52 protein-coding genes and 3 tRNA genes (1 of these 55 only partly in view) are annotated in these 56,223 nt (G+C 66.0%); 29 read left to right on the forward strand and 26 right to left on the reverse strand.

Annotated elements, in window-relative coordinates:
- Window positions 1–112: 112 nt before the first annotated feature.
- Window positions 113–189: transfer RNA gene (locus RQI43_RS11975), tRNA-Asp, on the reverse strand.
- A 318-nt stretch (window positions 190–507) separates the two neighbouring features.
- Here RQI43_RS11975 and rpmI point away from each other — a divergent pair.
- The 12 genes from rpmI to RQI43_RS12035 all read left to right on the forward strand — a co-directional run bounded on the left by rpmI (window position 508) and on the right by RQI43_RS12035 (window position 11,913).
- Window positions 508–711: a 50S ribosomal protein L35 gene (gene rpmI / locus RQI43_RS11980; RefSeq protein ID WP_018044555.1), complete on the forward strand. Its 204-nt coding sequence runs from the start codon at window positions 508–510 to the stop codon at window positions 709–711.
- Between the two features lie 46 nt (window positions 712–757).
- Window positions 758–1,132, forward strand: a complete 375-nt coding sequence (gene rplT / locus RQI43_RS11985; protein WP_018044556.1) for a 50S ribosomal protein L20 — start codon at window positions 758–760, stop codon at window positions 1,130–1,132.
- Between the two features lie 199 nt (window positions 1,133–1,331).
- Window positions 1,332–2,414, forward strand: a complete 1,083-nt coding sequence (gene pheS, locus RQI43_RS11990; RefSeq protein WP_056430288.1) for a phenylalanine--tRNA ligase subunit alpha — start codon at window positions 1,332–1,334, stop codon at window positions 2,412–2,414.
- A gap of 22 nt (window positions 2,415–2,436) precedes the next feature.
- Window positions 2,437–2,745: a hypothetical protein gene (locus RQI43_RS11995; RefSeq protein WP_018044558.1), complete on the forward strand. Its 309-nt coding sequence runs from the start codon at window positions 2,437–2,439 to the stop codon at window positions 2,743–2,745.
- Window positions 2,745–3,230, forward strand: coding sequence for a hypothetical protein (locus RQI43_RS12000; RefSeq protein WP_018044559.1), 486 nt, complete (start codon window positions 2,745–2,747; stop codon window positions 3,228–3,230). The genes RQI43_RS11995 and RQI43_RS12000 overlap by 1 nt, the downstream gene beginning before the upstream one ends.
- A gap of 17 nt (window positions 3,231–3,247) precedes the next feature.
- Window positions 3,248–5,671, forward strand: coding sequence for a phenylalanine--tRNA ligase subunit beta (gene pheT / locus RQI43_RS12005; RefSeq protein ID WP_311275291.1), 2,424 nt, complete (start codon window positions 3,248–3,250; stop codon window positions 5,669–5,671).
- Between the two features lie 249 nt (window positions 5,672–5,920).
- On the forward strand, window positions 5,921–6,757 hold the full coding sequence (locus RQI43_RS12010) for a DUF1186 domain-containing protein (RefSeq protein ID WP_311275292.1): 837 nt from the start codon (window positions 5,921–5,923) through the stop codon (window positions 6,755–6,757).
- Between the two features lie 121 nt (window positions 6,758–6,878).
- Complete coding sequence (locus tag RQI43_RS12015) at window positions 6,879–7,457, forward strand: NADPH-dependent FMN reductase (protein ID WP_311275293.1); 579 nt, start codon at window positions 6,879–6,881, stop codon at window positions 7,455–7,457.
- A 299-nt stretch (window positions 7,458–7,756) separates the two neighbouring features.
- A complete protein-coding gene (locus RQI43_RS12020) occupies window positions 7,757–8,083 on the forward strand; it encodes a hypothetical protein (RefSeq protein WP_311275294.1) in 327 nt (108 codons plus the stop codon).
- Between the two features lie 138 nt (window positions 8,084–8,221).
- Window positions 8,222–10,534, forward strand: a complete 2,313-nt coding sequence (rnr, locus tag RQI43_RS12025; protein ID WP_311275295.1) for a ribonuclease R — start codon at window positions 8,222–8,224, stop codon at window positions 10,532–10,534.
- A gap of 199 nt (window positions 10,535–10,733) precedes the next feature.
- Window positions 10,734–11,213: a DUF983 domain-containing protein gene (locus RQI43_RS12030; protein ID WP_311275296.1), complete on the forward strand. Its 480-nt coding sequence runs from the start codon at window positions 10,734–10,736 to the stop codon at window positions 11,211–11,213.
- Window positions 11,170–11,913 carry an NUDIX hydrolase gene (locus RQI43_RS12035; RefSeq protein ID WP_311275297.1) on the forward strand — a complete coding sequence of 248 codons (744 nt, stop codon included), beginning with the start codon at window positions 11,170–11,172 and terminating at the stop codon, window positions 11,911–11,913. The genes RQI43_RS12030 and RQI43_RS12035 overlap by 44 nt, the downstream gene beginning before the upstream one ends.
- 275 nt (window positions 11,914–12,188) lie before the next feature.
- Here the strand turns inward: RQI43_RS12035 and RQI43_RS12040 are convergent, their stop codons facing one another.
- The 4 genes from RQI43_RS12040 to gor form a co-directional block, all read right to left on the reverse strand.
- The gene (locus RQI43_RS12040; RefSeq protein WP_311275298.1) at window positions 12,189–13,589 is read right to left on the reverse strand and encodes a class II 3-deoxy-7-phosphoheptulonate synthase; all 1,401 of its coding nucleotides are present in this window, start codon (window positions 13,587–13,589) and stop codon (window positions 12,189–12,191) included.
- A 228-nt stretch (window positions 13,590–13,817) separates the two neighbouring features.
- The gene (locus tag RQI43_RS12045) at window positions 13,818–14,117 is read right to left on the reverse strand and encodes an RNA polymerase sigma factor region1.1 domain-containing protein (RefSeq protein WP_056430260.1); all 300 of its coding nucleotides are present in this window, start codon (window positions 14,115–14,117) and stop codon (window positions 13,818–13,820) included.
- A gap of 82 nt (window positions 14,118–14,199) precedes the next feature.
- A complete protein-coding gene (locus tag RQI43_RS12050; protein ID WP_311275418.1) occupies window positions 14,200–16,497 on the reverse strand; it encodes an FdhF/YdeP family oxidoreductase in 2,298 nt (765 codons plus the stop codon).
- 84 nt (window positions 16,498–16,581) lie between these two features.
- Entirely contained in the window at window positions 16,582–17,967 is a 1,386-nt protein-coding gene (gor, locus tag RQI43_RS12055; RefSeq protein WP_311275299.1) for a glutathione-disulfide reductase, read from the reverse strand.
- Window positions 17,968–18,364: 397 nt separating this feature from the next.
- Here gor and RQI43_RS12060 point away from each other — a divergent pair, with 397 nt between their 5' ends.
- Window positions 18,365–18,751, forward strand: a complete 387-nt coding sequence (locus RQI43_RS12060) for a hypothetical protein (protein WP_056430254.1) — start codon at window positions 18,365–18,367, stop codon at window positions 18,749–18,751.
- A 50-nt stretch (window positions 18,752–18,801) separates the two neighbouring features.
- Window positions 18,802–19,437, forward strand: a complete 636-nt coding sequence (locus tag RQI43_RS12065) for a general stress protein (protein WP_056453977.1) — start codon at window positions 18,802–18,804, stop codon at window positions 19,435–19,437.
- Between the two features lie 80 nt (window positions 19,438–19,517).
- On the opposite strand, the gene rpmG is transcribed toward RQI43_RS12065, so the two are convergent.
- From rpmG to RQI43_RS12120, 11 genes are all read right to left on the reverse strand, one after another.
- Window positions 19,518–19,685 (reverse strand): 50S ribosomal protein L33, encoded by a 168-nt coding sequence (gene rpmG / locus RQI43_RS12070; protein ID WP_311275300.1) that lies wholly within the window; start codon window positions 19,683–19,685, stop codon window positions 19,518–19,520.
- Window positions 19,686–19,784: 99 nt separating this feature from the next.
- On the reverse strand, window positions 19,785–20,966 hold the full coding sequence (locus tag RQI43_RS12075; RefSeq protein WP_311275301.1) for an MFS transporter: 1,182 nt from the start codon (window positions 20,964–20,966) through the stop codon (window positions 19,785–19,787).
- A gap of 125 nt (window positions 20,967–21,091) precedes the next feature.
- On the reverse strand, window positions 21,092–22,435 hold the full coding sequence (locus RQI43_RS12080; RefSeq protein WP_311275302.1) for an efflux RND transporter periplasmic adaptor subunit: 1,344 nt from the start codon (window positions 22,433–22,435) through the stop codon (window positions 21,092–21,094).
- Window positions 22,432–25,659, reverse strand: a complete 3,228-nt coding sequence (locus RQI43_RS12085; protein WP_311275303.1) for an efflux RND transporter permease subunit — start codon at window positions 25,657–25,659, stop codon at window positions 22,432–22,434. The genes RQI43_RS12080 and RQI43_RS12085 overlap by 4 nt, the downstream gene beginning before the upstream one ends.
- A 159-nt stretch (window positions 25,660–25,818) precedes the next feature.
- Window positions 25,819–26,916: a M48 family metallopeptidase gene (locus RQI43_RS12090; protein ID WP_311275304.1), complete on the reverse strand. Its 1,098-nt coding sequence runs from the start codon at window positions 26,914–26,916 to the stop codon at window positions 25,819–25,821.
- Window positions 26,916–28,208, reverse strand: a complete 1,293-nt coding sequence (locus RQI43_RS12095; protein ID WP_311275305.1) for a YjgN family protein — start codon at window positions 28,206–28,208, stop codon at window positions 26,916–26,918. Before RQI43_RS12095 ends, RQI43_RS12090 begins: the two co-directional genes overlap by 1 nt.
- Before the next feature lie 249 nt (window positions 28,209–28,457).
- The gene (locus tag RQI43_RS12100; protein ID WP_056430233.1) at window positions 28,458–28,682 is read right to left on the reverse strand and encodes a YbdD/YjiX family protein; all 225 of its coding nucleotides are present in this window, start codon (window positions 28,680–28,682) and stop codon (window positions 28,458–28,460) included.
- Window positions 28,683–28,687: 5 nt separating this feature from the next.
- On the reverse strand, window positions 28,688–30,748 hold the full coding sequence (locus RQI43_RS12105; protein ID WP_311275306.1) for a carbon starvation CstA family protein: 2,061 nt from the start codon (window positions 30,746–30,748) through the stop codon (window positions 28,688–28,690).
- 107 nt (window positions 30,749–30,855) lie between these two features.
- Window positions 30,856–31,467 (reverse strand): TPM domain-containing protein, encoded by a 612-nt coding sequence (locus RQI43_RS12110; protein WP_207410641.1) that lies wholly within the window; start codon window positions 31,465–31,467, stop codon window positions 30,856–30,858.
- 1 nt (window position 31,468) lies between these two features.
- On the reverse strand, window positions 31,469–32,257 hold the full coding sequence (locus tag RQI43_RS12115) for a TPM domain-containing protein (RefSeq protein ID WP_311275307.1): 789 nt from the start codon (window positions 32,255–32,257) through the stop codon (window positions 31,469–31,471).
- A 7-nt stretch (window positions 32,258–32,264) separates the two neighbouring features.
- Window positions 32,265–32,918 (reverse strand): LemA family protein, encoded by a 654-nt coding sequence (locus RQI43_RS12120; RefSeq protein ID WP_156467849.1) that lies wholly within the window; start codon window positions 32,916–32,918, stop codon window positions 32,265–32,267.
- A gap of 199 nt (window positions 32,919–33,117) precedes the next feature.
- On the opposite strand from RQI43_RS12120, the gene RQI43_RS12125 reads away from it, so the two are divergent.
- The 6 genes from RQI43_RS12125 (at window position 33,118) to RQI43_RS12150 (ending at window position 40,286) form a co-directional block, all read left to right on the forward strand.
- Window positions 33,118–33,423, forward strand: a complete 306-nt coding sequence (locus RQI43_RS12125; protein ID WP_311275308.1) for a SelT/SelW/SelH family protein — start codon at window positions 33,118–33,120, stop codon at window positions 33,421–33,423.
- 65 nt (window positions 33,424–33,488) lie between these two features.
- The gene (locus RQI43_RS12130) at window positions 33,489–35,693 is read left to right on the forward strand and encodes a sensor histidine kinase (protein WP_405030613.1); all 2,205 of its coding nucleotides are present in this window, start codon (window positions 33,489–33,491) and stop codon (window positions 35,691–35,693) included.
- Between the two features lie 513 nt (window positions 35,694–36,206).
- Window positions 36,207–37,589 (forward strand): methyl-accepting chemotaxis protein, encoded by a 1,383-nt coding sequence (locus tag RQI43_RS12135; protein ID WP_311275309.1) that lies wholly within the window; start codon window positions 36,207–36,209, stop codon window positions 37,587–37,589.
- Window positions 37,590–37,712: 123 nt separating this feature from the next.
- Window positions 37,713–39,251, forward strand: coding sequence for an AMP-binding protein (locus tag RQI43_RS12140; protein WP_311275310.1), 1,539 nt, complete (start codon window positions 37,713–37,715; stop codon window positions 39,249–39,251).
- Between the two features lie 100 nt (window positions 39,252–39,351).
- Window positions 39,352–40,182: a glycosyltransferase family 2 protein gene (locus RQI43_RS12145; RefSeq protein ID WP_311275311.1), complete on the forward strand. Its 831-nt coding sequence runs from the start codon at window positions 39,352–39,354 to the stop codon at window positions 40,180–40,182.
- A 12-nt stretch (window positions 40,183–40,194) separates the two neighbouring features.
- Window positions 40,195–40,286, forward strand: a tRNA-Ser gene (locus RQI43_RS12150).
- Between the two features lie 118 nt (window positions 40,287–40,404).
- On the opposite strand, the gene RQI43_RS12155 is transcribed toward RQI43_RS12150, so the two are convergent.
- The 3 genes from RQI43_RS12155 to RQI43_RS12165 all read right to left on the reverse strand — a co-directional run bounded on the left by RQI43_RS12155 (window position 40,405) and on the right by RQI43_RS12165 (window position 42,398).
- The gene (locus tag RQI43_RS12155; protein ID WP_311275312.1) at window positions 40,405–40,737 is read right to left on the reverse strand and encodes a hypothetical protein; all 333 of its coding nucleotides are present in this window, start codon (window positions 40,735–40,737) and stop codon (window positions 40,405–40,407) included.
- A gap of 214 nt (window positions 40,738–40,951) precedes the next feature.
- Window positions 40,952–41,236 (reverse strand): alpha/beta fold hydrolase, encoded by a 285-nt coding sequence (locus RQI43_RS12160; RefSeq protein WP_311275313.1) that lies wholly within the window; start codon window positions 41,234–41,236, stop codon window positions 40,952–40,954.
- A gap of 16 nt (window positions 41,237–41,252) precedes the next feature.
- The gene (locus tag RQI43_RS12165; protein ID WP_311275314.1) at window positions 41,253–42,398 is read right to left on the reverse strand and encodes an MFS transporter; all 1,146 of its coding nucleotides are present in this window, start codon (window positions 42,396–42,398) and stop codon (window positions 41,253–41,255) included.
- A 117-nt stretch (window positions 42,399–42,515) separates the two neighbouring features.
- Between RQI43_RS12165 and RQI43_RS12170 the strand changes: the two genes are divergently transcribed.
- The 3 genes from RQI43_RS12170 to RQI43_RS12180 all read left to right on the forward strand — a co-directional run bounded on the left by RQI43_RS12170 (window position 42,516) and on the right by RQI43_RS12180 (window position 44,899).
- Window positions 42,516–43,025, forward strand: a complete 510-nt coding sequence (locus tag RQI43_RS12170) for a MarR family transcriptional regulator (protein ID WP_311275315.1) — start codon at window positions 42,516–42,518, stop codon at window positions 43,023–43,025.
- A 304-nt stretch (window positions 43,026–43,329) separates the two neighbouring features.
- On the forward strand, window positions 43,330–44,433 hold the full coding sequence (locus tag RQI43_RS12175) for an alpha/beta hydrolase (protein ID WP_311275316.1): 1,104 nt from the start codon (window positions 43,330–43,332) through the stop codon (window positions 44,431–44,433).
- Window positions 44,434–44,701: 268 nt separating this feature from the next.
- Complete coding sequence (locus tag RQI43_RS12180) at window positions 44,702–44,899, forward strand: hypothetical protein (RefSeq protein ID WP_311275317.1); 198 nt, start codon at window positions 44,702–44,704, stop codon at window positions 44,897–44,899.
- Window positions 44,900–44,949: 50 nt separating this feature from the next.
- Here RQI43_RS12180 and RQI43_RS12185 read toward each other — a convergent pair whose 3' ends face one another.
- Window positions 44,950–45,744: a DUF4239 domain-containing protein gene (locus RQI43_RS12185; protein WP_311275318.1), complete on the reverse strand. Its 795-nt coding sequence runs from the start codon at window positions 45,742–45,744 to the stop codon at window positions 44,950–44,952.
- A 332-nt stretch (window positions 45,745–46,076) separates the two neighbouring features.
- Between RQI43_RS12185 and RQI43_RS12190 the strand changes: the two genes are divergently transcribed.
- Together RQI43_RS12190 and RQI43_RS12195 are read left to right on the forward strand one after the other, a co-directional pair.
- Window positions 46,077–46,496, forward strand: a complete 420-nt coding sequence (locus RQI43_RS12190; protein WP_311275319.1) for a CopG family transcriptional regulator — start codon at window positions 46,077–46,079, stop codon at window positions 46,494–46,496.
- Between the two features lie 62 nt (window positions 46,497–46,558).
- Window positions 46,559–47,785 (forward strand): PHB depolymerase family esterase, encoded by a 1,227-nt coding sequence (locus RQI43_RS12195; protein WP_311275320.1) that lies wholly within the window; start codon window positions 46,559–46,561, stop codon window positions 47,783–47,785.
- Window positions 47,786–47,846: 61 nt separating this feature from the next.
- On the opposite strand, the gene RQI43_RS12200 is transcribed toward RQI43_RS12195, so the two are convergent.
- From RQI43_RS12200 to RQI43_RS12215, 4 genes are all read right to left on the reverse strand, one after another.
- Window positions 47,847–47,984 (reverse strand): DUF2474 domain-containing protein, encoded by a 138-nt coding sequence (locus RQI43_RS12200; protein WP_311275321.1) that lies wholly within the window; start codon window positions 47,982–47,984, stop codon window positions 47,847–47,849.
- Window positions 47,984–48,991 (reverse strand): cytochrome d ubiquinol oxidase subunit II, encoded by a 1,008-nt coding sequence (gene cydB, locus RQI43_RS12205; RefSeq protein WP_311275322.1) that lies wholly within the window; start codon window positions 48,989–48,991, stop codon window positions 47,984–47,986. The genes RQI43_RS12200 and cydB overlap by 1 nt, the downstream gene beginning before the upstream one ends.
- Window positions 48,992–49,001: 10 nt before the next feature.
- Window positions 49,002–50,420: a cytochrome ubiquinol oxidase subunit I gene (locus tag RQI43_RS12210; protein WP_311275323.1), complete on the reverse strand. Its 1,419-nt coding sequence runs from the start codon at window positions 50,418–50,420 to the stop codon at window positions 49,002–49,004.
- Between the two features lie 92 nt (window positions 50,421–50,512).
- A complete protein-coding gene (locus RQI43_RS12215; protein ID WP_056430199.1) occupies window positions 50,513–50,917 on the reverse strand; it encodes a DUF983 domain-containing protein in 405 nt (134 codons plus the stop codon).
- A gap of 186 nt (window positions 50,918–51,103) precedes the next feature.
- On the opposite strand from RQI43_RS12215, the gene RQI43_RS12220 reads away from it, so the two are divergent.
- The 3 genes from RQI43_RS12220 to RQI43_RS12230 all read left to right on the forward strand — a co-directional run bounded on the left by RQI43_RS12220 (window position 51,104) and on the right by RQI43_RS12230 (window position 53,954).
- Complete coding sequence (locus tag RQI43_RS12220) at window positions 51,104–52,495, forward strand: PLP-dependent aminotransferase family protein (RefSeq protein WP_311275324.1); 1,392 nt, start codon at window positions 51,104–51,106, stop codon at window positions 52,493–52,495.
- Between the two features lie 257 nt (window positions 52,496–52,752).
- Window positions 52,753–53,517, forward strand: a complete 765-nt coding sequence (locus RQI43_RS12225) for a sigma-70 family RNA polymerase sigma factor (protein WP_311275325.1) — start codon at window positions 52,753–52,755, stop codon at window positions 53,515–53,517.
- A gap of 212 nt (window positions 53,518–53,729) precedes the next feature.
- Entirely contained in the window at window positions 53,730–53,954 is a 225-nt protein-coding gene (locus tag RQI43_RS12230; protein WP_056430194.1) for a hypothetical protein, read from the forward strand.
- Between the two features lie 148 nt (window positions 53,955–54,102).
- On the opposite strand, the gene RQI43_RS12235 is transcribed toward RQI43_RS12230, so the two are convergent.
- Window positions 54,103–54,177, reverse strand: a tRNA-Glu gene (locus RQI43_RS12235).
- A 155-nt stretch (window positions 54,178–54,332) separates the two neighbouring features.
- On the opposite strand from RQI43_RS12235, the gene rlmB reads away from it, so the two are divergent.
- Window positions 54,333–55,148 carry a 23S rRNA (guanosine(2251)-2'-O)-methyltransferase RlmB gene (gene rlmB / locus RQI43_RS12240; RefSeq protein WP_311275326.1) on the forward strand — a complete coding sequence of 272 codons (816 nt, stop codon included), beginning with the start codon at window positions 54,333–54,335 and terminating at the stop codon, window positions 55,146–55,148.
- 10 nt (window positions 55,149–55,158) lie between these two features.
- On the opposite strand, the gene RQI43_RS12245 is transcribed toward rlmB, so the two are convergent.
- Window positions 55,159–56,223, reverse strand: partial view of a CHAD domain-containing protein gene (locus RQI43_RS12245; RefSeq protein WP_311275327.1) — the 3' portion only. 483 nt of this gene lie beyond the right edge of the window; only the last 1,065 of its 1,548 coding nucleotides appear in the window; the start codon falls outside the window, past its right edge — the gene reads right to left on this strand; it ends in the stop codon at window positions 55,159–55,161.

Consider the following 56,223-nt stretch of genomic DNA (forward strand, 5'->3'; position numbering starts at 1 on the left):
ACCCGCGACCTCCGGCGTGACAGGCCGGCACTCTAACCAACTGAGCTACGCCCGCGTATCTGGGTAGCCGGGCATTCGGATCGTCCCGCATGATGCAGGCCGATGATGGACGTGGCGCGGGCGACGGGACTCGAACCCGCGACCTCCGGCGTGACAGGCCGGCACTCTAACCAACTGAGCTACGCCCGCACGGCGTCCCGCCCCGTTTCCGGCGGTGTCGGGGGTCTAGTTTCCGCACCCCGGCCTGTCAAGCAACCGGACGCAGCATTTCCATGGAAAATCCGACGGCGGTCGCTTTGCCGAGCGCTCGGGGGCGAAAGGCGACGGCCCGACGAGTGACGGTGCCATTGAAACCACGTCTCTTTTCTGTCATACGCCCCCTCGCGTTGAACCGCCCGGCCGATAGGGCTGCCGTGGCGGTTCGTGCTGCTCCATCAGAAGCATCAACCGAGCGCACGCCTTCGCCCTGTCCCAGGGTCGGAGGGCATGCGCGTTCAGGAGAGCCAAATGCCCAAGCTGAAAACCAAGTCGGGCGCGAAGAAGCGCTTCAAGATCACCGGCACCGGCAAGGTCATGTATGCCCAGGCCGGCAAGCGCCACGGAATGATCAAGCGGACGACGAAGCAGATCCGCAACCTGCGCGGCACCACCACCCTGTTCGAGGGCGATGCTGCCAACGTGAAGAAGTATTTCCTGCCCAACAGCCGGTAATCCTTCGCCGCAGCCGATACTGTTTTCGTAATCCAGGAGAGAACCCATGGCCCGCGTCAAGCGCGGCGTGACCAGTCACGCAAAGCACAAGAAAGTCCTCAAGGCCGCCCGTGGTTATTACGGCCGGCGCAAGAATACGATCCGGATCGCCAAGCAGGCGGTCGAGAAGGGCATGCAGTATGCCTACCGCGATCGTAAGAACAAGAAGCGCACGTTCCGCGCTCTCTGGATCCAGCGCCTCAACGCCGCTGTCCGCGAGCACGGCCTGACCTATTCGCGTTTCATCAACGGTCTCGCGAAGTCCGGCATCGAGGTGGACCGCAAGGCTCTGTCCGAGCTCGCCATTCACGAGCCGGCCAGCTTCGCGGTCGTTGTGGAGAAGGCCAAGGCCGCTCTTCCGGACCTCGCCAAGGCTGCCTGATTCGTGAAGGCTGCCTGAGGCGCGTTCACACGCCCTCTCATTCGTCGATGCGAAAGGCGCGGGCCGAGAGGTGCCGCGCCTTCGTCTTTTGCAAAGGATCGTCGGCAGGCGCGCTTGCATTGGCGGCGCTTACCCGCAAAACCGCTCGCGGGGGCCGCACACGATCCGAAGGCCAGATGCCAACCGGTGGTTTGAACCGATGACCGATCTCGAAACCCTCGAAGGCGATCTGCTCGGACAGGTCGGGAGCGCATCCGACGAGGCCTCCCTCGACGCCGTGCGCGTCGCTGCGCTCGGCAAGAAGGGCTCGATCTCCGACCTGCTGAAGACCCTTGGCAGCATGACGCCGGAGGAGCGCAAGGAGCGCGGTCCGCTCATCAACGGCCTGCGTGACAGGGTGCAGGGCGCCATCGCCACGCGGCGCGAGGCGCTCACAGAGGCCGCCCTCGAAGCCCGCCTCGCGGCGGAGCGGATCGACGTCACCCTGCCGGTGCGTGAGGCGCCGGAAGCGCGTGGGCGCATCCATCCGATCAGCCAGGTCATGGACGAGATCACCGCGATCTTCGCCGATATGGGCTTCTCGGTGGCCGAAGGCCCGGACATCGAGACCGACGACTACAACTTCACCGCTCTCAACTTCCCGCCCGGCCATCCGGCGCGCGAGATGCACGACACCTTCTTCCTGGCGCCCGACCGCAACGGCCAGCGCAAGGTGCTGCGCACCCATACGTCTCCGGTCCAGATCCGCACGATGCGGTCCCAGGAGCCGCCGATCCGCGTGATCTGCCCCGGCCGGACCTACCGTCACGATTCCGACCAGACCCACACCCCGATGTTCCATCAGGTGGAAGGGCTGGTGATCGACAAGAGCGCCACCATCGCCAACCTGAAATGGGTGCTGGAGGAGTTCTGCCGCACCTTCTTCGAGGTCGATGCGGTGAAGATGCGGTTCCGGCCGTCCTTCTTCCCCTTCACCGAGCCGTCGGCCGAGGTCGATATCCAGTGTTCGCGCAAAGGCGGCGAGATCCGCTTCGGCGAGGGCACCGACTGGCTCGAAATCCTCGGCTGCGGCATGGTCCATCCGAACGTGCTCCGGAATTGCGGCTACGACCCGGATTTCGTCCAGGGCTTCGCCTTCGGCATGGGCATCGACCGGATCGCCATGCTCAAATACGGCACGCCCGACCTGCGCCCGTTCTTCGAGGCGGATGTGCGCTGGCTGGAGCATTACGGCTTCCGCCCGCTGGACATCCCGAGTCTGGTGGCCGGGCTGACGAGTTAGGATGCCGAGGGAGGGATCGTGCATGACCGAGCAGGAGATCCGGCAGGTCGCCAACGAGGTGCTGCGGGAAACGCTCGGACCACACGGGTTCGAGAGCGCCGATGTTCGTCCGGCTCCCGACTTCGACGGCGAGCCCTCGCTCCATGTGACGGCGCATTTCAGGCCGAAGGCAGGGGTGACCAGCGGAGACGCTTCGACCAGGGCCCTCTCGGCCTTGCGGAAGCGGCTGCTCGATAAGGGCGAGGAGCGATTTCCGTACATTCGCTACGATTATCCGGATGACGAAGTGCTCGGCGACGACCCATCGGAATCAATCCCGGACCGGCACTGATGCCGAGGCTCGGAAATCCACTCGTCTACGATCTTCTGGAAACATCCCGCGCGCTCGCGGACACGCGCGGCCGGGTGAACCTTCGCAAAGCGGCGATGCGCCGGGCGGTCAGCGGGGCCTACTATTCTGTCTTTCACGCTCTCTGCTTCATTTGCGCGAGTGAATTGATCGGGTGGACCCAGGAGAACGACATCGTCGAACCGATCTACCGCCTGCTCGATCATGGAACGGCAAAGAAGCGTCTCAACAGCCGGGATGCGAACCTGATCGGACCGACCGTTACCGATATCGGCAATAACTTCCTGAGTTTGCAGGAAGCTCGAAACGCCGCCGACTATTCGCCGCCTACGCTGAAGGTTCGTCATGACGAGACGTTGCGCTACATCGAGCTTGCGGAACAGACCGTGACGTTGATCGAATCTCTCACGACGCTCGACCGCAAGAAGCTTGCGGTTCTCCTGATCGCCAGAACCCGGCCCCTCTGAGCCGAAGAGACGAACTCATGAAATTCACCCTCTCCTGGCTCAAGGAGCACCTCGACACCGACTCGTCTCTGGAGAACATCTCCGAGACGCTGACGCGGATCGGTCTCGAAGTCGAAGGCATCGAGGACAAGGCGGCGGCGCTCGCGCCTTTTGTCGTCGCCCATGTGCTCACGGCCGAACAGCACCCCAATGCCGACCGTTTGCGTGTCTGCACCGTGGATGCCGGCGACGGGCAGCCCGTGCAGGTCGTCTGCGGAGCGCCGAATGCGCGCGCCGGGATGAAGACGGTGTTCGCGCCCCCCGGCACCTACGTGCCCGGTCTCGACAAGACCTTGGCGGTCGGCAACATCCGGGGCGTCGAGAGCCTCGGCATGCTGTGCTCGGGCGCCGAACTCGGACTCGGCGAGGAATCCAGCGGCATCCTCGATCTGCCGGCGGACGCCCCGACCGGCCAGGCCTACGCGCTCTATGCCGGGCTCGACGATCCGGTCATCGAGATCAACCTCACACCGAATCGCCCGGACTGTACCTCGATCCACGGCATCGCCCGCGATCTTTCGGCTGCCGGCATCGGCGTCTTGAAGCGCGAGCCGATGCCGCCTGTGCGCGGCGAGGGCGAGTGCCCCGTGCCGGTCGCCCTCGATTTCGAGCCCGCGGACAAGGGATTGTGCCCGTATTTCGCCCTGCGCCTCGTGCGCGGCGTGAAGAACGGCCCCTCCCCTGACTGGATGCAGGCCCGCCTGCGCGCCATCGGCCTTCGCCCGATCAATGCGCTCGTCGACATCACCAACTACCTCACCTTCGATCGCGGACGCCCGCTCCACGTTTTCGACGCGGCCAAGGTGAAGGGCGCTCTCACGGTCCGACGCGCCCGCGACGGCGAGAGCCTGAAGGCGCTCGACGGCAAGACCTATGCGCTCGATGACGGCATCGTCGTCATCGCCGACGAGAACGGCCCCGAATCCATCGGCGGCATCATCGGCGGCGAGGCCTCCGGCTGCGACGACGCCACCGTGGACGTCATCATCGAATCCGCCCTGTGGGACCCGGTGAACATCGCCCAGAGCGGCCGGCGCCTCGGCATCATCACCGATGCCCGCTACCGGTTCGAGCGCGGCGTCGACCCCGTTTTCGCCCTGCCGGGGCTCGACCTTGCCACCCGCATGGTCGTCGAGATCTGCGGCGGCACGGCGAGCGAGGCGGTGATCGCCGGTGACTTGCCCGAGACGGAACGTGTCATCGATTTCCCCTGGACCGAGACGCGCCGGCTCGCCGGGATCGAACTGTCCCGCGCCGAGATGAAGGTGACGTTGGAGACCCTCGGGTTCCACGTGGCCGGCTCGGGTGACCGGGTGAAGGTTCTCACCCCGTCCTGGCGCCCGGATGTGGAAGGCAAGGCCGATCTCGTGGAGGAGATCATCCGCATCGCCGGCCTCGACCGGATCGAGCCAAAGCCGCTGACCCGTGGCGATGCCGCCATCGCCAAGGCGACGCTGACGCCCCTGCAGAAGCGCACGCGTCTTGCCAAGCGGGCGCTGGCCACGCGCGGCCTCGTGGAGGCGGTGACGTGGTCGTTCATCCCGCATGACGACGCCGTCCTGTTCGGCGGCGGCAAGGCGGATCTGGCGCTGGCCAACCCCATCGCCGCCGATCTCTCGGACATGCGCCCGAGCCTCGTTCCGGGCCTGCTCCGGGCGGCCCAGCGCAACGCCGACCGCGGCTATGGCGACGTCGCCCTGTTCGAGGTCGGGCAGTGCTTCGAGACCGACCAGCCCGAGGGTCAGTCGATCCGCGCCACGGCCATTCGCCGGGGAACGGCACGCCACGACGGCGCCGGCCGCCATTGGGCGGGGGCCGCCGCCACCGTCGATGCATTCGAGGCCAAGGCCGACGCGCTGGCGCTCCTCACCGCCCTCGGCGTACCGACCGGCGGTCTCCAGCTCGTGGCGGGTGGCCCCGCTTGGCTTCATCCCGGACGCTCCGGCACGATGCAGTTCGGGCCGAAGAACCAGATCGGCTATTTCGGCGAGATCCATCCCCGGGTGATGAAAGCTCTGGACCTGAAGGGCACGCTCGTGGCCTTCGAAATCACGCTGGATACGATCCCCCTGCCGAAATACCGCCCCACCAAGGTGAAGCCTGCGCTGGCCCTCTCCGACTTCCAGGCGATCTCGCGCGACTTCGCCTTCGTCGTCGGGCGCGACGTTGCGGCGGGCGACGTGGTGAAGGCGGCGCAAGCTGCCGAGCGCAAGCTCATCGCTGGGATCGACGTCTTCGACATCTACGAGGGGACAGGCATTCCCGACGGCTCGAAATCCGTCGCCATCGCGGTGAGGCTCCAACCGGTGGAGCGGACCCTCACCGATGCGGAGATCGAGGCCGTGACGGCCAAGATCGTGGCCGAGGTCGCCCGCAAGACCGGCGCGACTTTGAGAGGCTGAGAGCTTGTTTGAGGTGTTTTTCCAAGGCCTTACCTCATCCTGAGGTGCCGCGTAGCGGCCTCGAAGGAGGGCTCCAGATATCGCACCGGCCTCTGGAGGCCTCCTTCGAGGCCCTTTGCCGAGGCAAAGGGCACCTCAGGATGAGGTTGTCTGCTTGGATGATCTAATCGAGCATGAGCAGCCACCGAGAAATCCGATCGGACAGGCTTTGAAACGGCCCTCGGAACTCCAGACAAGGAAGCCGATCACATGGCGAACCGGGAACTGATCGACGTCTTGTCGGCCGCCAAGCATCTGCCGAAGGCGGCGATGCTTCAGGCCCTGGCGAGCCCGGCCGACATCGCCGAGCCGGTCCTCGCCGTTCTCGCTTTGGCGGCAGACGGCAAGGAGCTCGACGAGGCGCAGGGCAACCTGCTGTTCTGGGGAGTACACATCCTGGCGGCGGTCGGCGAGACGCGGGCCTTCGCTCCGCTTCTCACCATCCTGCGGCGCGAGGATTCCGACGGGCTCGACGCCCTCCTCGGCGATGCGCTGACCACTACAATGGCGAAGGTGCTCACCAGCCTGTTCGACGGCGATGTCGCGCCGATGCATGCGCTGCTGCTCGATTCGACGGTGGATGGCTTTGCCCGCAACGAGGTCTTCGCCGCCCTCGCCTACCTGACCCAGACCGGACGGATCGACCGGACCCAGACCCACGATCTCCTCGTCCGCTTCGACGACAAGCGCGCCGCCGTGGAGGGCGACGTCGCCTGGGTCGGCTGGGAGGAGACCATCGCGCTCCTCGGCTACGCGGATCTCGCCTTGCGGAGCACGGCCGCCAGGGCCGACGGCCGCCTGAGCGACGAGTTCAGCGATGCAGGGTGGTTTCACACCACCTTGCGCCGGGCGACCGCGAAGCCGAACGACATGCAGCGGTTCGACGGACAGAACTACGGCACGTTCGACGACCCGATCGGGGCCTTGGCCTGGACCGCCGAGGGGGCGGGCCTTCCAATCCGCAATCCGGTGAAGATCGGCCGCAACGATCCCTGCCCGTGCGGAAGCGGGAAGAAGTACAAGAAGTGCTGCCTCAACGCCGCCTGACGAAGAGCCAGGATCGGCCCGGACCGTAAAGGTCCGGCGCTTCCAGACGCACGGACGCGACAGCATTGGCCAACGGCGGTACGATGAGCGAACCCGAGTTCATCTTTGCCGGAGCAGCGCCATGTCCCTCGTGATTCCCGTCATCCTCGGTTCCGTCCGCAGCGAACGCCAGGGATTGCGCGCGGCGCGCTTCCTCGTGGCGCGCCTGCGGGAACGCGGCATCGAGGCTCCGCTGGTGGACCCGGCCGAGTTGAAGCTGCCGCTCCTCGACAAAATGTACAAGGAATATCCCAAGGGCGAGGCGCCGACGGTGCTCGAGGACCTCGCCACGCTCTACCGCCGGTCGGATGCGTTCGTGGTCGTCTCGGCCGAGTACAACCATTCGATCCCGCCGGCCCTCTCGAACACGCTGGATCACTTCCTCGAAGAGTATTTCTGGCGGCCCTCGGCCATCGTCTGTTACTCGGCCGGCCAATATGGCGGCGTCCGCGCGGCGATGCAGCTCCGGGCGATGATGGCCGAGCTCGGCGCACCGAGCATCGCGTCGCTGCTGCCGATCCCTCGCATCCACAAGGCGCTCGACGAAGAGGGCGTGCCGCAGGAGGAATGGCTGGGCAAGGCCGCCAAGCGGTTCCTCGACGAGCTGGTCTGGCACGCCGAGGCCCTCAAGGCGCAGCGCGCCAAGGGCACGCCCTACTGACTGGGGTCTGTTCGATCGCATGTCTCGGCGGATGCTCATGCCAGGGTCGATCATCCCAGCAGACCGCTTCATCCCGAGGTGCCCGCGTCAGCGGGCTTTGAGGGAGCCCTCCAGTTGGCGCGCGATTTCTGAAAGCCTCCTTCGAGGCCGCTACGCCGCACCTCAGGATGAGGTAGAGCGTTGGAAAATCGACTCAAACAGGCTCTGAGGGTGGTGCTCCGTGCCAGGAACCCGCCGATGCGAGGCCCGGCGCGGGTCTTGCGCGTCGACCCTCCATGATGCCGGAGGCCGCAGCAAAGATGACGATTCTTCAGACCCTTCTCGCCGACCTCGTGAAGGCGGCGCTGATCTCCGACGACGCGGCGAGTCTTCGCTGGCGTGACGAGGCGAGGCGCGCCCATGCCGTGCTCGCCTCGGACCCGTCGGCGGTGGCGGGGTTGAAGATCGACGGGATCTGGACCTTGGCCGTCCGCGAGGCTGAGGCCCCCGATTTTCGCGCCTCGGAGACCCGGGTCTCGTTCACGCTGCCGGTCGCCTGCCCGTTCAGCCTCGCCGACATCACCGATCCGGGTTTCGACATCGATGCCGGGGTGGAGCGGATCGTCGGTTCCGCGTCCACCGGTTGATGAACATCGGAAGAACATTGCCCCCGGCCTCGCGCGGTCCCATGTTAACTGATGTGGAAAGGCCCGAGCCTGAGGCCTTTCGACCTCTCGCCGCCAAGACATGAGCGGCGCGTTATACGAGTTCGAGCCCAGAGACATTTGGCCAGACGCATCAATCCCAACCCCGGGCAGAGCGCCCTTCCCTCCCGCGAGCAGATTGTCGCCTTCATCGCGCAGGCGACCGAGAAGGTCGGCAAGCGCGAGATCGCCGCGGCGTTCAACATCAAGGGTGCCGATCGCATCGGCTTGAAGCGCATCCTCAAGGAGATCGAGGAGGAAGGGGAGATCGAGCGCGGGCGCGCCGGGCTGGTGCCGCCCGGCCGGCTGCCGCCGGTGACGCTGGCCGATATCAAGTCGCGGGATCGCGACGGCGATTTCTTTGCCGTTCCCGTGGAATGGGACCATGCGAAGGGCCCGCCTCCGAAGATCCTGGTCTCCTCACCGCGCAGCGGCAAGAAGCCGGGCCGCGCAGCCCCCGGTATCGGGGACCGCGCCCTTCTGCGCGTCGAACTCATTCCCGGCGAGAGCGGGCGCTATTCCGGCCGTGTCATCAAGGTGATCGGCAAGAACAAGGCGGAGGTGATCGGCGTCTACCGCTCCGGCCCCGATGGCGGGCGCATCGTGCCCGTGGAGAAGCGGGCGCAGGGCCGCGAGATCGCGATCCCGGCCGGCGAGGAAGGCGAGGCGCGGGACGGCGACCTCGTCAGCGTTAGCCTCGTCAGCGAGAGCCGGTTCGGCCTGCCGCGAGGGCGCGTCACCGAGCGCCTCGGGTCGCTCGGCTCGGAGCGCGCGGTGAGCCTCATCGCACTGCATCTCCACCACATCCCCCACGTCTTCGCCGCCGACACTCTGGCCGAGGCCGACGCGGTGGAGCCGGTGGGGATGAAGGGCCGTGAGGATTGGCGCGCCGAGCCTCTCCTGACCATCGACCCCCCCGACGCCAAGGACCATGACGACGCCGTGATGGCGGTGCCGGACCCGGACGAGGCCAATCAGGGCGGCTTCGTCGTCACCGTCGCCATCGCCGATGTGGCCGCCTATGTCCGCCCCGGCTCGGCTCTCGATCGCGAAGCGCTGTTGCGCGGCAACTCGGTCTATTTCCCGGACCGCGTCGTGCCGATGCTGCCGGAGCGCATCTCCAACGACCTCTGCTCGCTGAGGGAAAAGGAAGATCGGCCGGCCATCGCGGTGCGCATGGTGATCGGCCCCGACGGGGTGAAGAAGCGCCATAGCTTCCACCGCGTCATGATGCGCTCGCGCGCCAAGCTGTCCTACGCCCAGGCGCAGGCGGCCATCGACGGCTTCACCGACGAGACGACCGCGCCGCTGCTGGAACCGATCCTGCGCCCGCTCTGGGCCGCCTACGCGGCCCTGACGGCGGCGCGCGAGGCACGCGGCCCCCTCGCCCTCGACCTGCCGGAGCGAAAGGTGCTGCTGACGCCGGACGGTGCCGTGGACCGGGTCGTGGTGCCGGCCCGTCTCGACGCGCACCGGCTCATCGAGGAGTTCATGATCCAGGCCAACGTGGCCGCCGCCGAGACCCTGGAACAGGCGAAACAGCCGCTGATCTACCGCGTCCATGACGAGCCGGCCCTGGAGAAGATGCGCGCGCTCGGCGAGGTTCTCGCCTCCATCGGCATCAAGATCCCCAAGGAGGGTGCCCTGCGCCCCGCCCTGTTCAACCGGATCCTCGGCTCCGTGGCCGAGACCGAGCACGCGATCTTCATCAACGAGGTCGTGCTGCGCTCGCAGGCCCAGGCCGTCTATGCCGCGCAGAATCTCGGGCATTTCGGCCTGAATCTCAGGCGCTACGCCCATTTCACCTCGCCGATCCGGCGCTACGCTGATCTCATCGTCCACCGGGCGCTGATCGCCGCCTGCCGCCTCGGCCCGGACGGCCTGTCCTCCGACGTGACGGTGGGCGCTCTCGACCAGATCGGCGAGCAGATCTCGGCCGCCGAGCGTCGCGCCATGGCGGCCGAGCGCGAGACCATCGACCGGCTCATCGCGCATCACCTCGCCGACAGGGTCGGGGCCACCTTCACCGGCCAGATCTCGGGTGTCACCCGCGCCGGGCTGTTCATCAAGCTCGACGAGACCGGTGCCGACGGCTTCGTGCCGATCTCCACCATCGGCAACGATTTCTACCACCACGACGAGGCGCGGCATGCCCTGGTCGGCTCGCGCAGCGGCGAGACCCATCGCCTCGGCGACCGGGTGGAGGTGAGGCTGGTGGAGGCGGCGGCCGTGGCCGGAGCGCTGCGCTTCGAGCTGCTCTCCGAAGGCCAGACGAGGCCTGGGGCCGGGGGGACGAGATCTCTGCGCTCGCCGAGCTTCCACAAGGCCGGCCCGCCCGGCAGGCCCGCCGGCATCCGCAACACCGGGTCGCGCCACCGCGGGTCGCGCCGCTAGGGCGGCTGGTGTAGGATCGGGCCTCGTCGGAATGGTTTCTCGCCAAGCGCCGACCTCATCCTGAGGCGCCGCGCCAGCGGCCTCGAAGGAGGGCTCCAGCTGGCTCCGTGGTTGCTGGAGGGCTCCTTCGAGGCCCGCTTTACGGGCACCTCAGGATGAGGTCGCGGCGTTGGACATCCGAAGCGGAAGGTAGATCGCCATGACCGAGAGCGTCGAGACCCTGCCCGGAGAGCGTGTCGGCCTCGTCAAGTCGATGGCGCGCGGCTTCCTGTGCCGCTGCCCGCATTGCGGCGAGGGCAAGCTCTTCGGCAAGTTCCTGAAGGTCCGTCCTTCCTGCGACGCGTGCGGACTCGAATTCCACCACCACCGCGCCGACGACCTTCCGCCCTACGTGGTGATCTTCATCATCGGCCATATCGTTGGTTATTTCATTCTCGAACTCGAGACGAACTACGACGTACCGTTGTGGTTTCAGCTCTCGTTCTGGCCGATCGTGACCCTCGGATCGGCGCTTGCCCTACTGCAGCCGGTGAAGGGCGCGGTGGTCGGATTGCAGTACGCCCTTGGCATGGGAGGCTTTGCCACGCTACCGACGGGGACAAGCGTGGCACTTGCGCGATCCGAGGAGGTTCAGCTTGGACCAAGCGACAATCCTACCCCCGGCCTCGGCCGCCTCTGAGCTTCGACGGCGCCCGGCCACCCTACGGCCGCGCAACGCGGCCACCCTCATCATCATCGACCGCACGGCGCGCCAGCCCAAATTCCTGATGGGCAAGCGCCATGACGGCCTCGCCTTCATGCCCGGCAAGTTCGTCTTCCCCGGCGGGAGGATCGAGCCCGGAGATCGCCGCATGAGCGTCGCCGGAGCGCTCTCGACGCGCGCGGAAGATGCCCTGGCCAAGCGCGTGCCGCGCGCCTCGCATTCCCTCGGGCGAGCGCTCGCTTTGGCGGCGATCCGCGAGACCTCCGAGGAGACCGGACTTTTCCTGGGCACCAAGGAATACGGACCGCCCGACACCGCGCCGGAGGGAAGCTGGTCGGCCTTCAAGGAGTTCGGAATCCTGCCGGACCTCGAATCGCTCCACCTGGTGGCGCGCGCGATTACGCCCCCCGGCCGACCGCGCCGGTTCGACACCCGCTTCTTCACTATCGACCGGAAAGCCGTGGCGGCGGAGCAGCCGGGGATCGTCACGCCGACATCCGAACTGGTGGAGCTTGCCTGGGTGAGTTTCGCCGAGGCGCGCAACCTCGACCTGCCGCGGATCACCCGCGTCGTCCTCGACGAATTGGAGCTGCAGATCGCCGGCGGGTTCGCGCCCTACCTGCCGATCCCGTTCTTCTACGAGCGCAGCGGCAAGCATGTCAGGGAGGTTCTGTAGGCGCCCGCAGGAACCGTATCCGCTCACATTCAGTTGATCAGACGATGATGTAGCTGGAGTATGACGATGCTGAAAGGCGGATTGTTGTGGTTGATCGGTATCCCATTGCCGATCATTTTGCTGATCTACTTCTTCACGTCCTGGCTGCACTGAGCGGAACTGAAACGGGACGTGCCGCCGAGGCCGATGAGCCGGCTCATCGGCGGGCATGACATGAAAAAGCCCTCTCCCCCGACCGGGGAGAGGGCTTTTTCGTTAGTAGATACGAGCGCCAGCTACTCGGCGGCGTCGAGGCGCGGGCGGACGATTTCGGCGCGTTCGCGCTTCACCAGTTCGGCCGTGAGGAACGCGACTTCCAACGCCTGCTCCGCATTGAGGCGGGGATCGCAATAGGTGTGGTAGCGATCCTGCAGGTCGTCGGCCGTCAGCGCGCGGGCGCCGCCGGTGCATTCCGTGACGTTCTTGCCGGTCATCTCGAGATGGATGCCGCCGGCGATGGTTTGCTCAGAGCGGTGCACGCCGAAGAAGCCCTCGATCTCCGTCATCACCCGCTCGAACGGACGCGTCTTGTAACGGCCGGCCGCGATGGTGTTGCCGTGCATCGGATCGCAGACCCACACGACCTTGCGGCCCTCACGCTCCACCGTGCGGATCAGCCCGGGCAGATGCTCGCCGACCTTGTCCGCGCCGAAGCGGCAGATCAGGGTCAGGCGGCCCGCTTCGTTCTCCGGGTTGAGCTGGTCGATCAGCTTGATCAGCCCTTCCGAGGTCATCGACGGCCCGCATTTCAGCCCGATCGGGTTCTTGATCCCGCGCGCATACTCGATATGCGCATGGTCGGCCTGGCGGGTACGGTCGCCGACCCAGAGCATGTGGCCCGACGTGGCGTACCAGTCGCCGCTGGTGGAATCGACGCGGGTCAGCGCCTCTTCATAGCCGAGGAGCAGCGCTTCGTGGCTCGTGAAGAAATCCGTGGTGCGGACCTCCTGGTGCGTCTCGGGGTTGATGCCGATGGCGCGCATGAAGTCGAGGGCGTCGCTCATCCGCTCCGCCACGTCCTGGTAGCGCGAGGATTGCGGGCTGTCCTTGACGAAGCCGAGCATCCAGCGATGCGCGTTCTCGAGGTTGGCGTAGCCGCCGGTCGCGAAGGCGCGCAGCAGGTTGAGCGTCGCCGCCGACTGGCGGTACGCTTCGAGTTGCCGGCGCGGATCGGGGATTCGCGCCTCCTCGGTGAAGGTGATGCCGTTGACGATGTCGCCCCGGTAGCTCGGCAGGCTCACGCCATCCATCGTCTCGGTGGGCGAGGAGCGCGGCTTGGCGAACTGTCCGGCGATGCGCCCGACCTTCACGACCGGCGAGCCGCCCGCGAAGGTGAGCACCAGCGCCATCTGCAGGAAGACGCGGAAGAAATCGCGGATGTTGTCGGCCGAATGCTCGTCGAAGCTCTCGGCGCAATCGCCGCCCTGGAGCAGGAAGGCTTCGCCGGTGGAGACGCGGGCGAGCGCCGATTTCAGCTTGCGCGCCTCACCTGCAAAAACGAGGGGCGGAAAGCTGGCGAGCTGGGTCTCGACCGTCTGGAGCGCAGCGGCATCCGGATAGGCCGGTACCTGCTGGATCGGCAGGTTGCGCCAGGATGTCGGCGTCCAACCGGTCTTCGATGTCCAACGCTCGCCCATGATGATCTCCCGTCCACCTCTCGGCCGGCTTCACGAAAGGGGAATCCCTCGCGAAGAGCGGGGCTTATAGAGCGGTTCTCGTAGAGAAGCGAGGGATACGCACCGGCCGGTTCCGCCGGTCGCGAGAGTGTCCCGCCCGATAAGGCCAAGGTCGACCCAGGAGATGGAGATTGGCCGTCGTCGACTCAAGACGCCGCGTGCTCGACGGGATGCCCGGAGAGGGAGTTGCTACTCGCCCTCCCCGTCCTCCACGGCGATGCCATGCTCCGACAGGATCCAGAAGATCGCCTCGAGATCCTCGGCCGTCACGTCGCGCGGAGGCAGGGCCTCTTCCAGATCCTCGTAGGTCAGGCGGCGTGCCCGCTGCGCTTCGGCCTTGGCGAGAAGACGGTCCACCGTCTCGCGCATATCCTCCGGCAGGGCATCGTGGCTCGGCAGGCGACGCTCGACGTCCGGAAACAGCGCCTGTTCCAGCATTCGGTCGATGATCGCCTGGCGCCGGTCATGCGCGTCGTCGTTCTGTGCCATGTCCCGTTATGGAGCGCGAAAGCCGCTCGAAACAAGAGAGCGTTATATCACCGACCTCCGGGCGCCGGAGGACGCGGTGACCTTAACCCTGGAGGGTCGCGGCCGAGCGGGCGATGGTCACCGGGATCGCCTTGGCCGCCGGCGTCTTCGATTGCTCGTCATGGTGCCAGAGCGGGATCAGCGGATTGAGCTCCGGGTAGTAGCCCGCGCAATTCCCTGGCGGGATGTTGTAGGCGACGATGCGAAGCCCCTTCACCGAACGGACCCTGTCGTCGGCGACCGTCGTCACATCGACGATCTCGGCATCGGCGAAGCCGAGCCGGGCGATATCGGCGGCATTCATGAACAACACCATCCGGGTGCCCTTCACGCCGCGAAAACGGTCGTCGTAGCCGTAGACGGTGGTGTTGAACTGGTCGTTCGAGCGCAACGTGATGAGGTCGAGAGCCTCGGCACTTCGTAGCGGCATGTCGGGATCGGCCTCGATCCCCTCTGGAACCGTGAAATTGGCCTTGCCGGTCTCCGTCTCCCAGCGGCGTTCGCGGGCGGCCAGGGGCTTGTGGATGCCGCCCGGCTCGAACATCCGACCTTCGAGATTGTGGAACACCGAGGGGTAGGTCGTCTCCATGGCCCCGCGAATGCGGGAATAGTCACCGACCCATGCGTCCCAGGGAACGTTTGGATTCGGCTCCAGGGTCGCCTTGGCGATCTCGGCGACGATCCACGGCTCGGAGCGGACCTGATCGCTCACCGGATTGGTCTTGCCCCGCGAACCGTGGAAGCACGAGGTCGAGCTCTCCATCGAGACCGCCTGCGGACCGCTCGCCTGGGTGTCGATTTCGATCCGGCCGAGACAGGGCAGGATATAGGCGACCTCGCCGTTGATGAGGTGCGAGCGGTTGAGCTTGGTCGAGATCTGCACGGTGAGGCGCATGCCAGGCCACGCCTCTTCCATCCGCACCGTCTCGGGCACCGCGCGAACGAAGTTGCCGCCGAGGCTGACGAAGGCCTTCACATCCCCGGAGACGATGCCCTCGCAGGCCTCCACCGTGTTGAGGCCCTTCTCGCGCGGCGGCTCGAAACCGTATTGCTCCTTCAGCATGTCCAGCGGCGCGAGTTCCGGCTTCTCGGTGATCCCCACCGTGCGTTGGCCCTGGACGTTGGAATGGCCCCGAACCGGAGAGGGCCCGGCGCCCTTCCGCCCGATATTCCCGCGCAGGAGGAGGAGATTCACGAGCATCTGCACGGATTCCGTGCCCTTGCGATGCTGGGTCAATCCCATGCCGTAGACGCCGATGACGGCACGCGCGCGGGCATAGACGGTGGCCGCCGCCTCGATGGCAGCGCGGGTGAGACCCGACCGGCCTTCGAGGGCTGCCCAATCCTGTGACTCGCAATAGGCCGCGAAGGCGTCGAACCCATGGGTGTGTTCGTCGATGAAGCTCCGGTCGAGGATGCCGGGGCGCCCGACCTTCAGCGCCTCCCGGTCGGCCGCGATGAGCGCCTTGCACATCCCGGTGATCGCCGCGAGATCGCCGCCGGCCTTGACCTGATGGTACTGGGTCGAGATCTCGGTGGCGTGGCCTGTCGCCATTTCCACCACCGACTGGGGGTTGGTGAACCGCTCCAATCCGCGCTCGCGCAGCGGGTTGAAGGTGACGATCGGAACCCGGCGTTTGCGGGCCTCCTGCAACTGATGCAGCATCCGGGGGGCGTTCGAGCCGACATTCTGGCCGAAGAACAGGATCAGGTCGGTCGCCTCGAAATCGTCCAGCACCACTGTTCCCACGGGGACGCCGATCGATGCCTTCAGCCCGACGGAGGTCGGCTCGTGGCACATGTTGGACGAATCGGGCAGGTTGTTGTTGCCGTACATCCGGGCGAAGAGCCCGTAGATGTAGGACGTCTCCAGCGAGGCGCGGCCCGACGTGTAGAACACCACCGATTTCGGATCGAGGGCGCGCAATTCCCGGCCGATCGCCGCCGTCGCCTCCTCCCAGGAGACCGGCACGTAACGATCGCTCCCCGCGTCGTAGCGCATCGGATGCGTGAGCCGGCCCTGCTCCTCCAGGGCGTAATCCGTCCAGCTACGCAGCTCCGTCACCGTGTGCTTGGCGAAGAAGTCGGGTCCGCAGCGCTTGGCTGTCTGCTCCCAGGCCGTCGCCTTCGCGCCGTTCTCGCAATATTCGAACGTCAGCGGCTTGGCGGGCTTGGCCCAGGCGCAGGACACGCACATGAAGCCGTCCGGCTTGTTCTGCTTCATCAGCAGAGCCGCGCCGGAGACGGGAATCTCTTCCCGCAGAAGAATTTCGGTGAGAGATTGCGCCGAGCCCCAGCCGCCGGCCGGCCCGTCATAGGCCTCGATCTTCGGCTCCGCCATCTTGTCGGTCATTCGCTGGGCCTTTGCCGATGAATCGGTTCAGAGCCCAACGGCAGCGCCGAGTGCCTGTTCCGGGGTGCGGCTCTAACCCACTCCTTCCGGCCGCTTGGTCACGGCGGGCACCCGCATGGTGACGAGTTCTTCTCCGGCCGTGGGATGAACCGCGATGGTCCTGTCGAAATCGGCCTTCGTCGCTCCCATCGTCACCGCGATGGCGACGGCCTGGATGATCTCGCCGGCATCGTGGCCGACGATATGAACGCCGAGCACCCGGTCGGTGGCGCAATCCACGATGATCTTCATCAGGACACGCTCGGCGCTGCCGGACAGCGTCGCCTTCATCGGGCGGAAGCTCGACTTGTAGACATCGATAGTCTCGAACCGCTCGCGCGCCTGCTCCTCGGTGAGGCCGACGGTGCCGATCTCGGGCGTCGAGAACACGGCGGTGGCGATGAGTTCGTGGTTCACCGCCCACGGCCTGCCGCCGAATACGGTGTCGGCGAAGGCATGGCCCTCGCGGATGGCGATGGGCGTCAGGGCGGCGCGGTTGGTGACGTCGCCCACCGCGTAGATCGAGGGCACGCATGTCTGCGAGAAGGCGTCCACCGGGATCGCGCCGCTCTCGTTGGTCTCGATCCCCACGGCCTCCAGGCCGAGGCCGGTGACCGCCGGCCTGCGCCCGGTGGCGACGAGGACCTGATCGACTTCGAGAACGCTGCCGTCGCCGAGGGTCGCGGCAATGCCGCCCTCACCCCGTTCGAGGCGCTCCACCGTCTGGTTGAGCCGAAGATCCAGGCGCTTCTCATAAGCGAGGCCGAGAGCGTCGCGGACCTCGTCGTCGAACCCGCGCAGCAGTCGGTCGCCCCGGTGCAGCAGGGTCGTGCGCGAACCGAGATGCGCGAAGACGCTGGCGAACTCGACCGCGATATAGCCGCCCCCGATGACCAGGATCCGCTTCGGCAGGGTCTCGAGTTCGAAGACCTCGTTGGAGGTGATGCCGAGATCGCCGCCGGGAATGACCGGCACCTTCACCGGATACGCGCCCACCGCCACGAGGATGTACTTCGCCCGCACACGGCGACCCGAGCCGACGAGGCGGATCGTATGCGCGTCCTCGATGACGGCCCGTTCGGGAATGATCGTGACGTTCATCCGTTCGAGGTTGGTGTCGTAGATCGATTCGAGGCGCGAGACCTCGGCGTCCCGGCGCGCTTTCAGCACGCTCCAATCGAAATGCGGCTCACTCACCGACCAGCCGAAACCGGCCGCGTCCTCGAACTCGTCGGCGAAGCGCCCGGCATAGACCATCAGCTTCTTCGGGACGCAGCCGCGGATCACGCAGGTGCCGCCGATCCGGTACTCTTCGGCGAGACTCACCCTGGCGCCGTAGCCGGCGGCGATGCGTGCCGCGCGCACGCCCCCCGAGCCACCACCGATGACGAATAGATCGACGTCGAATTCGTCGGTCATGGCAGGCTCCTCACAGCGACGGATGCAGGTTCGGCGATCCTGGCGGAACGCGGGGCTGGTTCTGTCCGCTCTATCGCAGGAACACGATGCCCGTCATCGCCGCGCGGCGAAATTCAACGCTGCCGCTTCGGTTCGTCACTGAGGGCATGGATCGGGCCGGTCGAGATCGGCCGTCCAGAGACCGGCGACAGCTTCGCGCCGAGCAAGCGAAGGTGCTGTCGTAATTTCATGGAACAATAATCTAGCCAACGAAATGGAACAGGTGCGGGAGAGAGCGAATAGAAAAATCAATTTCCCTTCGAGATAAAGCCACGCTTCATGATGATGCGTTGCGACATCTCGACGGAACGCTTTCGCTTCCTTCCGGATTGAATAGGTCCGATCGAGGGAGAATAACATGCGACATCAGCTGGCTACACTCGCGTTTGTGGCACTTCTAGGCTCGGGCACGGCCTATGCTCAGACCACCGTGACCGGCAAGCCCGCCACGGATGCCGAGACCAGCGCCAAGTCCGGCGGCCAAGAATCCGTGACGCGCCCGAACACCGACAAGCCCGATGCGAAGAACCCCGCCACCACCCAGGCGGCGACCAACGCCAAGCTGGAAGAAGGCGCGAACAGCTTCACCGAGGGCCAGACCCGGAGCCGCCTCGAACAGGCCGGCTACAAGGACGTCAAGGAACTCAAGAAGGACGACAAGGGCATCTGGCGCGGGGCGGCAACGCTCAACGGGAAGCCTGTCACCGTCGGCGTCGACTTCAAGGGCAACGTCGCTGCTCAGTAGCGACATCTCGGACGTCGCAGACTTGTCGATACATTGAGAGGAACGATCCCATGGCAAACCAGACCATTACCGCACTCTACGATTCCTATGACGATGCCAGCAAGGCCGTCGCCAAGCTCGAAGCCTCGGGCATCAGCCACAGCGACATCAGCATCGTCAGCAGCAACGAGAACGACCGGCATGCCGGACGTGTAGCGACCGGCGATCATACCCGCACCGACACCGCCGAGACGGCATCGACCGGTGCCGGGACGGGCGCCGGCGTCGGTACGCTCCTCGGCGGCGCGGCCGGCCTCCTGACGGGCCTCGGCCTGCTGGCGATCCCCGGTGTCGGTCCCGTCGTGGCCGCCGGTTGGCTCGTGACGACGCTCGCCGGTGCCGGCATCGGTGCCGCGGCCGGCGGTCTCGTCGGCGGCCTGACCGGCGCCGGTCTGAGCGAGGCCGATGCGCATACCTACAGCGAAGGCGTGCGTCGCGGCGGTACCCTCGTGACCGTCAAGGCCGACGATGCCCGCGCGTCGCTGGTGATGGACGTTCTCGAGGAGCACGGCTCGGTGAACGTGACCGAGCGCGCAGAGGGTTGGAAGGCCGAAGGCTGGACCGCGCCGAGCGCCACGCCGTCCGAGGCCACAACGGTCCCGGGCAACCGTACCGGCGTGCGCTCCTACCCCACCGCCTCGCTCTAACCGAGACGACCCATCCAAGAACGGAAAAAGCCGCCCCAAAAGGGCGGCTTTTTCATGCCGTCTCGAAGGGGAGACGAAGCTTACTTGATCTTGGTTTCTTTGAAGTCGACATGCTTGCGCACGACGGGGTCGTACTTCTTCATGGACAGCTTCTCGGTCTGCGTCCGGGAATTCTTCTTCGTAACGTAGAAGTAGCCCGTATCGGCGGTCGAGATGAGCTTGATCTTGACGGTGACGGACTTGGCCATGGCGCGGTGCTCCTGAAGGTGGCGGCATTCCGCTTGAGCGAAACGCAAAATGGCCGGCACGGACCGGCTGAATTCCGCGCGGTCATTGCCTCATCGGGCTCACTTCGTCAAGGCCGGGGCGGTTGTCCGAAGCCGCCAGAGGACGAGGCCGGCATAGGCGACGAGCACGCCGCACATGGCATGGGCAAAGCCCTGAGGGGGCATCAGGTCCATGCCGCCGCCGATGATCGGAGGCCCCACCATCAGGCCGACATTGTAGAAAATCAGGAAGGCGGCATTCGCTCCCGCGAGTTCGGCCCCGCGCACGCTGGCCCCCAGATGGGCCAGGCCGACCGTGTAGAGCGTGCCGGTCAGGCCGCCCCAGATCAGCAGTAGGATGGCGAGCCAGAAAGGGGATGCCGACGCCGCCGGAATCAAAGCCGCGCCGATGGCGCCACCCAGGGCCGAGGCGAGGAGGAGGCGGCGACGGTCGAACCTATCGGCCAGGAGGCCGAAGGGGATCTGGAACAGGACGTGGCCGAGAGCGAGCATGCTGACGAGCCCGGCGGAGCTCTCCGCGTCGAGCCCGATCCGCAGGCCGTAGAGCGGCAGGATGGCGAATCCCCCGGTCTCGACGGCGCCGTAGACGAGGGCCGCGAAGATGGCGGCGGGGGCCAGCCGGACATAGCCGAGCACACCGCGACTACCGGACCCTTCGATGTCGGGGGAGAGACCGCGCGCCAGGGCGATGGGCACGGTGCCGAGCAGGAACAGGGCGGCGCCCGCGCAATACGGTGCGTAGCCCTGTGTGCCGATGAGGACGAGGAGGGTCGGACCCACCGCGAAGCCGAGGGCCAGGACCGTCGCGTAGATGCCCATGACGAGGCCGCGCCGCGCCGGGGGCGCGACCTCGTTGATCCAGAACTCGGACAGGACGAAGAGCACGCCCAGCGTCGCCGAGAAGACGAAGCGGAGCGGGAACCACCAGCGGATATCGTGGAGCAGCTTGAACCCGATGAGGGAGGCCGCGCCGATGAAAATCGCGAGAATGAGAAGCCGTACGACGCCGATCCGGGCGGCCAGACGCGGCACGAACGGCACGGTGACGATGCTGGCGAGACCCGCCAGGGCCGTATTGATGCCGATGACCGTGCTCGATACGCCCATGCGCTCCATCTCGAGGGAGAGGAGCGGGATCGACAGGCTGAGGCCGATGCCGACCACCGCGACGCAGGTGATCGCGGCGCTCATCGCCGCTACGTGAGCGCGATCGAGAGTGTCCGAGGTGGGGCGGTCGAGCATGATCGGGGGGCGTTCCGGGGGAGGCGCGAGCGGGCGCACCGAACGGTGAGGCTCTACGCCATCATCCCCCTTCCACGGAACCTGCCGGACGGCTGGGCTGGGCTGCGCCCCCGGGCCAGCCGGTGCTATCGCGCCGCCGATTTCAGGGGCTTTCCCTCATGCTTGGGTGCCTGGCGCTCCATCCTCTGCCCATCGCGCAGGTCGACGGGCGGGCTCAGCACGATCTGCTCGCCTCCGTCCAATCCCTGGTCGATCTCGATGGTGGTGCCGAGGTCGCGCTGGATATGGACGCCGCGCCATTCCACCGTGCCGTCCTCGCGGGAGATCGCGACCTGGGTGCCGCGCTGATTGAAGACGAGGCCTTCGGCTGGGATGACCGTGTTCTTCGCCGTCCGCGGCACCTTCAGCGTCACGTAGACGTAGAGGCCGGGCCGCAGGCTGCCGTCGCGGTTGGGAACGTCCACCTGCGTGGTCAGGGTTCGGGACGAGGTCAGCAGGGCGACGGAGCTTCGCTCGACCTTGCCGGAGAAGGTCCGGTCCGGGATCTGCGGCACCTTGATCGTGGCGGCGACGCCCGGACTTACCCCGACCGCGAGATTCTGGGGCACGTTGACCACCACGCGCAGGACGTCGTCCCGATCCATGGACAGCAGGGCGGTGCCGGTACCGTCCGCCTGGACGAGATCGCCGACATCGACGCTACGGGCGGTCACGACGCCGTCGAAGGGGGCGATCACGTCCTTGAAGCCGGTGAGCGCCTTCAGGCGGTCCACGGTGGCGCGCTGCGCCTTGATGTTGGCCTCGGCCACTTTCACCCCCGCTTCCGCAGAGGCGAGGCTCGCGCCCTGGCTCAGGACGCTCGCCTGGGAATTGTCCGCGTTCTGCTTCGAGGCCCAGCCCTGCACGGCGAGGGTCGAGGTGCGGCTGTTGGTGGCGGTGGCGAGATTCACGTTGGCCTTCGCCTGATCGACCATGGCCCTGGCCTGGAGCAGCTGGGCTTCGAGTTGGCCGACCTGCGCCTGGGCCTGTGCCAGCTGCTGGTCGAGATCGGGGGCGGCGATGCGGATGAGGATGTCGCCCTGCTTGACCCGCGTGCCGATATCGACCCTGCGCTCTGCGATGTAGCCCGTGGCACGGGCGAAGAGGGACGCCCTGGCGAAGGCGTCGGTCTGTCCGGGCAGGGTGATGTCGATGGGCTGGTCGGCCCGCTCCACCGCGATGGTCCGCAGTTTCGGCACGAAATCCCTCGCCTTGCGCTGCGTCTCCTCGGCCGCGGCGGCCTTCTGCCAATGGCCGTACCCGCCCCAGCCGAGCAGGCCGACGGCAATGAGCCCGGCGACGAGGAACGGCCCCTTCCCCGGCGGCGGCGGGATCTCTGCCGGGCCTCGCCCCGATTCATGACTCGAACCATGAGCCGTCACCGTTTCGGTCTCGCCATCGGTCGCGTCACCAGGGCTGTTCCCGCTCATGCGTAATCCTGAAGCGGCTTGACCTCGCCCCGCCTGAGGAGGGTGTAGAGGAAGGGCACGAAGAGCAAGGTCGATGGCGTGCCGATGGCGATGCCGCCCATCACGGCGCGGGCGAGGGCCGCGTTCTGTTCGCCGCCCTCCCCCGTCCCCAGGGCCATCGGGATCAACCCGAGGAACATCGCGCCCGCCGTCATGAGCACCGGCCGCAGCCGCGTCTCGCCCGCCAGGAGCGCGGCCTCGGTGGCGCTGCAGCCGGTGGCCTCCCGGTGCTCCTTGGCGAAAGTGACGAGAAGGATGGAATTGGCGGATGCGATACCCACCGACATGATCGCCCCGAACAGCGACGGGATCGAGAAGGTCGTGCCGGTGATGAACAGGCTCGCGACGATCCCGCAGAAGGCCAGCGGCAGGGCCGCCAGCACCACAAGCGGGTCGCCCCAGCTCTGGAAGTTCACGGCCATGAGGAGATAGACCGCCACAAGGGCGATGGAGAGGCCGATTCCCATGCGGAAGAAGGCGGATTGCATGTTCTCGATCTGCCCGCGCACGGTGATCTTGTCCGGCGCCGGCAGGGCCTTCTGTTCTTCCTCGACGATCCGGCGGATGTCTTTCGCCACCGAACCGAGATCGGAATCCTGCACCGCCGCGTAGATGTTGAAGGTCGGCTGCGTGTTGACGTGGTTGATCACCGTCTGCGACCCCTCGCGGCGCATGGTCGAGACGCTCGACAGCAGCGTCAGCACGCCCGGCGCATCGGAATTGCCGCTGACGAGGAGCGGGGTGTTCTGGATCGCCGTGAGGCTGTCGTTGCGGTATTCCGGGGTCTGTACCCAGAGCTGGTAAGGGATGCCGGTCTTCGGGTCGGTCCAGAAGTTCGGCGTCACCTGGAAGGAGCCCGACAGGGAGACGTTGAGGCCCTGCGCGATCTGCTGCTCGGTGAGGCCGAGCTCGGAGGCGAGGCGCCGGTCCACATCGACGAAGAATTGCGGCGTGCCGACGATCTGGTGGAGGTGGACGTCCACCGCCCCGCGCGTCTCCTTGAGGCGACGGACGATGTTCTGCGCGGCGGCGAGGTCCTTGGCGGTGTTGCGACCCGAGACCTGGATGTCGATCTGCGCCAGCGTCCCGAAATTGAGGATCTGCGTGATGATGTCGGATGGCTGGAAATAGACGATCAGGTCGGGAAAGCGCTCGCGCAACACCTCGCGCAATCGCTTGGTGTAGCCGGCGACTGAGCCGTGGCCTTCCTTCAGGTTGATGAGCATCTGCCCGTCGTTGTTGGCGACGAACGACCCGTCCGAGAAGGCAAAATTGTAGTTGTTCGCAGGCAGGCCGAGATTGTCGAGAACCTGGTCGATCTCACCGTCGGGGATGACTTCCCGGACGACGGCCTGGACTTCGGCGAAGGTCTGCACCGCCGTCTCGATGCGCATGCCCGGCCGGGTGCGCAGATGCAGCGTCATCTGGCTCGATTCGACCTGCGGGAAGTAATCCTGGCCGACGAAACCGAACAGGCCTGCCGTGCCCGCGAAGATCACCGCCACGGTGGCGAGGGTGACGACGCGGCGGCGCAGGACCACGTGGAGCAGGCCGAGATAGCTGCGGTGGAAGCGGGCGAACCGGGCTTCGAATCCCTGGCGGAACCAGCCCGCGAGGCGGAAGATCGGTCCGAACAGCCATCCCAGCGCACGGGCGACGCGGCCCCGACGCGGAGCCTGCCCGCCCTTGCCGTGATGCTCCTCGTATTCCCGCGCCACGAGCACGTCGATCAGGACCGGCACCAGGGTGCGGGACAGGACGTAGGAGGTCAGCATCGCGAAGACGACGGCGAGCGCCTGGGGCGTGAACAGATATTTCGGCGTGTCCGTGAGGGCGAAGACCGAGACGAAGGCGGCGCAGATCGAGAGGGTCGAGATCAGCGCGGGTTTGGCGATGCCGGCCGCGCCCTCCACCACGGATTTGCGGAACGGCTCCCCCTCCTCGAACAGCCGGTAGGTGTTCTCGATGGCCACGGTGGCGTCGTCCACGAGGATGCCCACCGCCAAGGCGAGCCCGCCCAGCGTCATGACGTTGATGGTCTCGCCCAACGCCGTGAGGATTGCGAGCGAGGTCAGGATCGAGAGCGGGATCGAGACGAGCACCACGATGGTGGAGCGCCATGAGCCGAGGAACAGCAGGATCGTCAGGCCGGTCAGCGCGGCGGCGATGACTGCCTCGTGGATCACGCCCTCGATGGCGGCGGAGACGAAGACCGATTGATCGAACAATTCGCGTAGCGCCATTCCCTCCGGGGCGGCAGCGCGGATGTCCGGCAGGGCCTTCTTCACGTTGTTGACGACGTCGAGGGTCGAGGCGGTGCCGTTCTTGAAGATGCGCATCAGCACCGAGTTCAGGCCGTCGGCCCGCACGATGTTGACCTGCGGCGGGCCGCCGTCGCGGACATTGGCGACGTCGCGCACCAGCACAGGCTGTCCGCCGACCACCCGGATCGGCACCTGGTTGAGCGCTTCGATGGCGTCCGGCGTGGCGTTGAGCTGGATCGGGTATTGTTGCTCGCCGATCTTGGCGAGACCGGAGGGCACGGTGAGATTCTGCGCCGTCATGGCGTTGGTGACGTCGAGCGCCGTCAGGCCCAGAGCGCGCAGGGCCTGCAGGTCGAGATCGACCATGATCTGGCGCGGCGTGCCGCCGAAGGGCGAGGGCAGCGTCGAGCCCGGCACCTGGGTCAGGCGCTGGCGGATGCGGTACTGGGCGTAATCGTAGACCTTGGTCAGGCTCTCGCTGGTGGAGGAGAGCGAAAGCTGGATCACCGGGACGGAGGAGGCCGAGAACCTCAGGACGATGGGCGGCTGCACCCCCGGCGGCATGGTCGAACGGATCGAGTTCATCGCCGAGACGGTCTGGGCGATGGCGAGATCGATGCTCACCGATTGGTCGAAATAGACCTTCTGGATCGCCGTGCCCTGCAGCGTCGTCGATTCCATCCGGGCGATGTTGTTGACGTTGTTCGAGAGCGAGAACTCCGCATAGGTCGTGATGCGACGCTCCATCTCGGAGGTCGAAAGGCCCGTATAGGTCCACACCACCACGACCACCGGGATGTCCACGGTGGGCAGCACGTCCTTGGGCGCCACGATCACCGAGGCCGCGCCGCCAAGCATCATCAGCACGGCGAGCACGTAGATCGTGATGCGAAACTTTAGAGCATACTGGACGAGGCCCATACGGTATCCGCGCAAACCTGTTCGGGCTGGTGTACCACGTTCGTCGCACGCCACGAGGTCATCTGTAGACGTGACGCCGCGACGCAATCGGCGGACCGGGGCAGGATATTTGTTTCCGGATGTAACTCACACACGGACAGGCCCGGCGCGGTCACGCGCCTATTTCGCGGGTTTGGCCGGCACGTTGCGGCAGATGCCCTTGAGCGTCGCCCATGCGGTCTCGTCGAGAATGCGCCGGCCGACCGTTTCCGTGCCCGCCATCGCGCGGATGCGGTTGGCGCGCTCCTTCGTGAAGGGATGGCTGCGGAGCAGGCTCGCGAACTCGGCCTTCTCGTCGTCCTTGGCGATGCGTTCGAGGATCGTCGCCAGCGCCGTGGCATCCCCGCCCGACCGGCGCATGACCTTCACCGAATAGGTATCCGCCGCGTTCTCGGCCTCGCGGGAATAGCCGGCCGAGATGGCGGCTTGGCCTACCGCGACGAGGATCGTGGAGCCGGTCAGGTCGCCTAGCACGAGACTGAGGAGGAACGAGCTTCCGCTCGCCGCCAGCAGAGCCCGCATCGGGTCGCGCGCGGCGACATGGCCGAATTCGTGAGCCAGCACGCCGGCGAATTCGTCGGGCGTGAGGGACTGATCGATGAGGTCCGACAGCACGACGACCCGCCCGCCGGGAAGGGTCAGGGCGTTGGCGATGGCGTGCCGGCGGACGGTGATCGCCGGATCGACCGGCAGGCCGCCATCCGCCGTCATCCGCTCGATCAAGCGGTCGAGGACGGCCCGCGCCGGGGCATCGTCGCAGACCGGCGGGTCGCCGAGGATCTTGCCGATCTGCCCGTCCACCGCGCCGCCGAGCCGCGCTTCGATCGCTGCCGGGATGACGGGTGCCAGACGCACGGCAATGGCCGGGACGCCGTAGATCGCCAGACCGATCACCGAGATCCCGGCCGCGATCGACCACAGGACGAGGCGCAGGCGACCGCCCGAGGCGGAGGGGTCGGAGCGGTACAGGTCCGGACAGCGATCCTTCAGCGCGGCGGCCAGGTTCTCGTCGGTGAACTCGACCCGCTCGGCACGTCCCGCCGGGCCGACCCGCATGAGCGGGGCGGCCGTGTCGCCGGCCGCGAGCTCGGCGAGTGTCCAGGCGAGGCGTAGATCCTGCCCGGTGATCTCCAGGCTGTCCTCGAGGACCAGGGTCACCGGTTGGGCCCTGGCGCTCAAGCCATCGTAATACGTGCCGTAGACCGCATGTGCCGGCACTAGAACCCCACTTCGAGCGCGCCGCCGACATCGAGCGCGTCGGCGAGGCCCTCGTTGAGTCCGCTGCCCACCCGCCGGCTCGACGCGAGCACGGCATCGAGGCCGCCGGCATTCTCGACCACCGTGGTGGTGGCGACCGCCGCCCAGAGTCGCGCCGTGATGACCCGGACATAGAGCACCGCGAAGAACAGCGCGCCGCCGAGATAGCCGAACACCATGCCGAACAGGAGCGCCCAATGGGCTCCGCTCTCCATGCCCTGGGCCTGCAGGAGCAGACCGCCGCCGCCGATGACGAGGCCGAGGATCAGGACGAAGCCGATCACGGAGAGAAGGTAGACGAAATAGGGCCAGTAGAACTGGCGGGCCTTCAGGGTGGACGAAAGGCGCACGGAGCCGAGACTAGCCGCGTTCATGAAGAGCCGCGTCTCCCGCGCCCGGTAGAAGGGGATGAGAAGGAGCCCGAGGGGAAACGTGATGCCGATCGTGCTGAGGAAGAGCGCCCCGAACGTGGCGATGGGCGTGCCATCGTAATCGCTGTTGAATTCCGTCTCGCCGGGTTTGCCCCCCTCTTTGGGGACGAACAGGTCGTCGGGAATGTTGAAATCGGTAGCCACGAGGAAGGCGATCAGCGCGGCGGCGATGGGAAGGAGCACCACCACGTAGAAGGCCAGCCAGGGAAGCAGCAGCGAGCGCCCGCGCGCGGTCGATTCCATCCGGCTCGACCCGATCAGGGTGTGATTGATCCGGTACCGCTCGAGGCTCGCACGCATGAAGGGGAAGGCGAGGCCGAGGGTGAGGAGCATCAGCAGCGACCAGCCGATGGCCATCAGCGCATAGGTGATCGCCGATCCGTCCTGCCCGAGGCGGATGCCGCGCCACAGGGTGCGTGAGGCCCGGTAGCGCCGGCCGCGATAGACCGCGAACTGGCCGAGGACGAAGAGGATGAGGAAGGACAGGACGCTGCCGAAGGCCGCGAGCCAGGGCGCCGAGATCGTCGCGACGAAGATCAGGACGTAGACGGGGATCAGGATGGCGATGGCGACGAGGAAGCCGAGGAACAGTTCCTTGCCGGTCCCGGAATACTCGGCCGGGCTGCCGTCGACGACGGTCCTGTTCCAGAAGTAGCGCCGCAATTCGGTGACGTACCAGAACCGGTAGATGCCGAAGGTGACGAGGGACAGGAGGAAGCCACGGACGGCGACGCCGGTGAGGCCCCTGAGTGTCCTGTCGAAGGTGATCGCGCCGGAGCGGTCCATCCCGGATCGCGTCTGGGTCATTGGCGGCTGCGACATGAGACCTCCTCTCTCGGGAGGCGACATATAAGCCTATCGTCCCAGATGAGGCCACCCGCCGATACGACTTTAGATCGGCATGCACTTGCGCCGATGAAGTATGGGGCTGCCGACGTCGTTAAAAAGCCCCGCTCCGGTCTTGGAATTTCAACTCCGAGACCGGAGCCCGAAACGTCTTCGTCGCATGATCGCGATAGAGAGGATGATCTGTCTCGCCGAAGGGGTCGTCACCGAAGGGGATAGACTGGATCAGCAGCAGCGGAATCCATTCCGGTTACCCACACCGAACCGGGCATTCTCCCTGTTCCGGTAGAATTCCCGCTCGCTCATCGGCTCCTGATCGGTATGGGTCCGGCGAATATGGGCGGCATAGGCCTCGTAATCGCCCTGCCCCACCATCAGGCGGGCGCCGTCGCAGACGCATTTCGAGAAGGTCTTCAGCCGATCCCGTAGTTCCATCGACGACAGCGCCATATCGGTTACTCCGCCGGGACGGCGGTGGGGCCGCCGCTTTCGAGGGCCGTCCAGCGCTCGGCGCGATAGGCCTTGACGCAAGCCATGATGCCGAAGGCGGCGATGGCGACGACGAGGCCGACGAACATCACGGCGAGTGCCGCGTCGATCCGGTCGTTGAAGACGATCTTGTGCATGTCGGCCATGTTCTTGGCCGGACCCAGTACCTTGCCCTCGGCGATCGCGGCCGAGAACCGGTCGGCATGGGACAGGAAGCCGATCTTGGGGTCGGCCGAAAAGATCTTCTGCCAGCCCGCATTGAGGGTGCAGATCAGCAGCCACACGGTGGGGATGATCGTGACGAAGGCGTAGCGCTCACGCTTCATCTTGAAGATCACCACGGTGGCGAGCGTCAGCGCCACGGCCGCCAGCATCTGGTTCGAGATGCCGAAGAGCGGCCACAGGGTGTAGATGCCGCCGAGCGGGTCAGTGACGCCCTGGTAGAGGAAGTAGCCCCAGGCCGAGACGCAGAGGGCCGTGGCCAGGATGCTGGGCGCCCAGGCCGTCGTGTCCTTAAAGGTCGGCGAGATCAGGCCGAGCAGATCCTGCAGCATGAAGCGTCCCGCACGCGTGCCGGCATCGACGGCGGTGAGGATGAAGAGGGCCTCGAACAGGATCGCGAAATGGTACCAGAAGGCCATCATCGTCTTGCCGCCGATGGCCGACGAGATGATGTGGGCCATGCCGACGGCGAGGGTCGGAGCGCCGCCGGTGCGCGAGATGATCGAATGCTCGCCCACGTCCTTGGCGGTCTGGGTGATCACATCGGGTGTGATCGGGAAGCCGAGATTGGTCACCGCCGCCGCCGCCGTCTCGGCGGAGGTCCCGAGCAGGGCGCCGGGCGAATTCATGGTGAAGTAGATGCCCGGATCGATCACGCTCGCGGCGACCAGCGCCATGATCGCGACGAAGCTCTCCATCAACATGCCGCCATAGCCGATGAAGCGGGTGTCCATCTCGTTGTCGAGGAGCTTCGGCGTCGTTCCCGACGAGATCAGCGCATGGAAGCCGGAGACTGCGCCGCATGCGATGGTGATGAACAGGAACGGGAACAGGGAGCCTGCCCAGACCGGGCCGGTGCCGTCCACGAACTTCGTCATGGCCGGCATCTGGAGGTGCGGGGCGACGACGACGATGCCGAGCGCCAGGCCGATGATGGTGCCGATCTTGAGGAAGGTCGAGAGATAGTCGCGCGGGGCGAGCAGGAGCCAGACCGGCAGGATCGAGGCGATGAAGCCGTAGCCGATCAGCATCCAGGTCAGCTGGGTGCCGGTGAAGGTGAAGGCCGGGCCCCAGACCGGGTGTTCGTTGATCTGGCCGCCGCCGATGATGGCGGCCATGAGCAGGATGAAGCCGAGGATCGAGACCTCACCGATCTTGCCCGGCCGGACGAAGCGCGCGTAGAGGCCCATCAGGATCGCGATCGGGATCGTGGCTGCGACGGTGAAGGTGCCCCAGGGGCTCTCGGCCAGCGCCTTGACCACGATCATCGCCAGGACGGCGAGCAGGATCACCATGATCATGAAAGTGCCGAACAGCGCGATCACGCCGGGGATCACGCCGAGTTCGGCCCGGATCAGTTCACCGAGGGAGCGCCCATCGCGGCGCATGGAGATGAACAGGATCATGAAGTCCTGAACCGCGCCCGCGAGCACGACGCCGGCCAGGATCCAGAGCATGCCGGGCAGGTAGCCCATCTGCGCGGCCAGGACCGGGCCGACGAGGGGACCCGCGCCGGCGATCGCCGCGAAATGGTGGCCGAACAGGACGGTCTTGTTGGTGGGAACGTAGTCGAGCCCGTCATTGTGACGATGGGCGGGTGTCTCGCGCGCCGGGTCGAGGCGCATCACCTTCTCGGAGATGTAGAGCGAGTAGTACCGGTAGGAGATGAGGTAGACGCAGACTGCGGCCACGACGATCCACAAGGCGTTGATCGATTCGCCGCGGCTGGTGGCGACAATCGCCAGGGCTGCCGCGCCCAACGCACCGACAAGGGCCCATGGCCCGTGCTTCTGTATCGCACTCATCGACGTCTCGCTCCCGCGACCCGTCCTTGATGGCGGATCGTCAAGGCTCTTCTGGCTCAAAAATTCTTTCGGGGCCAGAGGAGAAAAATACAAAGACGCGGACGCTGTCAGTCCGTGACGATCACCCGGTTCGGCAACTCGTCGATATCCCCCGGCCGGCGCGGCAGGTGTCGCTCGAGGATGGCGCCGATGGACTCGACGGCCGTGACGAGGCCCTCCGTCGCCTCGCGCCGTCGGAGCGAGGCCAGAAGCGAGTCGATCGCCGACGACCACGCCGCCGGGGAGATGCGCGAGGCGATGCCCGTATCGGCGACGATCTCCGCATGCCCCTCGGCGACGGCGAGATAAATGAGGATGCCCGTTCGCCCGCGCGTCCCGGCCAGTCCGCGCGCGGCGAATTCCCTCGTCGCCGCCTCATGGGCCCGCGCCCGCCGGATCGAGCGGGGAACGAGGCCGAGACGGGTTCGCGGATGGGAGGCTGCGGCAAGCGCCAGGAGAACGACCGCAGCCTGCGTCAGGGCGATCGACGCAGCACTCCACGGCGTGAACAGGATCAGCGGCCAGGGCACCGCGAGCCCGAGGGCCAGCGCCGGCACGAGGGCTGCGGACCGGTACAGCCCGGCGCGGGCGGCGACGAGAACGACGATCTCCGCCGATGTCGTCGATTCGGCCTTGGCGATCGCTCCGGCGATCCGCGTCCTGTCGGTGTCGCTCAGCATCCTACCAATCCCCGGAGGCGCCGCCTCCTCCCGATGAGCCACCTCCGCCCGAGAAGCCGCCGCCATCACCGAAGCCGCCGGAGACGCCACCGCTCCAGCCGCCGGACGATGGCCCGGGCAGGATGATGAATCCGCCACCCGGGCGGCCGCGATTCATCCGGTAGACGACGAACAGGATCAGCAGGAACAGGATGATGAAGCCGATGACATGGGATGGCTCGGCCTCGTCGCTGCGTACCTTGCCTCGCCGCTGCCATTCCTCGGCATCGCCGCTGAGGATCGACAGCATGGCATCGATTCCGGCCTTGATGCCGCCGCCGTAATCGCCTGTCTTGAAGCGGGGCGTGATGGAAGTGGTGATGATGACCTTCGACAAGGCGTCGGTCAGCGCCCCTTCGAGGCCGTAGCCGACCTCGATCCTCACCTTACGGTCGTTTGGCGCTACCAGCAGAAGTGCGCCGTTGTTGGTCTTGGACTGCCCGATGGCCCAGGAGCGGAACAGCCGGTTGCCGTAATCCTCGATCGTCAGCCCTTGCAGGTTCGGCACCGTCGCGACGACGACCTGATCGGAGGTCTTCTCCTCGTAGGCCTTCAGCTGTGCTTCCAGCGCCGATATCTCGTCCGGCTTGAGGATCCCGGCCGCATCCACGACGCGACCGCTGAGGGACGGGAAGGTCGGCTCCGCGGCCAGAGCCTCGCCGCGCGCCAGCAGCACCATCCCCGCCAGGACGACGAGGACGAACGCCAGGACCGGCGCGAGCGCGCGCCCTCGAAGAAACGCCGCCCTCATCACCGCGCTAGAACTTCACGGACGGAGGCTTGTCCGAATTGGGCGTCGCCGTGAACGTCTCCATCGGCTTCGATTCCGGATAGAACCACGCGGCGATCCAGCGGCCGGGGATGGTGCGGACCTCGGTGTTGTAGGCCTGGACGGCGCCGATATAGTCGCGGCGCGCGACGGCGATCCGGTTCTCCGTGCCTTCGAGCTGCGACTGCAGCGCGAGGAAGTTCTGGTTCGACTTCAGATCGGGATAGCGCTCCACGGTCACGAGGAGCCGCCCGAGGGCGCCTGAGAGCTGATTCTGCGCGTCCTGGAATTCCTTGAACTTCTGGGGATCGGACACCGTGGAGGCATCGACCTTCACGCTGGAGGCCTTGGCGCGGGCTTCCGTGACGCCGACGAGGACATCCTTCTCCTGCTGCGCGTAGCCCTTCACCGTCTCCACGAGATTCGGGATTAGGTCGGCACGGCGCTGGTACTGATTCTGAACCTCGCTCCAGGAGGATTTCGCGCTCTCCTCCAGCGTGGGCACCCGGTTGATCGCGCCGCAGCCCGAGAGGGTCGTGGCCAGGGCGACGGCGACGAGCGCGGACCGCATGCGGCGAAACACCGAGGGTCGAGGCGAAGGCGCGAAGGTCGCGGTGGCGTCGGGACGCAGAACTGACAACATCGGGGGCTCCTCGTGGACGGGCGCGGCATGGCGCGTCCACGCCCCTGCCGCCCGGCGACGCGTGTTGAGATAGGGCGTGATACCGCCGGTGAAAGGCCGGATCGCGATGCGTCCGCGACGAAACTCCACGCACATCCCATGGTCGAACTCCCACGGGGGCAGGTTGACAAGGAAGCGTGCATGGGTCGCTGTGCCGGCCATGGATGAACTGCCACCTACCCCACGGATCGAAAAACCGAGGGTTTCCATCACCTACTGCACGCAGTGCCAGTGGCTCCTGCGTGCCGGCTGGATGGCGCAGGAGCTTCTTTCCACTTTCCGCGACGAGGTCGGCGAAGTCGCCCTCGTGCCGGGGACAGGCGGCGTCTTCATCATCGTCTGCGGGTCGGAGACGATCTGGGACCGAACGCGGGACGGGGGATTTCCCGACGTGAAGACCTTGAAGCAGCGCGTCCGCGATCGGCTGGTGCCGAGCCGGGATCTTGGTCACATCGATAGGCCATGAACGCCGAGACGGGGAAAGCCAAGATCAAGAACCAAGAGCCGAAGAGCGCCGAGTCCAAGAGCGACATGGAACCTGCTTTCGAACGGACGAGAACCGGTGGGTGGCAGGGCACGGCGCCGGGCCGGCTGTTCGCACGCATCCGGGATCGAGGCTTCTCGACCCAGGTCTACCTGATCGCCCTCGTCGTGGCGCTGATCGGGCCCGGGCTTCTGTTCACCGCGATCCTGCTGTTTCGCTATGCCGGAACAGAGCGGGCACGGTTCGAGCAGGACGCCCGCGAGAACGTTCGCGGTATCGCCCTGTCCATCGACCGCGATACGGCGGGGCTCGTCTCCGTGCTGCAGACCTTGGCGACGTCGCCCCGCCTGAAGGATGCGGAGTTCGAGAATTTCGACGCCCAGGCACGCCTCGTTCGCGAAACCGTCGGGCTCGACATCCTCCTGCGCCAACCGGACGGGCAGCAACTGGTCAATACGTCGGTCCCGCGCGGGGCCCCATTGCCGAAGACCGCCTTGCCCTTCGACCGTGAGCTGACATCCGGAACGCAGCGGGCCATGATCTCCGGCATCCTGTCGGGCAGCATGCCCGATCGGGCGACCTACGCCATCGCCGTCCCGGTGCAGAACGAGGGCGAGGTCGTCTACCTGCTGAGCTTTCTTGCGCCGGTGAACCGGCTGCAGGGCATCCTGAGCCGGGAATACGTCCAGGGCTGGATGACGGGGGTCTCGGACCGGGATGGGATCGCCCTCGCCCGTATTCCCGACCCGGCCTCCATCGTCGGGCGGCCGCGCCTGGCGACCCTTCGCCAGCGCCAGACCGATACGCCGGGAGTCTGGGAGGGTAAGGATTTCAACATGCGCCCCGTCACGGTCGTCGAGGCGCGCTCGCGCCTCACCGGGTGGACGGTGAGCGCCGTGATTCCGAAGGCGCTGGTGGATGCGCGGCTGCGCGGATGGATCTGGGCCTTTACCGGCTTCGGCCTCCTCGTCCTGGCGACGTCGTCGATCCTCGCCATCAATCTCTGGTCGAAGGTTTCGCAGCCATTGCGCCGGCTCGTGGCGTCCGGCCCGGCGCTCGCCCGTGGCGAAGCGATTCCGCGCATTACCTCGCCGATCCACGAGATCCGCCGCCTCGGCGACGTTCTGGCGGACGCATCCCTGCGCCTGCGCACGCGCAGCGAAGAGCGCGATACGGCGCTCGCCGAGACGGAGCGCGGGCTCTCGGCCCTGCGCGAGAGCGAGGCGCGGTTCCGGCACATGGCGGATTCGGCCCCCGCATTGATCTGGATGACCGACGAGCTTGGCGAGATCAGCTTCGCCAACCTGCATTTCGACCATCTGTTCGGAAAACCCGCCAGCGCGCTGGCGGCCGGCGGGTGGCAGACGATCGTCCATCCGGACGACCAGACGGCGTTCACGTCCAAGTTCTCCGAGGCCTTTGCCGAGCGTCTTCCCGTGAGGGCGGAGGTCCGGGTGGTGGATCGCGACGGCGAGGTACGCTGGCTGCGTTGCGAAGGCGTGCCACGCCTCGACGATACCGGGGCCTTCCTCGGCTATACCGGCTGCAACGTCGACATCACCGACGCCAAGCGGGCGGAGGAGCATCTCCTGCTCCTCATCCACGAACTCAACCACCGCGTGAAGAACACGCTCGCGACCGTCCAATCCATCGCCATGCAATCCCTGCGCGGCCTCGACACGGCGGAGGCGGCGGCGGCAAAGGCCGCGTTCGAGGCGAGGCTGCTCGCCCTCGCCCGGGTGCACGATGTGCTCACCCGCGAAAGCTGGGAGGGTGCGGAACTCGGCAACGTGGTGGCGGATGCCATCGCTCCCCTCGATTCCACCGGGGCGGGCCAATCCCGCTTCATCGTGTCCGGGCCGCAACTGCGCCTGCCGCCGCGACTTGCGCTCTCCATCGCCATGGCGCTGCATGAACTCGGCACCAACGCGGTCAAATACGGCTCGCTCTCGCAGGAGGGTGGGACTGTGAAAATCACCTGGTCCGTCGTGAAAGTGGCGGAGACCCGCCTCCTTCTGCGCTGGAGCGAAAACGGCGGACCGCCCGTGACGCAGCCGACACGCACCGGCTTCGGTTCCCGCCTCATCGAGCGTAGTCTGGCGCGCGAGCTTGCCGGCGAGGTTCAGCTCCTGTTCGAGCCCACCGGGGTTGTCTGCTCGATCGAGGCGCCCGTACCGCCGCCGACCTTGCTCGAGCGCAAGGCCGGCCTCGTCCCGCTGCGACCCGCACCGCTTCTCCCTCATTCGGCCTGATCGCTCGCGCCTAGAACAGTCCTCATGCGCGCTCGCCCGAACATGCGCGTGAGGATGGTGCCCCATCATGGGGCTCGCCCATCGATCCGATGCAGTCGCTCACGTCGAGCGCGCGAACTTCGCAAAAAAGTTACTCTCCCATGTGCGACACTGGGCGAAATTGAATTCAACTATAAGTATGTTTCTTGTTCGGTGCCGCCGCGACATCAATTCTTATGGCGAGACGACATACATGGTTGGAGTATGCGCCAGCCAATTTTCGTCTACGCGTGATACTGGAGAAGAACCAGCGGTTTGATTGGTAATCCTGTTTTTTGAGGAGCAGGTCGGATACTGTTCGAAAGAAGAAAATATTTGAATCCAGCCGCTTGGTTACCATTGACGACTGGCGTCTGGCTCAAGGAAGCCGACCTTTCTCGCGTTCCGGCGGTCGCGGAGAGCGGGTATGCTAAGGCACTATTAAACAATAGAGTTTATTACATTGCCCTATCGATATCTCAGGGTTGTAGTTTTATGATTGGCTTCTCCCGCAAGCGTCCCGCCTCCGACACGACTGCGGTGCCTGCCGTTGCCCAGCAGATCGAGGCCGATGAGGTTCGTCTGAGCGCGGCCGTCGAAGCACTGATGTCGAGCCAGGGTTTGAGCGCCGTCGACCTGCCCGACGGTAGGCTCAAATCCGCCCTCGAACGCCTTCGCAGCCATGGCGATGACGATAAGCAGCGCAGCCTGTCCTCCATCGCGTCCATGGCGAAGGAAGCCTCGGAGGCCGCCATCAATATCGGCTGGATGACCTACGATGTCGGCGAGGTGGCGAGCGCCACGCAGACGATCGCGGGTGCAACAGAGGAATTGGCGGCGTCCATCGCCGAGGTCTCTCAGACGTCCGACACGGTCGTCACCGTTGCCCAGGACGCGCTGACCGCCATGAGCGCCTGCATCGGCGACGGACGCCAGGCGAAATCCGCCATGCAGGAGATCGAAGCCCGCACCTCGCTCATTTCAGAGCGCGTCGTGGTGCTGGAGCGAGCCATCGCCCAGATCGAAGTGATGGCGACCGCCATCGCGTCGATTTCCGCACAGACCAATCTGCTTGCGCTGAACGCCACGATCGAGGCCGCGCGTGCGGGTGAAGCCGGACGCGGGTTCTCGGTGGTCGCCGCCGAGGTCAAGTCGCTCTCCGCCCAGACCGCCAGGTCGACGGGTGAAATCCGCGGCCTGCTCAGCACCCTCACGGCCGAAATGGGAGCCATCTCGGTGGCCGTCGGCGAGAGCCGCAGCGCCGTCACGTCCGGCCGGGCGATCGTCGAGCAATTGGAGACGCGGGTCGAGCAGACCAACGAGCGGATCTCGCAGGCGAGCGACCTGAATCAGGCGATCTCGCACATGCTCTCGCAGCAGCGCTCTGCCACCGCCGAAATCTCCACCAGCGTCCAGAACATTGCCGGCAAGGCCGCGAAGACCCACGAGGAGATCGACAAGATCACCACCCGCCTCGTGAAGGCGGAAAGCTTCGGCCGCACCGCTTTGGCTGCGGAAAGCGGCCGCGTCAGCGCTCATGGCCTGGTCTGCCTGCCGGCGGATGTGGGCATGTGGAAGCGCAAGCTGGCCCGCATCCTGGTCGGGCTCGCTCCGGCCGCGTCCACCGAAGCGACGATGCTGGGCATCGCAAACCACAGCGTCTGCACGGAGTTGCGGAACGGCCCGCTGCGCGATCATCCGGCGCTGGCCCGTCTTGCCGATGCCGAGAAGACCGCTCTCGAAGAAGCGAAGAAGATGATCGATGCCGTCGCCGCGAACAATTGGGACGTGGGGACGCCGGCTTATCAGGCCGCTTCCGCCGCCATGAAGTCGATGCTCGCCGCCGCCAACGAGTTGCTCGACACCAAGGCTGCGTAATCGCCGCTCATCGCGGATGACGCTCAGGCAAACCCATCGACATCCTGCGGCCGGCTCTTGTTGCCGGCCGCAGGTTTCGTCATGGCTTGAGCGCACCGCCACGAGAGAGCCCGAACCTTTCGAATGATCCTCCCGGACGCTCCCCTACCGGCCCGTTTCAATGCCGCCCGCCACTGCCTCGCGGACAATGCGCGCCTGCGGGGAGGCAAGACGGCGCTCGTCATGGCGGGCGCGGAAGGCGAGACGCTGCGCCTCACCTTCGCCGAGGCGGACCGGGCCGTGCGCGGCATTGCCGCCGGCTTTCTGTCCCTCGCCCTCACACGCGGCGACCGGGTGATGATCCGGATGGGCAACGAGGCGGATTACGTCCTCGTGTATTTCGGCGCGCTCGCCGCCGGGCTCGTGGCTCTCCCCTCCTCGCCCCAGCTGACGCCGGCGGAGGCCGCTTTCCTTATGGAGAATTCCGGTGCGGCCGTCGTGGTGACCGGGGCGGGCCACCGTCTCGACGCGGCGGAGGCCGAGGGCCGCATCGTCCTCGGCCCCTCCGAGATCGCCGCGATGAAACGAGCCGAGCCGGTCGCGGATTATGCCGACACCGCGGCGGACGATCCGGCGACCCTGGTCTACACGTCGGGCACCACCAGCCGGCCGAAAGGCGTGCTCCACGCCCATCGGGCGATCTGGGGGCGACGTCCGATGCATGCGCATTGGCTGGGGCTGACGGAAGCCGACGTCATGCTGCATGCCGGCACCATGAACTGGACCTACACGCTGGGCGTCGGGATCACCGATCCCTGGTCCTGCGGCGCCACGAGCGTGCTCTACGATGGGCCCCGTGATCCTGCCATCTGGCCCAGTCTCATCGCCCGCCACGGTGCGACGCTGTTTGCCGCCGTGCCCAGCGTCTATCGACAGATCCTGAAATATGCCGATCTCGATTCCTGCGATCTGTCCCGGCTGCGCCACGGCTGCACCGCCGGCGAGGCCCTGCCCGCCGACTTGCTGGAGGCCTGGACGCGGCGGACCGGCAAGCCCCTCTACGAGGCGCTCGGCATGAGCGAAATCTCCACCTACATCTCCAGCGGTCCCACCATTCCGGTGAAGCCCGGTTCTCCCGGCATGCCCCAGCCCGGGCGCCGCGTGGCGATCCTGCCCGTGGACGGGCCGAGCGAGCCTTTGCCCAAAGGCGAGACCGGGCTTCTGGCCGTCCACCGTACGGAGCCGGGCTTGATGCTCGGCTACTGGAACCGGCCCGACGAAGAAGCCTCGGTTCTGCGCGGCGAATGGTTCGCGGGCGGCGATCTCGCGAGCCTCGACGAGGACGGCTACCTCTGGTTCCACGGGCGCAACGACGACCTGATGAACGCTCTCGGCTACCGGGTCTCTCCCAACGAGGTCGAGGGCGTGGTCGGCTTGCATCCCTCCGTGGCCGAAGTCGGCGTCGCCGAGCTCGCCGTCCGGGCCGACCTGAAGGTCATCGCCGCTTTCGTTGTCCTGAAGCCTGGGGCGGAGGCGGACGGACCGTCGATCCTGGCCTGGTGCGCCGAGAGACTGGCGGCCTACAAATGCCCGCGCGAGATCCGGTTCCTCGATGCCCTGCCCCGCACCGCCAATGGCAAGGTCCAGCGCAAGCGGCTGGGCGACCAGCCGGTCGCGGCCTGAGCACGACGCCGCCGGCCCTAGAGGGACGATCCTCGATCCATGACGACACTGTCGAGAAAACAGTATCGGCCAGCCGGGCCGATGCCGTAGAGCCCTCCCCATGTCCGCGCCGCCGCTCTCGATCTTCCTCATCGCCTTCAACGAAGCCGACCGGATCGGCGCGACCATCCGAGCCGTGCGCGACCTCACCGACGACCTCGTCGTGGTCGATTCCGGCTCCACCGATGGAACGCAGGCGCTGGCGGCATCGCTTGGCGCACGCGTGATCCACAACGACTGGTCGGGCTATGGCCCACAGAAGCGTTTCGCCGAGACCGAGTGCCGTCACGATTGGCTCCTCAACCTCGATGCGGACGAGGTGGTGCCGCCGGACCTGTCCGACGCCATCCGCGCCCTGTTCGCCGCCGGCGAGCCCGCCCATCCGGCCTATCGCATCGCCATCGCGGAGATCTTCCCCGGCGAAGGCAAGCCGCATCCCTGGGCCTATGCGCTGCATCCCGTCCGCCTCTATCGCAAGGACAGGGGGCGCTACTCGCCCTCCCCCGTCCACGACCGGGTGGAACTCGATCCCGGCGCCAGCGTCGGACGCGTGAAGGGGGTCATCCACCACTTCTCCGTCCGCTCGCTCGGCGACCAGCTCGACAAGCTCAACCGCTATTCCGACCAGCAGGCCCGGGATCTCGAAACCCGCGGCGTGACCATCCCGACCTGGCGGATCTTCGTGGAGTTGCCGCTGAACTTTCTGAAGGCCTATCTCGGCCGGCGCCATTTCGTGAGGGGCGTCTATGGCTTCCTCACCGCCGCGAACTACGCGATCTCCCGCCATCTGAGGGTCGCCAAGCATTATGAACGGCGCAACGCACGGATTTCCACCCCATTGGCGCCTATCGAGCCAGCGAAGCGGGTTGACCCGTCCGACGCGAAATTCTAGAGCCACCCCTACGGAGACGTGGCCGAGCGGCTGAAGGCACTCGTTTGCTAAATGAGCATACCCCGAAAGGGGTATCGAGGGTTCGAATCCCTCCGTCTCCGCCATTTAGCCGCTTCTACGCCATGGTGCGCCATTCTGCGCGGTCGATACACAACCACCGCGGGTCTCTGCTTGGACGCAGTCCGTGGGGGCAGGCGCCATCCACCCGCACCGCAGATTCTTCTATCCATTTGATCCGGGTACATCGGGCCTCTCCGTCCCTTCACCCAGAAATTTCAGCAGTCGGGCTGAAAACCGATCCCCTGAATCGACGTTGGAGATGTGTGCGGCGCCGTCGATTCCGGCGTAGCGGCCCTGTGGCGCGCGCTCGGCCATGCGATGGCTGGTCTCGGGCGGGGACATCCCATCGAGGTTGCCTGCCATGAAAAGCGTCGGCATGGCGAACGAGGCGATGCGTTCGGTGACGTCGAACGCGCCGATGCCGCGCGCAACATGGGCGAGCGAGGCGCCATCGGCCGTCGCCGCTATGCCATGCCGGACTTGATAGGTCCGCAAACCCTCCGGTGTCGTCTGCACGCGGGAGAGACAAGCGACGGCCAGCTTTGTGCCAACCGTTGGACCGGACCACCGGGGCGCTCGAAAATCGTCGCCCAGCCTTCCGCCAGCGCGTGGAAGACGGGCGTGCTTGTCTTGTCGAAGCTGTTCGCGACGACCAGTCGGCCGATACGTTCTGGGTCTCGGAGCGCAAGCTCCAGCGCGATCATGCCCACTAGTGGAGGCCAACCAGATCGACAGGCCCTATATCCAGATGAGCGAGCAGTGCTTCGATATCGCCCGCGAGCGCGGCGACGCCTATGGGCGTCGTCAGCTTGCCCGACGCGCCATGCCCGGCATGATCGGGCACGATCACCCGATAGCCTGCCTCGACCAGCGGAGCGATCTGTGGTCCCCAGGCGCGGCCTGAATTACTGATGCCATGCAGAAGGACGATAGGGCGGCCAGCGCCGAATTCGATGAAATAAGCGGTGCGGCTAGCCGTGTCGTAAAAGGCCATTGTAAGACTCCTGTCGTCAGAGGCGGAGGAAGAGACGGTCACCGGGGCGAAAGCGCGCGGCGATGAGCGCGAGCGCGAGGCATAGTCCCGCCATCAGCCACCAGGCGGGGGTGAGGTCCGCCAGATGCTGACGCAGCAGTCCGGCGACCAGCGGCAGCGCGGCGGCGAGGACATAGCCCCCACCCTGCACGAAGCCGGCGAGCGCGCTTGCCTGATCGGCATCGTCGCCATGATCCATCGCGACGATCAGCGAGAGCGGGAAGAGCGCGCCAATGCCGAGCCCCGCCAGCAGCGCCGCCGCCCATGCGAGCTGTAGTGGCGCCACGCAGAGGCAGAGCATTCCCGTCAGCAGCGCGGCAATCGCGGTGAACAACACCGCGCGACGATCTTGCGATCGATCAACCCAAAGCGAGACGGTAATGCCTGCGACCACCTCCGACAGCGTGACGGCTCCAAGCATCGCGCCGGCCGCCTGCTCGGACCAGCCGAGCTGGGTGTAGAAGGGCGGCAGCCAGGCGAGCACGAGCGTATAGGCACCCGTGCCGAAGCCGAAGAACAGCATCAACAGCCAGGCGCGCGGCGCATGGTGCACCGGGCTGCGTTGCACCGATCCTATTCTCTCTTGCGGTCCCCGCGGTACCAGAAGCCAGACGCACAGCCCGAGGAGGGCAGGCAATGCCCAAATGCCCAGCGCGGTCGGCCAGCCCAATGCCCGCGCGATCCAGGCGCCCGCCATGCTCGACATCAACGCTCCACCCATGATCGCGGTGGAGTAAAAGCCCATCAGGCGCCCGCTCCGTGGTCCCGCTCGACGGCGGATGGCACCCAGCATCAGCGCCTGAACGATGGCGATGCCGACGCCGCCAACGATGGCGGTCAACACCAAAGCTGCCTCCTGCGGCCACACCCAGCGGCCCAGGCAGGCGAGGAGAATGAGCAGGACACCAGAGGCGATGCCTGCCCGCTCTCCCATCCATCCGCGCAGCCATGCCGTTCCCAGCAGGCAGATGCCCATCAATAAAACCGGGAACGTGGTCAGCAGACTCGCGCCGATGTCGCCAAGGCCCGTGTCGCGCTGGATCGCGTCGAGCAGTGGGCCGACCGAGGCCAGTGCCGGGCGCAGATTGATGCCGACGAGCAGGATTGCGGCCGGAAACAGCATCCGACCTGATGTTTCCCGCATGATGATCTCCGAGCAATATGACCTTGTCAGGGTTGCCGCGTCCGATATTATCTCTACATAGAGATATATATCTCGACGTAAAGATAGGTGCGCGGAATGGACAGGGCTGCAATGGCTGCGGAACAATGGGCCCGCGAACGGCCCGATCTCGATATCGGGCCGATGGTGCTGCTGGGACGGCTGGGTGAAGCAGCGCTGCTGATCTCGCGGGATCGGCTCAATCCGCTATTTGCGGAATTTGGCCTGCAACCCGGCGAGTTCGACGTGCTGGCGACGCTCCGGCGCAGTGGCATACCGTATGCGCTCACGCCCACCGCGCTCTATGAGGCGGCGATGATTTCATCTGGAAGCATGACCAATCGCCTCGATCGGCTTGAGAATGGCGGACTGGTCGAGCGGAGGCCCAACCCGGCGGATAAACGGGGAACGTTGGTGGCGCTGACAGCCGATGCTCTGGCGTTGATCGATCGCGCAATAGAGGCTCACATCGCAAATCAGCAGAGCATCGTCAGTGGTCTGGATGAGCAGGAGCGAGGTCAGCTTGCCGTGCTCCTCGGCAAATTGATCCGATCGCAGCAGCAGGCGGACGGCGTTAGAGGGCTATAGCGTAGACGTAGTGCTCATCATCAACGGGCGTGGCCCGCCATCTTGGCCAAGCTGACGACGTGCACGACCGTTCGTTTTCCGAATGCCGTCGATTTCCCCTCCGTCGCTCTTCCCCGTCTCAGCTAAGCCGGCATCGTGACCGGCGTTGCCGGATCGAGCGTTCGGCCGCGAGCGAAGGCCGTATGGCGCGACCTCATTGCCTCGCTGGATCTCGGATATTTCGAACAGGTCGGCGTGCTTCCTGAGCGACTTGCGACGGATGACGGGCCTTCTATCGCTTCCGTTCGGATGCACCGCTGAGGCTATGGCGCTGACACATGTCCTTGCCGGTTCGTGGTGTAGAAGGATCGCACCGCAACCGACAAAGGCGCATCACATGAGAATGATCCAGGCCCTTAGTTTGGGAGGCGTCATCGCTGTGAGTATTCTTACCCAGCAGGCCTCGGCAGGCGACGCGCAGCTGCCAGGTTATTCCGATGGGGCCCAGGTCGTTCGGGTGGAAGGAAACCGGAGCCAGGTCGATCAGATCAGTGGCGTGATCTATTCCCAGATCCGTTCGATGCGTGCGATCCGGCAATTGCGCATGTCGCTGCTCGTGCCGCGCACCAAAGACAAGAAGCCTGCGATCGTGTATTTCCCGGGCGGTGGTTTCACCTCGGCTGACCATGAGAAATACTTCGAGCTGCGCTCGGCTCTGGCCGCGGCCGGCTTCGTCGTTGCCGCCGCCGAATATCGTGTCGTCCCGGACAGGTTCCCGGCGCTGGTGGAGGACGGCAAGGCCGCCGTACGTTACCTGCGGGCTCACGCGGCCGAGTATGGCATAGACCCGACCCGGATCGGCGTCCTCGGTGATTCCGCTGGCGGCTATCTCTCCCAGATGGTCGGCGTCACCGGTGGGGAGAAAGCCTTCGACAAGGGCGATCATCTCGATCAGCCCTCGGATGTGCAGGCGGCCGTCACACTCTACGGAATTTCGAACCTCCTCAATATCGGTGAGGGATTTTCGCCGGCGGTCCAACTCATGCACCAATCGCCTGCTGTGACGGAGGCGCTTCTCGTCAACGGGCCGGCTTTTCGTGACTTTCCCGGTGCTTCGATTTCAGCCGATTCCGACAGGGCGCTGGCCGCAAGTCCCATGGGTCATCTCGGCGGCGACGAACCGCCCTTCCTGATCATGCACGGAACCGCCGACAAGCTCGTCTCGCCGGTGCAGAGCAAGCAATTGTTCGAGGGCCTGCGGGCAAAGGGCGGCAAGGCGGACTATGTGCTGGTCGAAGGAGCGGGCCATGGCGACCTCACTTGGTTTCAGCAGCCGGTGATCGATCGGGTCGTCGCATGGTTCAAGGCGACGCTCGGGGCCCCAATCCCCGGAGGCGGTGGCAAAGCCGACCCGAAGTCTGACCTCTGACCGCCTTCCCGTCCTCGGACTATGGTTTTTCGCGGAGGCGGTCTCCGTCGATGGACGCCTCGCCCTCCCCCGTCGTGGGGGGCGAAGCCTGCGCGGTCTTTTGACCGCACGATCCATCTTGGATGGGTCTGCGCAAACCGGCCATCATCGGTGACAATCCGACGGACGAGTTCACGGCCTCGCCGGTAGCACCGCCCGCATGGGAACCCGACGCCGACCCCGTGCTTGCCCCTTCGAGGCGGCATTCCGCCCGGCCTCGGAGATGGCGATGTCGAGCGACACCGAGAAACACAAGGCTCTCCTGGCCGCGCTCAAAGCCGCCCAGGGCAAGGGCGACGGTTCCTTCGAGCAGGCTGTCACGCATGCTTTCGAGCACGTTTTCGAGCATCTCGAGCGCCTCAACGCCGTGAGCGACGCGGATGAACAGCGCGCTCTTCAGCCCGGGGAGTCTCCCACCCTGCGGTAGCCCGACGACAGACCGGCTGGGATCCGCGCATATGGCGCGAAGCGTCGCTCTCAGCCGGCGGCTACGACGAGCGTGCGGACTTGATCCAGCAAGCTCGGGCCGAGGGCGAGCGGGCCGTCGAACGGACGTTCGTGCATGGCGATCACCCCCAGGGTGATCACCAGCGCCGAGCCGAAGATGCTCAGGGAAGCGGCCTGAGACGACGGTCGCTCCACATGAATGGCGGCGATGACCAGAAGAGCGAGAGCCGAGAGAGCGAATAGGGTCACCCATTTGCTGTCGTCGCCCTCCATCTCGCTCAGGGCGAGCCTTTCGCTGCGCGCGGTCTGCAGGTTGAGCACCGCTGCGAGGAGGGCCGAATGGTTGGCTTTCCCGACGACCACGTCGAAATGCGGCGCCACCACCGCCTGAAGCAGTTTTCCGAAGGCATGGTCGGCCCGTGACGACGCCTTTCCGCCTTTCGCCATGGCGGGCCATTCTTCGTCGACGACCGACTCGATGTAATCCGCGAGCAGGATGCGGAAGTCCGGCAGGTCCTTGGATACGGATCGGCTCAGATTGTAGACGGCACGCGCCTGGGCGCTCTCCGTCTGTACCACGCGGGACGCCTGGCGCTGACGCTCCCAGGCATCGTTGGCGACAAAGCCAATCAGGAGCGACAGCAGGACCGAGACCACGCCGACGAAGGCGGGAGCGATGCCAGTCGAGACACCGACGATGAAGGGACGCGTCCGCTTCATGTTCGTCAGGGCGATCAGCATCAGGCACCAGGCCAGGACGAGACAGGCGAGACTTCCGAAAATCAACCAGATCGGCTGATCGAGCCAGAACGTGAGCATCGGCATGGGTCCGGGTCGGTTGGCGCGGCCTTCGATAAAGCAGCCGCCGGCGAAGGGATATGCGGCGTTCGCGCCTGTCCGTGATGGGCTCTGGCACGACCGGCTCAGATGGCGCGGGGCCATCCTTCATCCGCCGGATTTCGGAACATCAAACTCACAGGACGCTCACGGTCTCATCGTGGCAGTGGCCATGAGGCGATGCGGCATCGTTGCGTCAGCCTGTCGACACATCGTCGATGCGAGGGGCGGACGACAGGAGACGAAGCCAAGGGTCTTGCACCGATCTCATCGATAGCCATCTGTAGACCATCCAATGGGATGGTTATGGGATGGTCGGTATGGTGGATCGAGTTCGTGAGGTACGCCCGAAAGTGCCGGACAGCGAGAAGCTGACCCTCAATCTCGGCTTCGTCGATCTCGGGCAGATCGACCTACTGGTTCGGGATGGATTCTATGCCAACCGTGCCGATTTCATCCGGACGGCGGTGCGCAATCAGCTCGAACGTCAGGGCGATGCGGTGAAGCAATCGGTCGCCCGTAAGCAGCTCAGCCTCGGCCTGTCGCACTATACCGCCCGCGACCTCGAAGCCGCGCTGGATGCGGGCGCCCCGTTGCATATTCAGGTGCTCGGCCTCGCGAGCATCGCGTTCGATGTGACTCCCGAACTCGCCCGACAGGCCATCGCCTCCGTGCAGGTTCTAGGCGCCTTCCAGGCCAGTCCCGACGTCAAGGCGGCTTTGGCCGACCGTATCGCCTGACCCCTCGCAGAGACTCGCATGGATCGTCGTTCCACAGCCCCAACGCCGCCAGGATCATGATGATGAAAGCTTTTCCCAAGATCGACATGGCCGAGGTGACACGTCTCACCCGTGCCGGACAACTGAGCGAGGCGATGGCCCTGCTGCAGGGACAATCCGTACCGCCGGCGAGCGACGAGGTGGCAGGCGAGACCATCGACATGGTGGCGCCTGCTGTCCACGGCGGCGCCTGGACGGCCCCCGCCGCCGGCTCAACTGCCACCGACCATGCGGCGCACTCGGCGGGCCAAGCCTCCGCACGCCCCGGCCTCGCCGAGACGATCCGAGCCCTGCGCGAGCGCTTTCCGAAGATGGGCGATATGCCCGATTTCGGCAAAGGCATGCCCGATATCGGAGGTGGAACGAGATCCTCACGCGGGGCGACGGTCGAGGTTCCGGCAGGAGCGCGGTTCGAGGAGCGGAGTTTCGCCAACGCGGCGGGCAGTCGGACCTACAAGGTCTATGTCCCGAGCGGCTACGAGGGCCAAGCGCTTCCGGTCGTGATCATGCTGCACGGATGCACCCAGAACCCGGATGATTTTGCCCTGGGAACCGGCATGAACGCTTTGGCCGAGGAGCAGACCTTCATCGTAGCGTATCCCGGCCAGCCGCAATCGGCCAACATGCAGAAGTGCTGGAACTGGTTCAATGCCGGCGACCAGCAACGCGGAAGCGGCGAACCGTCCCTGATCTCCGGGATCGCGCTGGAAGTGGTGAACGAATTCTCAGCCGATCCGAACCGGGTCTATGCGGCTGGCCTGTCGGCCGGTGGGGCGGCGGCCGCGATCATGGCCGCGACCTATCCGGATGTGTTTGCAGCCGTCGGCGTCCATTCCGGTCTGCCCTTCGGCGCGGCCACCGACATGCCCGGCGCATTCGCGGCCATGAATGGCGGCGGCACCGTCAAGGCGCGGAAGGACGGCCCGGGCATACCCACCATCGTCTTCCACGGGGATGCGGACAAGACGGTGAAGCCAATCAACGGCGAGCAGGTCTTTGCTCTCGCCATGCCAAACGCGACGCTCTCCCAGGCCGTGAACCAGGGTGAATCCACGGAGGGGATGGCCTTCACCCGTACCGTCCGGGCGGATGATGCCGGACGGCCCATGCTCGAGCATTGGGCGCTGCATGGTGCCGGCCATGCCTGGTCGGGTGGAAGCAGGGACGGAAGCTACACCGATCCACGCGGGCCCGATGCCAGCCGGGAGATGGTGCGGTTCTTCATGACGCACACCAAGAGCCCGGCATGATCCGCACCCCGTCTCACGTCACTGACCCTCAGGCAGCGTACTGAGGGTCGGGTTTCCCGCCCTAGCCCGCCTTCAGCCAGGTGCGCAGGCCGAATGCGACGATGCCGAGGGCGACGATGCTCGCCGCCCAGATCGCCGCGAACCAGAGGAGCCGCCGCCACAGCGGGGGCGGACCTCCGGGGGACGAGCCATCGGGCATCAATGGTACCCCGATGCGTCGACCTTCCCGCGAAAGACCCAGTACGAGTAGGCCGTATAGGCCAGGATGATGGGGATCAGTATCGACGCGCCGGCGAGGAGGAAGACCTGGCTGGCATGCGGGGATGCCGCCTCCCAGATCGTGATGCGCCCCGGCACGATGTCCGGGAAGATGCTGATCCCGAGACCGGTGAAAGACAGCAGGAACAGGCCGAGGGACAGGAGGAACGGTGCCGTCTCGGCACCTTTTCTGAGGAGATGGAAGAACAGGAACGAGGCCAGGACCACGAGGATCGGCACCTGCGCCGTGAGCAGGACGTTCGGCATCGAGAACCAGCGCTCCCAATACTGGCCTTTCAGGAACGGCGTCGCGGCACTCACTGCCGCAACGGAGGCGATGGTCGCCGCGCCGAGCCAGAGCGAAAGCGTGCGGGCGCGTTCCTGCAGCGACCCTTCCGTGCGCATGACGAGCCATGTCGCCCCCAGGAGCGCATAGCCGCAGACGAGACCGAGGCCGACGAGGATGCTGAAGGGCGACAGCCAATCCCACCATCCGCCGGCATAGGCCCGGCCCTCGACTTTGATACCCTGCAACAGAGCCCCGAGGGCGATACCCTGCGCGAAGGTGGCCACCACCGATCCTCCGGTGAAGGCCACGTCCCACAGGGCCCGGTGCCGGGGGTCGCGCCACCGGAACTCGAAGGCGACGCCGCGAAAGATCAGACCGAGCAGCATGGCGATGATCGGTGCGTAGAGGGCCGGCATGATGACCGCGTAGGCCAGCGGAAAGGCAGCGAACAGGCCTCCCCCGCCGAGGACCAGCCAGGTCTCGTTGCCGTCCCAGACCGGGGCGACGGAGTTCATGGCGGTGTCGCGCTCCTGCCCCGGCTTGAAGGCCGGGAACAGGATGCCGAGACCCAGGTCGAACCCGTCCATGACTATGTACGCGAAGACCGCGAAGGCGATGATGAAGGCCCAGACGACGGTCAGGTCGATACTCGCGAGCATGGTGATGTCCTCACTCGGCCGGCTGGAGGGAGCGGTCGGGATTGACCGAAGTCGCTGGGGTGATGCCGGCGGTGCGGATCGGTGTTCCGGGCTCGATCCCGTGCTCGCCGAGATGCGGGGATTTCGCCATCAGGTGCAGGATGTAGAGGATCCCCATCCCGAAGACCGCGAAATAGATCAGCACGAACGCGACGAGCGAGGAGCCGACCGCCGGCGCCGACAGGGGCGAGGCGGATTCGGCCGTTCGAAGCAGGCCGTAGACCGTGAAGGGCTGCCGCCCCACCTCGGTGGTGATCCAACCGGCTAAGACGGCGACGAAACCTGCCGGCCCCATGCCGACGGCGAAGCGGTGCAGAGGCTTCCAATCGTAGAGGGCCTTCCTGTACCGCGCGAAGAGGCTGCAGACGCCGAGAAGCAGCATCAGCATCCCGAGGCCGATCATGACCCGGAAGGACCAGAACACCACCGGAACCGGCGGCCAGTTCTTGCGGTCCACGGTGTCGAGGCCCTTCAACGGCTCGTTCAATCCGTGTTTCAGGATCAGCGAGGACAGTTTGGGGATCGAGACCTCGTAGTCGACCCGGCCCGCTTCCTGGTTCGGCAGGCCGAACAGGATCAAGGGAGCGCCGTCCGGATGGCTCTCGAAATGCCCTTCCATCGCCATGACCTTGGCGGGCTGATGCTCCAGGGTGTTCAGCCCGTGAGCGTCGCCCGCCAGGATCTGGAGCGGCGCGACGATGGCGGCCATCCACATCGCCATCGAGAACATCGTGCGCGCGCCGAGATTGTATCGCTCTCGCAGCAGGTGCCAGGCTCCCACCGCGCCGACGACGAGGGAGGTCGTCAGGTAGGCGGCCAGCACCATGTGCACGAGGCGGTACGGGAAGGAGGGGTTGAAGACGATCGCCCACCAATCCTCCGGCACGAACTGTCCGGCGGCGTTGATGCCGTAGCCTTGCGGCGTGTGCATCCAGGAATTCACCGACAGGATCCAGAAGGCCGAGAAGAAGGTCCCGATCGCCACCATGAGGGTCGCGAAGAAATGCAGCTTCGGCCCGACCTTGGACATGCCGAACAGCATCACGCCGAGGAATCCGGCTTCGAGGAAGAAGGCGGAGAGCACCTCATAGGCCATCAGCGGTCCGAGCACCGGTCCCGTCTTGTCCGAGAAGACCGACCAGTTCGTGCCGAACTGGTAGGACATGACCAGACCGGACACGACGCCCATGGCGAAGGCGATGGCGAAAATCTTGATCCAGTACTTGAACAGATCGAGGAAGACCTGCCGCCCGGTCGCCAGCCAGAGCCCCTCCAGAACCGCGAGGTAACTCGCGAGTCCGATGGAGAAGGCGGGGAACACGATGTGGAACGCCACCGTGAAGCCGAATTGGATCCTCGCCAGGAGGAGAGCGTCAAAGTCCGACAGCATGTCGATCAACCTGAATGGTTGCTGGGAACGGGCAGGAAACGACTCGGCAGCTCAGTCTGCGGCACCAACCCTGCCCCATTGCGTCATCACGCTCAACGGCCGGTCCCCGGCTCCGCTTTTGGCGCGACCCGGACGGCGAAGCGTCCTTCCTCGGCTTTGTTGATGTATTGGCTCGCGATGAAGAGACCCTTGAGAGGGCGGATGATCGGAACGCAGGCCAGGAGAAGCAGCGGCAGCGTGACAACCGCATGGATCCAGAGCGGGGGATCGTAGGAGAGTTCCAGCCAGATGCCGAAAGCCGTGACGGGGAATGCCATCGACATCATGATGAAGAAGGCCGGCCCGTCCGCCGGGTCGGCAAAACCGTAATCGAGTCCGCAGGCTTCGCAGTTCGGCTTCAGGGTGATGAAGCCATCGAAGAGCCGTCCCTCGCCGCAACGGGGGCATCGGCAGCGAAGGCCCACGGAGAGGAGCGATTGATCTGTCGTCCTGTGCATTCTCGATGTCCTTGTTTCGCGGTGCCATCCTGACGAGCGGCGGAGATGCGGATCAGCAAAGCTGATTGTATGGTCTAGATATCCATACAAACATCCTATAAACCGGACATATCGTCACGGAAGTCGTATGGGTCGCCTAACTATGTATGCTGCATGTATGCATACAAAACTGTGTCGCGAGAGGCAATGATGGAGGCGTGGAATCCAACGATACGGGACGAGGAGGGGCCGAAATATTTGGCCATCGTCAGAATCCTGGCAGAGGATATTCGCTCGGGACGGCTTCCTCCGGGGACGCGGTTGCCGCCTCAGCGCAGCTTGGCCAAGCATCTCAACGTCGATCTCACCACCGTCACGCGGGCCTTCAACGAAGCGCGGCGGACGGGCCTGATCGATGCGTCCGCCGGGCGGGGAAGCTTCATTCGCGCCGCCTCGCCGTCGCTGGTGAAGGCCGCGACCGCCGACCCGTCCGGCAGCGTCGATTTCAGTATGAACATGCCGCCCCAGCCGGCCGCGGCCCGTCTCGCGGAGCGTCTGGAGAGCGGTCTGTCGCGGCTTTCCGCGTCGGCGGGTTTCCTCGACCGGATGCAGTACCAGGACAGTGCCGGAAACCTCGCGGATCGCGCCGCCGGGGCGGATTGGCTCGGTCGCCGTCTGGGGCCGGTGCCGGTCCAGCGTGTCATCGTCGCCGGCGGGGCGCAGGCGTCGCTCGCCGCGATCCTCACCGTGGTGTTGAAACCCGGCGATGCCCTCTGCGTCCCGATCCTGACCTATCCGGGGCTCCGCATGGCGGCCGAGCGGCGTGGGGCTCGTCTGCTTCCCGTGTCAGCCGATGGCGAGGGTATTCTCCCGGACGCGTTCCTCGAATGCTGTCGTCTCCACCGTCCGCGCGCCCTCTATCTGGTGCCGACCCTCGACAACCCGACCACGGCAACGATCCCGACGCATCGACGCGAAAGGATCGCCGAGATCGCCCGAACCCACGGAGTCGCGATCATCGAGGATGACGCCTATGGCACCCTGCCACCCGATGCCCCGGCTCCCTTCGCGTCATTCGCGGGCGACATCACCTGGCATATCGCGACCCTGTCCAAATGCGTCAGCCCGGGGCTGCGCATCGCTTATGTCGCCGTACCCGGCACGAACGAAGCGGTCCGCCTCGCCGCCGAGCTACGCGCCATCAGCATGATGGCCTCGCCGCTCGCCGCCGCCCTCGCTTCCCATTGGATCGCCAATGGGGATCTCGATTCCATCGTCGCTGCCATCCGGCACGAGAATGGACATCGTCAGGCCGTGGCGCGGGAGGCCCTGCGGGGCCTCTCTGTCCATGCCCATCCCTGCGGGCATCACCTCTGGCTGCCATTGCCGCCACCCTGGCAACGCGGAGAATTCGGCGCTCATGCGCGTCAGAGCGGGTTGTCCGTGATTCTGAGTGATGCCTTCGCGGTCGGCCCGGCACCCGATGCGATTCGCGTTTCCCTCGGGGCCGCCCCCGATGGCGAGGCTTTGCGCTACGGTCTCAGCCTTCTGGCGAACCTGTTGGCGCATCCGCCCGGTGCCATCACGAACATTGTCTGAGACGAGTCAAGCAAGCATCGGTCGGGGCGTTCGGGCATTCCCGCCCGCGCTACTCCTTGATGCCCAGGGCCGAGAACGGGCATATCACCGATCGCCGATCCGGTGAGACAGCGTGGTTTTGTCGCTCAGTTTAGAACTCCTTTAGCCAACGTTCAGCTTTCCTTTGCCAAAACATCCCGCAGGCATTGCCAAATGCGCCCGGCGCATGGGGCATAGCATGGGCAAAGGGGGAATGGATGGGCGCTCGCGATCTGGGAATGACGGCTTCGAGGCCAGCGCACGGTTCTGAGGCTCAGCCCTCGGAGCGTCCTGCCGGGGCAAAGATACCGGACGCGGCGCGGGTTCATATCGGTGCCGAACTGAGGGCGTTCTACGCCTCCATTCTCGCCGAGGAGCAGCCGCCGGCCCTGTTGGATCTGGTTGCGCGCCTCACCCAGGCTTCTACGGGGCGTGACGCCGCGGCTTACGCTGCCTTCAGCGCCGATCTACTCACCGCGCTGCCGGGTCTGAGGGCCTTCGCCCTGTCGCTGGCCATCAACGCGGCGACGGCGGACGACCTCGTACAGGAGACGCTCCTGAGAGCATGGCAGAACCGGCACCGGTTCGAGCCCGGCAGCAACCTGATGGCCTGGCTCTGCACCATCCTACGCAACTACTTCTATACGGAGTGCCGCAAGCGGAAGCGGGAGGTCGAGGACGCGGATGGGGCCATGGCCGCACAGGTCGCCGCGCCGGCAGCCCAGGAGGCGAGCAGCGACCTCAAGCGGGTCTGGCAGCATCTCGGCAAATTGCCGCCGTCGCAGCGGGAGGCCCTGATCCTCGTCGCGGCCCAGGGCATGACATACGAGGCCGCCGCTGAGCTCATCGGCTGTCAGGTCGGTACCATGAAGAGCCGGGTGAGCCGCGCACGGTCGTCACTGGTGGGATCTCTCGGAATGGACGTGCACCAGAAGACGCCCATGGGCCAGATCGCCAGCGACAGTCTCGAACCCGCGGCGGTACAGATCGGTCTCGGCGCCTGAATGCAGCGGGACGGGATGCGTAGTTAACCGCGACCGGTCTGAGGACCGGTTGTGGGACAGAGCCGCGCACGAGAGGTAGGTTGTCTTGACGGCAGAGCTGACATGAACGGCGACTGACCTCGAACATCGTCGCCGAGGGTGACGGATACTTTCTGGCGGGATCGACGTTCCGTTCCATTCGCCGTTTCACGATAACGGTCGAAGGATAGCCGATGACAACAGCACCGTATCGCGTCGATATCTTCGCACCCGATGGACGCCGCAGCCTCGTCGCGTTCACGGAGCGGGAGGTCGCCCTGAAGGCCGAGTCCCTGCTCGCCTTCTACAAGGGGAACGTGCTCAGCGTCGGCTTCACCGTGACCTGCCACGATCCGGAAGCCGCGCGCCGGATCGCCTTTTACCTCACCGATGTCTCACGCGAGCTCGAACTGATCTGAGACTGGCGATCCTGTTCGGCCAACTCTCGCGGCCATCAGGATATGCATCGGGACGGGGTTTTGCCGACGTCTGGAATCTGCATGAATGTAGAAGCCAGAAAGCTGTCGCGCCAACAAGTCGTCGACATGGCTGAGCATCTCGATGTGTTGGCGCGCCCTGCGGGAATCGAACCCGCCTTTTCAGCGTGAAAGGCTGACGTCCTAACCGATAGACGAAGGGCGCTTGCTCGAGAGCGAGGGTTCTATAGGCGGCTTCCCCCGGCAGGGCAACCGGTGTTTCGCGGTGTTTCACGCTTGACGAACGGCATGGCGGTCGCTTTGTCGCTTCTCAGCACCCGCGCGGCGTCTCTGTCGTGCCTTCAGGCAGTGGATAACACCATGAATACGCGACGCGACGGGCCGGGCGGGCCCCGCACCAGCCGGCCGGGCGGCCAGCGCGACCGGTTTCGGCATGGGCCGCCCTCTTCCGGGCCCCGCGGTGTCAGCGACGATCACGTCGTGCTCTATGGATGGCACCCGGTGTCGCAGGCGTTGGCGAATGAGGGCCGTGGCCTGCATCGGCTTCTCGCCACCGAGAACGCCTTGGCGCGCCTGACCGAGGAGCTGGGTCAGCTCAGGATCGACGCCGAACTCGTGCGCCCCAACGCCATCAACGCCTTGCTCGGGCCCGATGCCGTGCATCAGGGCCTCTATCTGGAAGCCGATCCCCTCCCCGGCCCGGATCTCGACGACCTGCCGGACGATGCGCTGCTGTTGGCCCTCGACCAGATCACCGACCCCCATAATGTCGGCGCCATCGTCCGCACCGCCGCCGCCTTCGGCGTTGCGGGCATCATCACCACGGCGCGGCACTCGCCCACCGCCACGGGTGTGCTGGCGAAATCCGCCTCGGGCGGGCTCGAACACGTGCCGCTCGTGATCGTGCGCAACCTGTCGGATGCGCTGATCGATCTCGGCAAGCGCGGCTTCACCCGCATCGGTCTCGATTCGGAGGGAGAGGCCACCCTCGATTCCGTCGGGCCGAAGCGGCCGGCGGTGATCGTGCTCGGAGCCGAGGGCAAGGGCCTGCGCCAGCGCACGCGGGACAATTGCGACGTCCTGGCCCGCATTCCGTTCAGCGGCGAAATTCGCAGCATCAACGTCTCGAACGCCGCCGCGATCACGCTCTATGCCTTGAGCGTTCGCGGCGGCTGACGCGTCGGTCTCAGCGCCAGAACGGCTTCACATCGAGAAGCGCCTCGTGCGCCTTCTCCGCCGCCTTGAGCAGTTGGCCCGTGCGGGCCTCTCCGTCGGCGGCGGTGAGACCGGCGGCGAACAGCGCCCGCCCGTCGACGCCGGACGTCTCACCGTTTCCGGTGTCGGCCAGGCTCGCCAGTACGGAGTGTGCGGTGGCGAGGTCGTTCAGCGCGCCGAGGTGATCCTGCAGGTCCGAGAGGGCCGCGACGAAGGCCTTGTGGCGCTTCTGCGCTGACTTCTCCGCGTAGAGCGAGGCGAAGAACTCGGCACCGTAGCGCAGCTTCTTGGCTTCGATGCGGACCTCGTGGCGGGCTTCCGCATCGATGCGATGGAGATGCCGGCCGCGTTTGCGGATACGCCGGCGGGCCTTGTCGAGCGTGGCTTCGGCATGGTCGCGGGCCGAGACTGCCTCCCGCTTCCCGTCGCCCCGCCACGGCCCGGTTTCGATCCAGGCGGAGAGGTCGAGAATCAAGCTGCGCCAGGCTTGCGATTCGAGGATCGCGAACACGGTCCCGTAGGCGCGGTCGCGTTCGGCTTCGAGGCGGATTCGCAGATCGTCGAGCCCCGCTTCGTCCGGCCTGCGGGTCATCTCGCCGGCCAGGGTCTCGCTGAGGAAGACGTCGAGGTTGCGGGCATGCCCGAACGGCTCGGTGACGCGCTTGATCTCCTGGCGCAGATGGGTCGCGGCGGGATCGCTCGCCTGGATCGGCTTGAACAGGGTAAAGGCCGAGCGAAGGCGCCGCAGGGCGACGCGGATCTGATGCAGACCCTCCGGATCGCGTGTCTTGAGGAAGACATCCTCGTTGAGCCGCAGATGGGTGAGGCAGGCGATGGCGATGGCACGGAACGCCTCCGCCGCCGACCCGTCCGGGCTCAGCTTGACCGATCCGGCCTTGCTCGGCCGGCGCAACGTGCCGCTGAGGATCCTGAAACCACGCTCGCTCTTCGATAGGACGCCGAGGCGCAACGGCACCGTCTCTGCAAGGGTTTGGGCGAGGGAGAACAGGTCGGCCGGGTCACCCTCGATCAGTTC

The organism is Methylobacterium sp. WCS2018Hpa-22, from assembly GCF_031843785.1.
Taxonomy (GTDB): Bacteria; Pseudomonadota; Alphaproteobacteria; order Rhizobiales; family Beijerinckiaceae; genus Methylobacterium.

What these genes read in the sequence shown, in the direction of transcription:
- RQI43_RS12175 (WP_311275316.1), top strand. Translation starts at nt 43,330, where the DNA reads ATGGCGCTGACACATGTCCTTGCCGGTTCGTGGTGTAGAAGGATCGCA.
- RQI43_RS12160 (WP_311275313.1), bottom strand. Translation starts at nt 41,236, where the DNA reads ATGGCCTTTTACGACACGGCTAGCCGCACCGCTTATTTCATCGAATTC.
- RQI43_RS12195 (WP_311275320.1), top strand. Translation starts at nt 46,559, where the DNA reads ATGAAAGCTTTTCCCAAGATCGACATGGCCGAGGTGACACGTCTCACC.
- RQI43_RS12215 (WP_056430199.1), bottom strand. Translation starts at nt 50,917, where the DNA reads ATGCACAGGACGACAGATCAATCGCTCCTCTCCGTGGGCCTTCGCTGC.
- RQI43_RS12030 (WP_311275296.1), top strand. Translation starts at nt 10,734, where the DNA reads ATGACCGAGAGCGTCGAGACCCTGCCCGGAGAGCGTGTCGGCCTCGTC.
- RQI43_RS12200 (WP_311275321.1), bottom strand. Translation starts at nt 47,984, where the DNA reads ATGCCCGATGGCTCGTCCCCCGGAGGTCCGCCCCCGCTGTGGCGGCGG.
- RQI43_RS12145 (WP_311275311.1), top strand. Translation starts at nt 39,352, where the DNA reads ATGTCCGCGCCGCCGCTCTCGATCTTCCTCATCGCCTTCAACGAAGCC.
- RQI43_RS12225 (WP_311275325.1), top strand. Translation starts at nt 52,753, where the DNA reads ATGACGGCTTCGAGGCCAGCGCACGGTTCTGAGGCTCAGCCCTCGGAG.
- RQI43_RS11995 (WP_018044558.1), top strand. Translation starts at nt 2,437, where the DNA reads ATGACCGAGCAGGAGATCCGGCAGGTCGCCAACGAGGTGCTGCGGGAA.
- RQI43_RS12000 (WP_018044559.1), top strand. Translation starts at nt 2,745, where the DNA reads ATGCCGAGGCTCGGAAATCCACTCGTCTACGATCTTCTGGAAACATCC.
- RQI43_RS12010 (WP_311275292.1), top strand. Translation starts at nt 5,921, where the DNA reads ATGGCGAACCGGGAACTGATCGACGTCTTGTCGGCCGCCAAGCATCTG.
- RQI43_RS12115 (WP_311275307.1), bottom strand. Translation starts at nt 32,257, where the DNA reads ATGAGGGCGGCGTTTCTTCGAGGGCGCGCGCTCGCGCCGGTCCTGGCG.
- RQI43_RS12140 (WP_311275310.1), top strand. Translation starts at nt 37,713, where the DNA reads ATGATCCTCCCGGACGCTCCCCTACCGGCCCGTTTCAATGCCGCCCGC.
- RQI43_RS12110 (WP_207410641.1), bottom strand. Translation starts at nt 31,467, where the DNA reads ATGCTGAGCGACACCGACAGGACGCGGATCGCCGGAGCGATCGCCAAG.
- RQI43_RS12180 (WP_311275317.1), top strand. Translation starts at nt 44,702, where the DNA reads ATGTCGAGCGACACCGAGAAACACAAGGCTCTCCTGGCCGCGCTCAAA.
- RQI43_RS12050 (WP_311275418.1), bottom strand. Translation starts at nt 16,497, where the DNA reads ATGGCGGAGCCGAAGATCGAGGCCTATGACGGGCCGGCCGGCGGCTGG.
- RQI43_RS12060 (WP_056430254.1), top strand. Translation starts at nt 18,365, where the DNA reads ATGCGACATCAGCTGGCTACACTCGCGTTTGTGGCACTTCTAGGCTCG.
- RQI43_RS12220 (WP_311275324.1), top strand. Translation starts at nt 51,104, where the DNA reads ATGATGGAGGCGTGGAATCCAACGATACGGGACGAGGAGGGGCCGAAA.
- RQI43_RS12015 (WP_311275293.1), top strand. Translation starts at nt 6,879, where the DNA reads ATGTCCCTCGTGATTCCCGTCATCCTCGGTTCCGTCCGCAGCGAACGC.
- RQI43_RS12120 (WP_156467849.1), bottom strand. Translation starts at nt 32,918, where the DNA reads ATGTTGTCAGTTCTGCGTCCCGACGCCACCGCGACCTTCGCGCCTTCG.
- RQI43_RS12075 (WP_311275301.1), bottom strand. Translation starts at nt 20,966, where the DNA reads ATGCTCGACCGCCCCACCTCGGACACTCTCGATCGCGCTCACGTAGCG.
- rpmI (WP_018044555.1), top strand. Translation starts at nt 508, where the DNA reads ATGCCCAAGCTGAAAACCAAGTCGGGCGCGAAGAAGCGCTTCAAGATC.
- RQI43_RS12065 (WP_056453977.1), top strand. Translation starts at nt 18,802, where the DNA reads ATGGCAAACCAGACCATTACCGCACTCTACGATTCCTATGACGATGCC.
- rpmG (WP_311275300.1), bottom strand. Translation starts at nt 19,685, where the DNA reads ATGGCCAAGTCCGTCACCGTCAAGATCAAGCTCATCTCGACCGCCGAT.
- RQI43_RS12230 (WP_056430194.1), top strand. Translation starts at nt 53,730, where the DNA reads ATGACAACAGCACCGTATCGCGTCGATATCTTCGCACCCGATGGACGC.
- pheT (WP_311275291.1), top strand. Translation starts at nt 3,248, where the DNA reads ATGAAATTCACCCTCTCCTGGCTCAAGGAGCACCTCGACACCGACTCG.
- cydB (WP_311275322.1), bottom strand. Translation starts at nt 48,991, where the DNA reads ATGCTCGCGAGTATCGACCTGACCGTCGTCTGGGCCTTCATCATCGCC.
- RQI43_RS12125 (WP_311275308.1), top strand. Translation starts at nt 33,118, where the DNA reads ATGGATGAACTGCCACCTACCCCACGGATCGAAAAACCGAGGGTTTCC.
- RQI43_RS12135 (WP_311275309.1), top strand. Translation starts at nt 36,207, where the DNA reads ATGATTGGCTTCTCCCGCAAGCGTCCCGCCTCCGACACGACTGCGGTG.
- RQI43_RS12185 (WP_311275318.1), bottom strand. Translation starts at nt 45,744, where the DNA reads ATGCCGATGCTCACGTTCTGGCTCGATCAGCCGATCTGGTTGATTTTC.
- RQI43_RS12020 (WP_311275294.1), top strand. Translation starts at nt 7,757, where the DNA reads ATGACGATTCTTCAGACCCTTCTCGCCGACCTCGTGAAGGCGGCGCTG.
- RQI43_RS12105 (WP_311275306.1), bottom strand. Translation starts at nt 30,748, where the DNA reads ATGAGTGCGATACAGAAGCACGGGCCATGGGCCCTTGTCGGTGCGTTG.
- RQI43_RS12100 (WP_056430233.1), bottom strand. Translation starts at nt 28,682, where the DNA reads ATGGCGCTGTCGTCGATGGAACTACGGGATCGGCTGAAGACCTTCTCG.
- RQI43_RS12130 (WP_405030613.1), top strand. Translation starts at nt 33,489, where the DNA reads ATGGAACCTGCTTTCGAACGGACGAGAACCGGTGGGTGGCAGGGCACG.
- RQI43_RS12095 (WP_311275305.1), bottom strand. Translation starts at nt 28,208, where the DNA reads ATGTCGCAGCCGCCAATGACCCAGACGCGATCCGGGATGGACCGCTCC.
- RQI43_RS12190 (WP_311275319.1), top strand. Translation starts at nt 46,077, where the DNA reads ATGGTGGATCGAGTTCGTGAGGTACGCCCGAAAGTGCCGGACAGCGAG.
- RQI43_RS12040 (WP_311275298.1), bottom strand. Translation starts at nt 13,589, where the DNA reads ATGGGCGAGCGTTGGACATCGAAGACCGGTTGGACGCCGACATCCTGG.
- RQI43_RS12165 (WP_311275314.1), bottom strand. Translation starts at nt 42,398, where the DNA reads ATGCTGTTTCCGGCCGCAATCCTGCTCGTCGGCATCAATCTGCGCCCG.
- rlmB (WP_311275326.1), top strand. Translation starts at nt 54,333, where the DNA reads ATGAATACGCGACGCGACGGGCCGGGCGGGCCCCGCACCAGCCGGCCG.
- RQI43_RS12080 (WP_311275302.1), bottom strand. Translation starts at nt 22,435, where the DNA reads ATGAGCGGGAACAGCCCTGGTGACGCGACCGATGGCGAGACCGAAACG.
- RQI43_RS12085 (WP_311275303.1), bottom strand. Translation starts at nt 25,659, where the DNA reads ATGGGCCTCGTCCAGTATGCTCTAAAGTTTCGCATCACGATCTACGTG.
- gor (WP_311275299.1), bottom strand. Translation starts at nt 17,967, where the DNA reads ATGACCGACGAATTCGACGTCGATCTATTCGTCATCGGTGGTGGCTCG.
- RQI43_RS12045 (WP_056430260.1), bottom strand. Translation starts at nt 14,117, where the DNA reads ATGGCACAGAACGACGACGCGCATGACCGGCGCCAGGCGATCATCGAC.
- RQI43_RS12170 (WP_311275315.1), top strand. Translation starts at nt 42,516, where the DNA reads ATGGACAGGGCTGCAATGGCTGCGGAACAATGGGCCCGCGAACGGCCC.
- RQI43_RS12210 (WP_311275323.1), bottom strand. Translation starts at nt 50,420, where the DNA reads ATGCTGTCGGACTTTGACGCTCTCCTCCTGGCGAGGATCCAATTCGGC.
- pheS (WP_056430288.1), top strand. Translation starts at nt 1,332, where the DNA reads ATGACCGATCTCGAAACCCTCGAAGGCGATCTGCTCGGACAGGTCGGG.
- rplT (WP_018044556.1), top strand. Translation starts at nt 758, where the DNA reads ATGGCCCGCGTCAAGCGCGGCGTGACCAGTCACGCAAAGCACAAGAAA.